At 72.5% G+C, this 57,671-nt stretch carries 46 protein-coding genes and 1 pseudogene (1 of these 47 running past the window's edge); 29 read left to right on the top strand and 18 right to left on the bottom strand.

Translation table 11 applies throughout. The features are described 5' to 3' along the window. The first annotated feature begins 50 nt into the window (after positions 1-50). The 4 genes from ACZ5K7_RS28360 (at position 51) to ACZ5K7_RS28375 (ending at position 4,214) form a co-directional block, all read left to right on the top strand. Entirely contained in the window at positions 51-1,217 is a 1,167-nt protein-coding gene (locus ACZ5K7_RS28360) for a Gfo/Idh/MocA family protein (RefSeq protein WP_468917529.1), read from the top strand. Next, complete coding sequence (locus ACZ5K7_RS28365) at positions 1,214-2,143, top strand: DUF6807 domain-containing protein (protein WP_468917532.1); 930 nt, start codon at positions 1,214-1,216, stop codon at positions 2,141-2,143. Before ACZ5K7_RS28360 ends, ACZ5K7_RS28365 begins: the two co-directional genes overlap by 4 nt. Beyond that, entirely contained in the window at positions 2,140-2,865 is a 726-nt protein-coding gene (locus ACZ5K7_RS28370) for a cupin domain-containing protein (protein WP_468917535.1), read from the top strand. The genes ACZ5K7_RS28365 and ACZ5K7_RS28370 overlap by 4 nt, the downstream gene beginning before the upstream one ends. Positions 2,866-3,041: 176 nt before the next feature. Beyond that, complete coding sequence (locus ACZ5K7_RS28375) at positions 3,042-4,214, top strand: thiolase family protein (RefSeq protein WP_351706175.1); 1,173 nt, start codon at positions 3,042-3,044, stop codon at positions 4,212-4,214. Positions 4,215-4,266: 52 nt separating this feature from the next. On the opposite strand, the gene ACZ5K7_RS28380 is transcribed toward ACZ5K7_RS28375, so the two are convergent. Then, positions 4,267-5,064: a TVP38/TMEM64 family protein gene (locus ACZ5K7_RS28380; protein ID WP_468917539.1), complete on the bottom strand. Its 798-nt coding sequence runs from the start codon at positions 5,062-5,064 to the stop codon at positions 4,267-4,269. 333 nt (positions 5,065-5,397) lie between these two features. On the opposite strand from ACZ5K7_RS28380, the gene tuf reads away from it, so the two are divergent. Together tuf and ACZ5K7_RS28390 are read left to right on the top strand one after the other, a co-directional pair. Next, positions 5,398-6,567, top strand: a complete 1,170-nt coding sequence (gene tuf / locus ACZ5K7_RS28385; RefSeq protein ID WP_351706169.1) for an elongation factor Tu — start codon at positions 5,398-5,400, stop codon at positions 6,565-6,567. Between the two features lie 46 nt (positions 6,568-6,613). Next, a complete protein-coding gene (locus ACZ5K7_RS28390) occupies positions 6,614-7,459 on the top strand; it encodes a spermidine synthase (protein ID WP_351706166.1) in 846 nt (281 codons plus the stop codon). On the opposite strand, the gene ACZ5K7_RS28395 is transcribed toward ACZ5K7_RS28390, so the two are convergent. Further along, on the bottom strand, positions 7,421-8,731 hold the full coding sequence (locus ACZ5K7_RS28395) for an MFS transporter (RefSeq protein WP_468917542.1): 1,311 nt from the start codon (positions 8,729-8,731) through the stop codon (positions 7,421-7,423). The genes ACZ5K7_RS28390 and ACZ5K7_RS28395 overlap by 39 nt on opposite strands. Positions 8,732-8,800: 69 nt before the next feature. Further along, positions 8,801-9,814 (bottom strand): DUF8017 domain-containing protein, encoded by a 1,014-nt coding sequence (locus ACZ5K7_RS28400; protein ID WP_468917545.1) that lies wholly within the window; start codon positions 9,812-9,814, stop codon positions 8,801-8,803. 153 nt (positions 9,815-9,967) lie between these two features. Between ACZ5K7_RS28400 and ACZ5K7_RS28405 the strand changes: the two genes are divergently transcribed. Then, positions 9,968-10,405 (top strand): DUF4442 domain-containing protein, encoded by a 438-nt coding sequence (locus tag ACZ5K7_RS28405; RefSeq protein ID WP_351706298.1) that lies wholly within the window; start codon positions 9,968-9,970, stop codon positions 10,403-10,405. Between the two features lie 269 nt (positions 10,406-10,674). Here ACZ5K7_RS28405 and ACZ5K7_RS28410 read toward each other — a convergent pair whose 3' ends face one another. The 3 genes from ACZ5K7_RS28410 to ACZ5K7_RS28420 form a co-directional block, all read right to left on the bottom strand. Next, positions 10,675-11,505 carry an alpha/beta fold hydrolase gene (locus ACZ5K7_RS28410; RefSeq protein ID WP_351706125.1) on the bottom strand — a complete coding sequence of 277 codons (831 nt, stop codon included), beginning with the start codon at positions 11,503-11,505 and terminating at the stop codon, positions 10,675-10,677. A 134-nt stretch (positions 11,506-11,639) separates the two neighbouring features. Continuing rightward, positions 11,640-12,455 carry an alpha/beta hydrolase gene (locus tag ACZ5K7_RS28415; protein WP_468917548.1) on the bottom strand — a complete coding sequence of 272 codons (816 nt, stop codon included), beginning with the start codon at positions 12,453-12,455 and terminating at the stop codon, positions 11,640-11,642. A 366-nt stretch (positions 12,456-12,821) separates the two neighbouring features. After that, positions 12,822-14,021, bottom strand: coding sequence for a nuclear transport factor 2 family protein (locus tag ACZ5K7_RS28420; protein ID WP_351706120.1), 1,200 nt, complete (start codon positions 14,019-14,021; stop codon positions 12,822-12,824). Positions 14,022-14,074: 53 nt separating this feature from the next. Between ACZ5K7_RS28420 and ACZ5K7_RS28425 the strand changes: the two genes are divergently transcribed. Further along, positions 14,075-14,989 carry a LysR family transcriptional regulator gene (locus tag ACZ5K7_RS28425; RefSeq protein WP_468917552.1) on the top strand — a complete coding sequence of 305 codons (915 nt, stop codon included), beginning with the start codon at positions 14,075-14,077 and terminating at the stop codon, positions 14,987-14,989. A gap of 400 nt (positions 14,990-15,389) precedes the next feature. On the opposite strand, the gene galU is transcribed toward ACZ5K7_RS28425, so the two are convergent. After that, positions 15,390-16,340, bottom strand: coding sequence for a UTP--glucose-1-phosphate uridylyltransferase GalU (galU, locus tag ACZ5K7_RS28430; protein WP_468917555.1), 951 nt, complete (start codon positions 16,338-16,340; stop codon positions 15,390-15,392). A 415-nt stretch (positions 16,341-16,755) separates the two neighbouring features. On the opposite strand from galU, the gene ACZ5K7_RS28435 reads away from it, so the two are divergent. From ACZ5K7_RS28435 to ACZ5K7_RS28470, 8 genes are all read left to right on the top strand, one after another. Continuing rightward, complete coding sequence (locus ACZ5K7_RS28435; protein ID WP_468917558.1) at positions 16,756-18,582, top strand: RICIN domain-containing protein; 1,827 nt, start codon at positions 16,756-16,758, stop codon at positions 18,580-18,582. A 498-nt stretch (positions 18,583-19,080) separates the two neighbouring features. Further along, positions 19,081-21,552 carry a beta-glucosidase gene (locus tag ACZ5K7_RS28440; protein WP_468917560.1) on the top strand — a complete coding sequence of 824 codons (2,472 nt, stop codon included), beginning with the start codon at positions 19,081-19,083 and terminating at the stop codon, positions 21,550-21,552. Between the two features lie 549 nt (positions 21,553-22,101). Continuing rightward, positions 22,102-29,049: an SDR family oxidoreductase gene (locus tag ACZ5K7_RS28445; protein ID WP_468917563.1), complete on the top strand. Its 6,948-nt coding sequence runs from the start codon at positions 22,102-22,104 to the stop codon at positions 29,047-29,049. Between the two features lies 1 nt (position 29,050). Next, entirely contained in the window at positions 29,051-33,601 is a 4,551-nt protein-coding gene (locus ACZ5K7_RS28450) for a beta-ketoacyl synthase N-terminal-like domain-containing protein (protein ID WP_468917565.1), read from the top strand. Next, positions 33,598-33,915 carry an acyl carrier protein gene (locus ACZ5K7_RS28455; protein ID WP_360493333.1) on the top strand — a complete coding sequence of 106 codons (318 nt, stop codon included), beginning with the start codon at positions 33,598-33,600 and terminating at the stop codon, positions 33,913-33,915. The genes ACZ5K7_RS28450 and ACZ5K7_RS28455 overlap by 4 nt, the downstream gene beginning before the upstream one ends. 3 nt (positions 33,916-33,918) lie before the next feature. After that, positions 33,919-34,734, top strand: a complete 816-nt coding sequence (locus ACZ5K7_RS28460) for an alpha/beta fold hydrolase (protein WP_468917569.1) — start codon at positions 33,919-33,921, stop codon at positions 34,732-34,734. Further along, the gene (locus ACZ5K7_RS28465; RefSeq protein WP_351706093.1) at positions 34,731-35,921 is read left to right on the top strand and encodes a glycosyltransferase; all 1,191 of its coding nucleotides are present in this window, start codon (positions 34,731-34,733) and stop codon (positions 35,919-35,921) included. The genes ACZ5K7_RS28460 and ACZ5K7_RS28465 overlap by 4 nt, the downstream gene beginning before the upstream one ends. Continuing rightward, entirely contained in the window at positions 35,905-36,960 is a 1,056-nt protein-coding gene (locus tag ACZ5K7_RS28470) for a class I SAM-dependent methyltransferase (protein WP_468917573.1), read from the top strand. The genes ACZ5K7_RS28465 and ACZ5K7_RS28470 overlap by 17 nt, the downstream gene beginning before the upstream one ends. Positions 36,961-36,964: 4 nt before the next feature. Here the strand turns inward: ACZ5K7_RS28470 and ACZ5K7_RS28475 are convergent, their stop codons facing one another. Further along, positions 36,965-37,990 (bottom strand): lysylphosphatidylglycerol synthase transmembrane domain-containing protein, encoded by a 1,026-nt coding sequence (locus tag ACZ5K7_RS28475; RefSeq protein ID WP_468917576.1) that lies wholly within the window; start codon positions 37,988-37,990, stop codon positions 36,965-36,967. Positions 37,991-38,208: 218 nt separating this feature from the next. Here ACZ5K7_RS28475 and ACZ5K7_RS28480 point away from each other — a divergent pair, with 218 nt between their 5' ends. Further along, complete coding sequence (locus tag ACZ5K7_RS28480; protein WP_351706084.1) at positions 38,209-38,847, top strand: DedA family protein; 639 nt, start codon at positions 38,209-38,211, stop codon at positions 38,845-38,847. A 90-nt stretch (positions 38,848-38,937) separates the two neighbouring features. Here ACZ5K7_RS28480 and ACZ5K7_RS28485 read toward each other — a convergent pair whose 3' ends face one another. Next, positions 38,938-39,465, bottom strand: a complete 528-nt coding sequence (locus ACZ5K7_RS28485; protein WP_351706081.1) for a gamma carbonic anhydrase family protein — start codon at positions 39,463-39,465, stop codon at positions 38,938-38,940. A 128-nt stretch (positions 39,466-39,593) separates the two neighbouring features. Between ACZ5K7_RS28485 and ACZ5K7_RS28490 the strand changes: the two genes are divergently transcribed. Next, positions 39,594-40,358: an acyltransferase gene (locus tag ACZ5K7_RS28490; RefSeq protein ID WP_468917579.1), complete on the top strand. Its 765-nt coding sequence runs from the start codon at positions 39,594-39,596 to the stop codon at positions 40,356-40,358. A gap of 1 nt (position 40,359) precedes the next feature. Here the strand turns inward: ACZ5K7_RS28490 and ACZ5K7_RS28495 are convergent, their stop codons facing one another. Beyond that, the gene (locus tag ACZ5K7_RS28495) at positions 40,360-41,217 is read right to left on the bottom strand and encodes an EamA family transporter (protein WP_468917582.1); all 858 of its coding nucleotides are present in this window, start codon (positions 41,215-41,217) and stop codon (positions 40,360-40,362) included. Positions 41,218-41,332: 115 nt separating this feature from the next. On the opposite strand from ACZ5K7_RS28495, the gene ACZ5K7_RS28500 reads away from it, so the two are divergent. Further along, on the top strand, positions 41,333-41,905 hold the full coding sequence (locus ACZ5K7_RS28500) for a helix-turn-helix domain-containing protein (protein ID WP_351706075.1): 573 nt from the start codon (positions 41,333-41,335) through the stop codon (positions 41,903-41,905). 32 nt (positions 41,906-41,937) lie between these two features. Beyond that, positions 41,938-42,492 (top strand): YbaK/EbsC family protein, encoded by a 555-nt coding sequence (locus ACZ5K7_RS28505; protein ID WP_468917585.1) that lies wholly within the window; start codon positions 41,938-41,940, stop codon positions 42,490-42,492. Between the two features lie 24 nt (positions 42,493-42,516). Here the strand turns inward: ACZ5K7_RS28505 and ACZ5K7_RS28510 are convergent, their stop codons facing one another. Further along, positions 42,517-43,800: a cation diffusion facilitator family transporter gene (locus ACZ5K7_RS28510; protein WP_468917588.1), complete on the bottom strand. Its 1,284-nt coding sequence runs from the start codon at positions 43,798-43,800 to the stop codon at positions 42,517-42,519. Positions 43,801-43,863: 63 nt separating this feature from the next. Here ACZ5K7_RS28510 and ACZ5K7_RS28515 point away from each other — a divergent pair, with 63 nt between their 5' ends. After that, complete coding sequence (locus ACZ5K7_RS28515; protein ID WP_468917590.1) at positions 43,864-44,253, top strand: ArsR/SmtB family transcription factor; 390 nt, start codon at positions 43,864-43,866, stop codon at positions 44,251-44,253. 48 nt (positions 44,254-44,301) lie between these two features. Then, positions 44,302-44,610, top strand: a complete 309-nt coding sequence (locus ACZ5K7_RS28520; RefSeq protein WP_468917592.1) for a hypothetical protein — start codon at positions 44,302-44,304, stop codon at positions 44,608-44,610. A 3-nt stretch (positions 44,611-44,613) separates the two neighbouring features. On the opposite strand, the gene ACZ5K7_RS28525 is transcribed toward ACZ5K7_RS28520, so the two are convergent. The 3 genes from ACZ5K7_RS28525 to ACZ5K7_RS28535 all read right to left on the bottom strand — a co-directional run bounded on the left by ACZ5K7_RS28525 (position 44,614) and on the right by ACZ5K7_RS28535 (position 48,297). Then, positions 44,614-45,837, bottom strand: a complete 1,224-nt coding sequence (locus tag ACZ5K7_RS28525; protein ID WP_468917595.1) for a 4-hydroxybenzoate 3-monooxygenase — start codon at positions 45,835-45,837, stop codon at positions 44,614-44,616. Positions 45,838-45,912: 75 nt separating this feature from the next. Beyond that, positions 45,913-47,550 (bottom strand): APC family permease, encoded by a 1,638-nt coding sequence (locus tag ACZ5K7_RS28530; protein WP_351706057.1) that lies wholly within the window; start codon positions 47,548-47,550, stop codon positions 45,913-45,915. Positions 47,551-47,889: 339 nt separating this feature from the next. Then, positions 47,890-48,297, bottom strand: a complete 408-nt coding sequence (locus ACZ5K7_RS28535) for a CoA-binding protein (RefSeq protein WP_468917598.1) — start codon at positions 48,295-48,297, stop codon at positions 47,890-47,892. A 349-nt stretch (positions 48,298-48,646) separates the two neighbouring features. On the opposite strand from ACZ5K7_RS28535, the gene ACZ5K7_RS28540 reads away from it, so the two are divergent. Both ACZ5K7_RS28540 and ACZ5K7_RS28545 read left to right on the top strand, forming a co-directional pair. Continuing rightward, positions 48,647-50,065: an MFS transporter gene (locus ACZ5K7_RS28540; RefSeq protein WP_468917601.1), complete on the top strand. Its 1,419-nt coding sequence runs from the start codon at positions 48,647-48,649 to the stop codon at positions 50,063-50,065. A 76-nt stretch (positions 50,066-50,141) separates the two neighbouring features. Continuing rightward, a pseudogene (locus ACZ5K7_RS28545) lies at positions 50,142-50,851 on the top strand (helix-turn-helix domain-containing protein); the annotation flags it as partial. A 7-nt stretch (positions 50,852-50,858) separates the two neighbouring features. Here the strand turns inward: ACZ5K7_RS28545 and ACZ5K7_RS28550 are convergent. Further along, positions 50,859-51,977, bottom strand: a complete 1,119-nt coding sequence (locus ACZ5K7_RS28550; RefSeq protein ID WP_468917603.1) for a pentapeptide repeat-containing protein — start codon at positions 51,975-51,977, stop codon at positions 50,859-50,861. Between the two features lie 202 nt (positions 51,978-52,179). Here ACZ5K7_RS28550 and ACZ5K7_RS28555 point away from each other — a divergent pair, with 202 nt between their 5' ends. Further along, positions 52,180-52,884 carry a TetR/AcrR family transcriptional regulator gene (locus ACZ5K7_RS28555; protein ID WP_468917606.1) on the top strand — a complete coding sequence of 235 codons (705 nt, stop codon included), beginning with the start codon at positions 52,180-52,182 and terminating at the stop codon, positions 52,882-52,884. Between the two features lie 109 nt (positions 52,885-52,993). Here ACZ5K7_RS28555 and ACZ5K7_RS28560 read toward each other — a convergent pair whose 3' ends face one another. Both ACZ5K7_RS28560 and ACZ5K7_RS28565 read right to left on the bottom strand, forming a co-directional pair. Then, positions 52,994-53,416 carry an SsgA family sporulation/cell division regulator gene (locus ACZ5K7_RS28560; RefSeq protein ID WP_351706043.1) on the bottom strand — a complete coding sequence of 141 codons (423 nt, stop codon included), beginning with the start codon at positions 53,414-53,416 and terminating at the stop codon, positions 52,994-52,996. 280 nt (positions 53,417-53,696) lie between these two features. Further along, positions 53,697-54,110, bottom strand: coding sequence for a hypothetical protein (locus tag ACZ5K7_RS28565; protein WP_468917609.1), 414 nt, complete (start codon positions 54,108-54,110; stop codon positions 53,697-53,699). A gap of 386 nt (positions 54,111-54,496) precedes the next feature. Between ACZ5K7_RS28565 and ACZ5K7_RS28570 the strand changes: the two genes are divergently transcribed. From ACZ5K7_RS28570 to ACZ5K7_RS28585, 4 genes are all read left to right on the top strand, one after another. After that, positions 54,497-55,228, top strand: a complete 732-nt coding sequence (locus tag ACZ5K7_RS28570; RefSeq protein WP_351706037.1) for a hypothetical protein — start codon at positions 54,497-54,499, stop codon at positions 55,226-55,228. Then, complete coding sequence (locus ACZ5K7_RS28575; RefSeq protein ID WP_351706034.1) at positions 55,225-55,767, top strand: SixA phosphatase family protein; 543 nt, start codon at positions 55,225-55,227, stop codon at positions 55,765-55,767. Before ACZ5K7_RS28570 ends, ACZ5K7_RS28575 begins: the two co-directional genes overlap by 4 nt. Positions 55,768-55,791: 24 nt before the next feature. Further along, entirely contained in the window at positions 55,792-56,418 is a 627-nt protein-coding gene (locus tag ACZ5K7_RS28580; RefSeq protein ID WP_450972762.1) for a YigZ family protein, read from the top strand. A 151-nt stretch (positions 56,419-56,569) separates the two neighbouring features. Beyond that, entirely contained in the window at positions 56,570-57,658 is a 1,089-nt protein-coding gene (locus ACZ5K7_RS28585; RefSeq protein ID WP_468917614.1) for an LLM class flavin-dependent oxidoreductase, read from the top strand. Between the two features lie 5 nt (positions 57,659-57,663). Here the strand turns inward: ACZ5K7_RS28585 and ACZ5K7_RS28590 are convergent, their stop codons facing one another. Further along, positions 57,664-57,671, bottom strand: partial view of a metal-dependent hydrolase family protein gene (locus ACZ5K7_RS28590; RefSeq protein ID WP_351706025.1) — the end only. Its footprint extends 1,273 nt past the window's final position; only the last 8 of its 1,281 coding nucleotides appear in the window; the start codon falls outside the window, past its right edge; the stop codon is at positions 57,664-57,666.

Raw genomic sequence — 57,671 nt, forward strand, 5'->3', positions numbered from 1 at the left:
CGGTTCGCGCCCATCGTCGGTCCCCACCCCGAGGAGTGCTGATCACGCCCATGCCCCGCTCGCCCCTTGCCTCCCTTCCTGGAGCCCCCTTCGCCGGTCGCCGCATCCGGGCCGCCGTCGTCGGTGCCGGCGCCATCGGGCGCGGCTCCCATCTGCCCGCGCTCGCCCGGCTGGCCGCGGAGGGCGAGACCGAGGTCGTCGCCGCCGTTGACATCGATGCCACGGCCGTCGAGGCGTTCAGCGCCGAGGCCGGCATCCCGCACGCCTACACCGACCTGGACCGGATGCTCGCCGAGCAGCGGCCCGACCTGGTCACCATCGGCACCCCGCCGACCCTGCACCGGGACCAGACGGTGGCGGCGCTGCGGGCCGGCGCCTGGGTGTGGTGCGAGAAGCCGCCGGTGCCGTCGCTCGCCGACTTCGACGCGGTCGAGGTCGAGGAGGGCACCGACGGTGGGCCGTACGCGTCCATCGTCTTCCAGCACCGGTTCGGCTCCGCCGCCACCCATGTGCGCCGGCTGCTGGCCGAGGGGGCGCTGGGGCGTCCGCTGGTCGCCCACTGCCAGACCACCTGGTACCGGGACACCGCTTACTACGCCGTGCCCTGGCGGGGCCGCTGGGCGACCGAGGGCGGCGGCCCGGCGATGGGCCACGGCATCCACCAGATGGACCTCCTGCTCGACCTGCTCGGGCCGTGGAGCGAGGTGCGGGGCATGGCCGCCCGGCTGGTGCACGACGTGGAGACCGAGGACGTCTCCACCGCCCTGGTCCGGTTCGCGAACGGCGCCCTGGCGACCGTCGTCAACAGCGTGCTCAGCCCCGACGAGGTCAGCCGTATCCGCATCGACTGCGAGCGCGCCACCGTCGAACTGACCCACCTCTACGGCCACTCCAACGAGAACTGGCGCATCACCCCGGCCCCGGGCGTCCCCGCCGACGAGGCGTCGGGCTGGCAGGACTTCGGCCCGGACGTGCCCAGCTCGCACCTGGCCCAGCTGCGCGAGCTGATCGCCAGCATGCGCGCGGGGGAGCGGCCGCGCAGCAGCGGCGCCGACGGGCGCACCAGCCTTGAGCTGATCACCGCGCTGTACAAGTCGGCGTTCACCGACACCACCGTACGTGCGGGCGAGATCGGTCCCGGTGATCCTTATTACACGGCCCTGCACGGAGGCGCCCCGGGCTGGGCGCCGGTCGAGCGCAAGGAGGTGTCCGCGTGAGCGGCGAGCTGCGGATCACGCACACCCACGGCGACCGGATCAGCGTGACCGAGCCGGTCACCGGGGTACAGCTCTTCGCGTACGTCTACCGGCCCGAGGCGGCCTGGGAGGCACCCAAGCCCTATCTGCACCCGATCCGCACCCTCGCCGGGGACGTCGTCACCGACTACCGGCCCAACGACCACCGCTGGCACAAGGGCCTCTCCCTGACCGCCTCGCACCTGTCCGGCGCGAACCTGTGGGGCGGCAACTCCTACGTCCACGGCGAGGGTTACCTCGTCCTCCCGGAGCGCGTCGGCTTGATGCGCCACGTCGGCTTCGACGAACTGTCCTCGGCGGACGGCCGGCTGGTCCTCGCGGAGCGGCTGACCTGGCATCCGTACGACGGGACGCTGTGGGCGCGGGAGAAGCGGCGCATCGAGGTCCGTGACGTCGACCCCGAATCCGGTTCCTGGGCGCTGACCTGGTCCAGTGCCGTCACCAACGCCCGTGACGAGCCGCTCCGGTTCGGCAGCCCGACCACCGCGGGACGCGAACAGGCGGGCTACACCGGCCTGTTCTGGCGTGGTCCGCGCGCCTTCCGGGACGGCCGGATCCTCGGCCCCGAGGGCGAAGGCCCGGAGCTGATGGGCTCCCAGTCGTCCTGGCTGGCCCTGTCCGGCGAGCACGACGGCGCCGACGGCCACGCCACCGTCGTCTTCGAACACGCCCCGGAGAACGACCACTCGGGCGCGGGCGGCACCCACCCCGCGCACTGGTTCGTGCGCAACGACCCGTTCGCCGGCATCGCCCCTTCCTGGGCCTTCCACGAGGAACTCGAACTGGCCCCGGGGGACACCCTCCGGCGCCGCTACCGGGTCGTCATCGCGAACGGCGCCTGGGAACGCGCCGACATCGCCAAGTACCTGGAGGCGCATCCGTGGTGAGCGGTGGGGAGTCCGGGTTCGCGGGACTGCCGGGCGGGGTCGCGGTCTCGCGCCTGTGCGTGTACGACTGGCCGGCCGCCGACGGTGTGCGCGGCGGAACTCCCCACCTGCACCTGGTCTGTTCGGAGGGGTACGTCGTCACCGGCGGCCGGGGTGCGGTACAGACACTCACCGCCTCCGGGTACCAGGTCACCCCTCTCACGCCCGGCACGGTCGCCTGGTTCACGCCGGGCACCGTGCACCGCCTCGTCAACGAGGACGACCTGCGCATCACCGTCCTGATGCAGAACAGCGGCCTCCCGGAGGCCGGGGACGCGGTGCTGACGCTGCCGCCGCGGTACCTGGCCGACCCGGAGACCTACGCCTCGGTGACCACCGTCCCGGCGGACGCGCCGGCGGCCGAGCGGGAGCGGATCGCCCGCGCCCGCCGCGACCTCGCCCTGGAGGGCTACCGCGCCCTGCGCGAGGCCACCGGCCCGGAGCCGCTGGCCGCCTTCCACCGGGCCGCCGCCGCCCTCGTACGGCCCCGGCTCGCCGACTGGCGGGCCCGCTGGGAGCGCGGCGCCAGGGCGGCCGCCGAGGCCACGGGGGAGCAGCTCGACCGCCTCGAACGGGGCGATGCCGGCCACCTCGCCGACGCCGTCGTACAGGCCGAACAGCCCTATGAGCGGGGCCGGTTCGGGATGTGCGGGCGGCTGGACGTGTACCGGCAGGGGCAGTAGCGCCGCAGAGCCGAAGGAGGGGCGGACGGTCCGGCGACCGTCCGCCCCTCAGCTGTGGGCGGACGCGGTCGGGGACGCCGCTCCAGGAGATGGTTGGAATTTCCTACTCACGGAGTTATGGTGAGTTCGGTTTTCCTACTCACCGGTAATCGAGACTGGCAATCGAGGTCCCCGAGATGCGTGACGCAGTCATCGTCGAAGCCGTACGCACCCCCGTCGGGAAGGGCAAGCCGAACGGGTCCCTGGCGCACGTCCACCCCGTCGAGCTCCTCGCTCACACCCTGCGCACCCTCGTCGAACGCTCCGGCGTCGACCCGGCCCTCATCGACGACGTGATCGGCGGCACCGTCGACCAGGTCGGCGAGCAGGCCATGAACACCACCCGGTACGCCGTGCTCTCGGCGGGCTTCCCGGAGACCGTCCCCGCGACCACCGTCGACCGCCAGTGCGGCTCCTCCCAGCAGGCCGTGCACTTCGCGGCGCAGGGGGTCATGTCCGGGGCCTACGACATCGTCGTGGCCTGCGGCGTCGAGTCGATGAGCCGGGTGCCGATGTGGTCCAACGTGCCGCCCGGCAAGGACCCCTTCGGTCCCGGAGTCGCCGCCCGCTACCCGGAGGGCCTGGTCCCGCAGGGCATCAGCGCCGAGCTGATCGCGGCGAAGTGGTCGATCAGCCGGGCGGAGATGGACGCGTTCGCCGTCTCCTCGCACCAGAAGGCCGCGGCCGCCTGGGAGGCGGGGCTGTTCGACGCCGAGGTGGCGGGCCTGGAAGGGGTCGACCGGGACGAGTCCGTGCGCCCCGGCACCACCGCCGAGATCCTCGCCGGGCTCAAGCCCGCCTACTATGACCCCGGGTTCGCCGAGCGCTTCCCGGGGATCGACTGGAGCGTCACGGCGGGCAACGCCAGCCCGATCAACGACGGCGCGTCCGCCGTGCTGATCATGGCCGGCGAGACCGCCGAGCGGCTCGGGCTGCGGCCGCTGGCCCGCCTGCACGCGTTCGCCGTGACCGGCTCCGACCCGTTGCTGATGCTGACCGGCGTGATCCCGGCGACGGAGAAGGTGCTGCGCAGGGCCGGGCTGAGCCTCGGCGACATCGACCTCTTCGAGGTGAACGAGGCGTTCTCCAGCGTGGTGCTGGCCTGGCGCCAGGAGACCGGGGCGGACCTGTCCAAGGTCAACGTGCACGGCGGGGCCATCGCGCTGGGGCATCCGCTGGGGGCGAGCGGGACGCGGCTGACGACGACGCTGGTGCACGCGATGCGGGAGCGCGGCGCTCGCTTCGGGCTGCAGACCATGTGCGAGGCGGGTGGGCTGGCGAACGCGATGATTCTGGAAGCGGTGCGGTAAGGGAGCGGGCGCCTTCCGGGGTGCCGCGCCATGCCGTCATGCGGCTGCTGCGTCACTGTGGCTGGTCGCGCAGTTCCTCGCGCCCCTGCGGGGCGCTGCGCAGGTGGTGGCGTTTGCGCCAGGCCAGGACCGCGCCCGCCACCGCCGGCACCACGATCGCCGCCACCGAGATCAGGAAGACCGGGGACGTCGGTGTCGAGGCCCGGGCGCCGGCCACCACGTACGCGGCGACGTTCGGGATCGAGCCCAGGCCCGTCGCCAGCAGGAACGGCGCGTAGCGCATCCGGGAGACGGACGCCGCGTAGTTCGCGGCCCAGAACGGGACGCCGGGGAACAGCCGTACCGCCAGCATCGAGCGGAAGCCGTGTTTGCTGAACTGGTTGTCCGCCGCCTTCAGCAGCCGGCCGCGCAGCAGCGGGCGCAGCGCGTCCTGGCCGAGCATCCGGCCGAGCGCGAAGGAGATCCAGGCCCCGAGCAGGGTGCCCGCCATGGCCGCGCCCATGCCCAGTGCCGAGCCGAACAGCGCGCCCGCCGCCAGGTTCAGGAACGGCCGCGGCACGAACGCCACCGTGATCAGGCCGTACGCCACGGCGAAGATCACCACCGCGGTGGTGCCCTCGACCTGGGGCGGCCAGCCCTGCTGCATCAGCTTCTGCGGCTCGAAGAGCAGCACCGACGACGCGGCCGCCGCCAGCAGGGCGACGAGCAGGGACAGCCGGGACCACGGCGACAGCAGCACCCTTGTGCAGCGCGCGGTGAAGCTCACCGGACTGGATACGGCAATGGTCAGCTCCTCGGCGGCGGCCGGGGGTACGGCCGTGGCGGTGCCAGAGCGGTTGGCATCGAGCATTCGGTGACAGTAGCCGAAGCGGATGTGTGATCGCCGTATGGTTCCTGTCCATTGGGCGAAACCCGCGCCACGGAAAACCGTTCGACGTGCGGTGACGGATCGGCAATGATCTGCGTCATGTTCCGGTACGCCTTCCTCCTCGCAGCATCCGCAGCCGCGGATGCTCCGAAGGCTGCCGTGCCCGTTCTCCTGGCCGCTGTCGACGGCGCCCGAAGCTGACCCTCCCCGGATCGTCCGGCGGACCCCCCAGGGGGAGGGTCGGAGGTTCTCCGGGGTCCCCGCGTCCCGTCCTGACGAGACGCTTCACCGCAGTTCAGGCTTCGAGGTAGAGCCATGCCCAAGACGGCATACGTCCGCACCAAACCACATCTCAACATCGGCACGATGGGCCACGTCGACCACGGCAAGACCACCCTGACCGCCGCTATCACCAAGGTCCTCGCCGAGCGCGGCACCGGCACTTTCGTACCGTTCGACCGCATCGACCGGGCCCCCGAGGAGGCCGCCCGCGGCATCACCATCAACATCGCGCACGTCGAGTACGAGACCGACACCCGGCATTACGCCCACGTGGACATGCCGGGCCATGCCGACTACGTCAAGAACATGGTCACCGGGGCCGCGCAGCTGGACGGCGCGATCCTCGTGGTCTCCGCGCTCGACGGGATCATGCCGCAGACCGCCGAACACGTGCTGCTCGCCCGGCAGGTGGGGGTCGACCACATCGTGGTCGCGCTCAACAAGGCCGACGCGGGCGACGAGGAGCTCGCCGACCTCGTGGAGCTGGAGGTCCGTGAACTGCTCACCGCGCAGGGCTACGGCGGCGACGCCGTGCCCGTCGTACGGGTCTCCGGGCTCAAGGCCCTGGAGGGGGACCCGCGGTGGACGGCGTCCATCGAGGCGCTGCTCGACGCGGTGGACACGTACGTGCCGATGCCGGAGCGGTATCTGGACGCGCCGTTCCTGCTGCCGGTGGAGAACGTGCTCACCATCACCGGGCGCGGGACCGTGGTGACCGGTGCCGTGGAGCGGGGGACCGTGCGGGTCGGCGACCGGATCCAGGTGCTCGGCGCGGATGTCGAGACCGTCGTCACCGGCCTGGAGACCTTCGGGAAGCCGATGGCCGAGGCGCAGGCCGGGGACAACGTGGCGCTGCTGTTGCGCGGGGTGCCGCGGGACGCGGTGCGGCGCGGGCACGTGGTGGCGGCGCCGGGGAGTGTGGTGCCGGCGCGGCGGTTCTCGGCGCGGGTGTATGTGCTGTCGGGGCGCGAAGGGGGTCGTACGACCCCTGTCTCCACGGGATACCGCCCGCAGTTCTACATCCGTACGGCGGATGTGGTCGGGGACGTCGACCTCGGCGAGGTGGCGGTCGCCCGGCCCGGGGACACGGTGGAGATGACCGTGGAGCTGGGGCGGGAGGTGCCACTGGAGGCGGGCCTCGGGTTCGCCATCCGGGAGGGCGGCAGGACGGTGGGGGCGGGGACCGTGACCTCGGTGGAGTGAGGGTGCGAGCGTCTCCGGGCAGGCGTGGGCACCGCACAATGGAGAGGTGAACGAAGCCATACCCGTCGTCCGGGTCACCGATCACGGCACCGCCAAGCTCATGCCCGACGTCGACCGGGACCGGGCCTGGCTGCTGACCGTCGACGGGGCGCCCCAGTCGTACGTCGATCTCGACGAGCCGACGCATCTGGAGTTCGAGTACGCCCGGCGGCTCGGGTACGTGCTGGACGCGGTGGCGGAGACCGGGGCGCCCCTGGACGTGCTGCATCTCGGCGGGGGCGCCCTCACGCTGCCCCGGTACGTGGCGGCGACCCGGCCGGGGTCCCGGCAGGACGTCGTGGACGCCGACCGGGGGCTGCTGGACCTGGTCACCGAGCATCTGCCGCTGCCGGCCCCCACCGGGATCGCCCTGCACGCCGCCGATGCCCGGGGGTGGCTGGAGGGCGCTCCCGGCGACTCGGCCGACGTGCTGATCGCCGATGTCTTCGGGGGGTCCCGGATCCCCGCGCATCTGACCTCGCTGGGCTATGCCCGGGAGACCGCGCGGGTGCTGCGGGACGACGGGGTCTACCTGGCCAATCTCGCGGACTCCGCGCCCTTCGACTTCCTGCGCTCGCAACTCGCCACGTTCGCTGCCGTGTTCGAGGAGCTGGCGGTCATCGCCGAGCCGGGGGTGCTGCGCGGGCGGCGGTTCGGGAACGCGGTGCTCATCGCCTCGCACCGGCCCGTCGACACCGCCGTGCTGGCCCGGCGCACGGCCGCCGACGTCTTTCCGGCGCGGGTCGAACACGGGCCCGCGCTGCGGCGGTTCGTCGGCGGGGCCGGCCCGGTCGGGGACGCGGACGCGGTGCCGTCACCCGAGCCCCCCGGCGGAACGTTCGGCATCGGGTGACGCCGGCGTCGGCTCTGCGGTGACCGGGACCGTGCGGCGGGTGAGGTCGCGGACGTCCGGCACCAGCAGGACCGCGGCCGTGACGGCGACGACCAGGCCCGCGCAGCCCCACAGCGCCGGACTCCGGCCGAAAGCGTCCTCCGCGGGGCCCGCCAGCGCGGTCGCCAGCGGCAGCAGGGAGACGGAGCCGAACCAGTCGTAGGCCGAGACCCGGGAGAGCTTGTCCTCGGGTATCTCCTGGTGCAGCACGGTCATCCAGGAGACACCGAAGACCTCGACCGTCGTCCCGGACACGAACATGACCACGTAGAGGATCCCCACCGGGACGGGCACCGCCAGCGCCGCCGAGGGCAGGGCCAGCGGGAAGATGCAGAGGGTGCCGACGAACAGCAGCCGGCGGGGTTTCCAGCGGGTCATCAGCAGGGCGCCGGCCACCGTGCCCGCGCCGAAGGCGCCCAGCGCCAGGCCCCACGGGCCCGGTCCGCCCAGGCTGTCGCGGGCGACGAGCGGGCCGTAGACCGCGTCGGCGGCGCCCACCACCGCGTTCGCGATCGAGAACTGGACGACGATGCCCCACAGCCAGGGGCGCCCCTTGACCTCCTGCCAGCCCTCCCGCAGGTCGGCCAGCATGCCCTCGCCAGGGGCGCGCGGCGGGATATGGCTGACGTCGAGGAACGAGCGCAGCAGGCCGGCGACGGCGAACGCGGCCGCGTCCACCGCCAGCACCCAGCCGGGGCCCACCGCCGCCACCAGCGCACCGCCGAGCGCCGCGCCGCCCAGGGCCGCGCCCTGCATCGCGATCCGGAACACGGCGAAGGCGCGGCCCGCCTGCTCCCCGCTGACCGAGGACATCAGCATGCCCTCGGCCGCCGGGCTGAAGAACGCCTGGCCGGTGCCGCCCAGCGCGGTAAGCAGCATCATCTGCCACAGCCGGGGGTCGCCCGCGAGTACCAGGACGGCGAAGGTGCCCTGGGAGAGGAAGTTGAGGCAGTTGGCCGCGACCATCACCCGGTGGCGGGGGAAGCGGTCCGCCACCGCGCCGCCGATGAGCAGGAACAGCACCAGCGGCAGGGTCCGGGCGGCGGCCACCAGGCCGACGTCCCCGCCGTCGCCACCCGCGTCCAGGACCGCGAACGCGGCGGCGATCAGCGAGCCGTTGGCGCCCAGGCTCGTCACGACCGCCGCCGCGGTCAGCAGGCTGTAGTTGCGGCCCGCCCAGCCGGGTCTGCGCAGGCGGGCGGGGGTGCCGGGGGCGTCGGAGGTGGAGGTCACCGCCTGACTATCCCTGCCGGGGGTCCGGCCTGCCAAACCGTTTGGTGGGCTTCCGGACCCCTGATCAGGTCAGCTCGCGGTCGGGGTGCCGTGCAGCCGGACCGTGCTGAGGATCTTCATGATCGTCGCCGTGGGGACCTCGCCGTCGACGCCCTTGGCGCCGTAGAAGTCCCAGGACACCAGGTCGCCGGCCGAGTTCTCGAAGCCGAACGTGATCGACTTGCCGTCGCTCGCGCACTTGCCCTTCTGCGGGGTGTGCGCCGAACGCGCCCAGGCGTAGGCGCCCTTGAGGCCGGACGCGGTGGTGTAGGCGGTGGCCTTCTTGTCGTAGGTGATGCTCTTCTTGTCCGGCTGCGTGTAGCCGCCGTACACCCACCAGGGGACCTCCCGGACGGCCGCGTCACCGCCGCCCTTCGCGCCGCTCTCGCCCTTGGTGCCGACCGCCGCGAGGGACGTGTCCTCGGTCCTGCCGTCCTTGTCGTCGTCGCTCGTGCACCACTTCGACTTGTACTGGGCGGCCCCCGACATGGTGACGATCGGCTTGCCGTCCTTGTCCTCGAAGCCGATGGACGTACCGGGGGTCAGCACCTCCCAGTCGGCCGGCACGTCGAAGGCCGTGCCCCACTTGGGGTTCACGACGGTCTTCCAGCCCGCGACCGTCGGCTTCTCGGTCTCGTCACCGCGCGGGTTGTCGTCCGTCGAGGCGGACGCGGAGACGGTCGGCGACGGCGTCGCCGACTGGGTCGCCCGCTGGTCCTTCCCGCTGTCCGCCTCGTCGTCCTTGTTGCCGCCGAGCACCAGGAACCCGGTCACCCCGGCCGCCACGACGACGGCCGCGGCCGCGAGAATCGCGACCAGCTTCGTCCGGTTGCCGCCTCCGCCTCCGCCCCCGCCCTGCGGTGCCTGCGGCCCGCCGGCCGGTCCCGGCGGACCCCACTGCGGCTGCTGCCCGTACCCGCCCGGCTGCGGATACTGCTGGTATCCGGGCTGCTGGTACGGATTCGGCTGCTGGTAACCCGGTTGCTGATACGGGTTGCTCTGCGGGTACTGCTCGCCCCCTGGCGGCTGCTGTTCTGGCCACATGGCTCGTAACCCTAGTGGCGCCCGGGGCGTCTTACATCCTTGGCGCCGGCGCCCACGACACCAGGTCGCCGCCGCGATGACGACGATCTGTGCGCCGGCACTGTTCAGACTCTGCTACCCGCGAGTAACATGACCGTCATGAGCACTGACCAGATGTCGATCGGCGAGATGCTCGCCGCCACGGTCCCGATGGTGCGGACCCTCAACCTGGAGTACCTGGAGACCACTCCGGAGCGGGCCGTGCTGTCCCTGCCGGACCAGGGCGACTTCCACAACCACATCGGCGGGCCGCACGCGGGTGCGATGTTCACCCTCGCCGAGTCGGCGAGCGGCGCGATCGTCCTCGCCGCCTTCGGCGACCAGCTCTCCCGGGCCGTGCCGCTCGCCGTCAGCGCCGAGATCGCCTACAAGAAGGTGGCTCTCGGACCGGTCAGGGCGACCGCGACCCTGGGCCGCCCGATCGCCGACGTCGTCGCCGAACTCGACGAGGGCAAGCGCCCCGAGTTCCCGGTCGCCGTCGCCATCCAGCGCGAGGACGGCGCGGTCACCGGCGAGATGACCGTGACCTGGACACTGCGCCCCAACAGCTGAGCGGTCGGAGACGCTCAAGTCCGCGGCGACCGGGGCGGGGCGGAGTGGCGGGCCGGCCGATCGGCGGCGCCGATGCGTGAGCGGCTTCAGATGCGGGGCGGGCGGCCGGCGGGCCACCGCCACCGCGTGATGCCGTCCGCCACATGGTCGGCGACGGCGCCGAGCGGGCCGGCCTGCCCGCGGACTCCCCGCCGCACCGTCCGGCGTGCGGCTTCACCCGCCGCCGGCAGGTCAGGGGCCCGCTGGGGGAGTCCGCTCAGCAGTCCCGGCTACTCCTCGATGAAGGCGAGGATGTCGGGGTTGAGGACGTCCGGGTGCGTCGACAACATGCCGTGCGGGTAGCCGTCGTAGCTCTTGAGCCGGCCGTTCTTGAGCAGTTCGGCGGACTTCGGGCCGGCGTCGGCGTACGGCACGACCTGGTCACCGGTGCCGTGCATGACGAGCACCGGGACCTCGATCTTCTTGAGGTCCTCGGTGAAGTCGGTCTCGGAGAAGGCCTTGATGCACTCGTAGTGTGCGTTGGCCGCGCCGGTCATGCCCTGGAGCCACCAACGGTCGATCAGGGCCTGCGACTTCTCGACCCCGGGCTGGTCGAAGTTGTAGAACGGCCCCGACGGCACGTCGATGTAGAACTGGGCGCGGTTGGCGGCCAGCGCGGCGCGGAACCCGTCGAACACCTCGATGGGCAGGCCTTCCGGGTTGCTCTCTTTCTTGATCATGACTGGCGGTACGGCCGCGACGAGGACGGCCTTGGAGACCCGCCCCGGCTTGGCCAGCGCGACATAGCGGGCTACCTCGCCGCCGCCGGTGGAGTGGCCGATGTGCACCGCGTCCTTCAGGTCGAGGGCGTCGGTCAGCGCGACGACGTCGGCCGCGTAGGTGTCCATGTCGTGACCGGTGGCGGTCTGGCTCGACCGGCCGTGGCCGCGTCGGTCATGGGCGATGACGCGGTACCCCTTGGACAGGAAGTACAGCAACTGGTTGTCCCAGTCGTCGGCGCTCAGCGGCCAACCGTGATGGAAGACGATGGGCTTGCCGTCGCGGGGGCCCCAGTCCTTGTAGAAGATGGTCGTGCCGTCGGATGTGGTGACCGTGCTCATTGCTCATCCTTACGTGAGGCCGGCCGGTCCGGCCGGATCGAAGGGATCGGCCGGATCGGACGGTCCTGGGCAGGCACGGACTCCGCGGCCGAGAGGGATGCGCCGGTCGGGAGACGCGTCGGCCACCCGCCGCCTCATCGTACGGACGAGGCCGCCGACTGGATCACTTTCGTCACGGCTCCCGGGTCCGACACGAGCGTGAGGTGCGAACCGCCCTGGTAGACGGTCACGTTGGACTTCGCGCGGCGCGCCATCATCCTCTCCGAGCTGGGCGTGATGATCTGGTCGCCGGTGCTGATGAAATACCAGGAGGGGATCGTTTTCCACGCCTGGTACTTGGACGGGGTGTTGAAGGCCACCGTGGTCGCGGCGCGCTGGGTGGCCCACAGGTTGACCGCCTGGTCATGGGGCACACTGCTCGCGAACTTCGTGACGAACACGTTCTCCTTGAGGTACAGCGCGGACGCCTTGGACGGTGCGTTCGCGTACGGCACGGCGTCGTACAGATCGGCCGGCTTCCCCTTGGTCAGGACCGACGTCGCGCCGCTGAGCTGCGCCGTGGTCTCCCCGACCGCCGGTACGGCGGCGTCGACGTAGACGAGTGCCTTGACGTTGGCGACTCCCTGGGCGGCGTTGGTGATCACCGAGCCACCGTAGGAGTGCCCCACCAGGACGATCGGGCCCTTGATGCTCTTGAGGAAGTACTGGACGGTCTGCGCGTCGGTCGTCAGGTTCTCCAGCGGGTTGCCGATGGCCCGCACCGTGTAGCCCGCGCGGCGCAGGAGAGTGACCTCGCCGTTCCAGCTCGACGTGTCCGCCCACGCGCCGTGCACGAGGACGATCGTGGGTTTCGTCTGTTTGCCGGCTGCGTGGCCGGTGGCTGCCGCACCGCCCGGCGGGGCCGCGGCAGCCATGCTGGTGACGGCGATCGCGACTGCCGTCAGAGTCATCGGGAGATTCCGCCGCCGTGCGGTGGACGCCATCGGAAGCCTCCTTGTTCCAGCTTCTGCGGAGGGAACGCGTCGCGTGACAGGAAGGAAAGGCCGGGCTCGCGGTCGTGAAGAAGCCCGCGCTGGACCGGTGAACACGTCCCTGGCTCTCCACACGACGGTAGCGCCATGCCGCCGCATCAGCACCTGGGCCCGGAACGACCTGGCCGGAGCGTCGGAGAGGTCTCCTCGGATCAGCTGGCGGGCGGCTGACCGCTCGGCAGCGAAGTTGGGCGCCCGCACCGCGCTGACCTGGGCGGACTGGAATGGATGTGCAGGGGATATGCACGTGGGAGCCGACCCGCGCGGGCATCGCTTCCCGTGCTCTCAGGTGTGCCGGTGATAGGCCTTGTTGGCGATGCGCCAGGTGTCGTCGGGGCGGACCAGCAGGAAGATGTCGGTGAACGTGTCCGGACCGTGCGAGAGCGTCATGGTTGCGGTCGCGACGGTGCCGTGGACGTCGACGGCGTCGATGCGGCGGAAGCGGGTCGGTTCGTCCGGAGCCGGCCGGCCATGGAAGAGAGCGCAGTAGTCGTCCAGGCGCCACGAGACGAATGTGCCGTCCCGGATTCCCTCGATGTGGGCGGTGGCCAGGAACGCGTCGCGGAAGTGGGTGGGGTCGCCGGTGGCGTGTCCGCGGATGTAGGCGCGAAGGGGTTCCAGCACGGCATCTTCCACGGCGGGCACCGTGGCGGCAACGGCGATGTCGGCTGAAAGGCCGGCAGAACTGCCGGCCAGGTGGGTTGCGCTGCGCAGGGGGGTGTTGGATGCGCCGGCCAGCAGAACCATGTCCTTGATCAGCGCGCCGATCGTGAATTCGGCCGGGCCGGTGGCCGGTTGATCGGTGAGGAAGGTTCGTTTTCGGGCTACGAGCCCGCCGAGCTGGCCGAGTTCGAGGATGTCCAGCACCTGGGCGCGGGGCAGGGAGAGAGCGTCGGCTTGTTGCAGTGAGTCGCGCAGTGCGAGGACGGCGCCGGCGAGGCTGTTGTTGGCGATCAGCTTGAGCGCGGCGGCGGTGGGGGCGTCATCGACGCGCCGCACGGTGCCCAGTGCTGCCAGGACCGGTCGGGCTCGATCGAGTGTGTCCAGGTCGGCGGCGGCGAGAATCTGCAGCGTGCCGGCGGCGGCAGCCGGCACGGAGCCGAGCACGGGCGCGTGGACGTAGCGCCGGCCGAGTCGCCGGGCCAGCGTCGATGCCTCGGTGGGGGCGATGGTACTGGTGTTCAGCACGATCGTGTCTGCTCGTAGCGAGTCGCGGACGTCGTCGAGGACCTGCCGGCAGGCCGGTCCGTCGAACAACGCCAGGAGCACGAGATCGGCCTTCGCCACGGCGTCGTTCGGAGCGACGGTCGTCCTGACCGTGCCCGAAGTGCGCCCGGAGCGGGTCCAGCCGACGACGTCCCGGCCCTGGGCGGCCAGTCGTGTCGCCATCGCGTCGCCCATGCGTCCCAGGCCGAGGACGGCAATGGTGTGCGGTGTGGTCATGCGTGCCAGAGTCGTGCACCGCCATGGCTGCGACAAGCGCATGTTCTGCAGGACCGCTCTGCGGGATTCGCATAGCTCGTGGGCATACTGGGGCCATGGACCTGACGGTGTGGCGGACCTTCGTGACCGTGTGCCGACTCGGGTCGCTGTCGTCGGCGGCCGCCGAGCTCCATCACACGCAGTCGGCGGTTTCCCGGCAGATCGCCGGGCTGGAGCAGCAGCTCGGTGTGGCTCTGGTGGACCGCCATGCGCGTGGAGTGCGCCCCACACCGGCCGGCGAGGTGTTCCATCGCCACGCCCTGCTCGTGCTCAACGAGGCCGACCGTGCCGTTCGCGCCGTACGAGACGTGCGTGACGGGGCGTTCGACCGGCCGCTGGCCGTCGGAGCCACACCCTCGCTTGCCGCGGGAATCGTCCCTGAGGCCATCCGGGGTCTGCTGGAGCGGGCCGGGTCCGTCCGGTGGAGCCTGCTGCCCGGCCTGAGCGCCCAGCTGCACAGCCGCGTGATCGCCGGCGATCTCGACGTTGCCGTCGTCACTGATGCGCCACCAGGGCTGCCCCAGGACCCGCTGGTCGAACGCCGGTTCCTCGGGCTGGACGAGATGGTCGTCGTGCTGCCCGCCGGCCATCCGCAGGCCGGGCGCGGCCCGCTGCACATGGACGCGTTGGCCGACCAGATCTGGGTCGAGGACAACGACGGCTCGGCGGCGCTGCTGCGCCAGCACGCCGCCCGCGCCGGAGTCAGCGCCCACATCGACCTGACCGCGGCCGATCTGCTCGGCAAGCTGGCTCTGGTCGCAACCGGTCATGCCATCGCGCTGATTCCCGGGGTGCTGACGGGCGCGCTGCGGGCCGACGTCACCACGGTGGCCCTGGTCGATCCGCCGACCCGCGGCATCTACACGCTCACACCACGCCGTGACCCCCACCCCTGCGCGGTGCCCCTGCTCGACCGGCTCGCGACAGCCTTCGCCTCGGTTGCCTGCGGGGGTCTGCGGCGACCCCTGTGATCGCATCGTCCCTCGCAGCTCGACGTACGGCACGGCCTCGTCCGCCACGCCCCGGTGCGGTCAACAGGTCACCCGATGGGTCGGGGGTGTCGTGCTCAAGACGTGCGCGGGTGGGTGGCGGAGCGGGAGAGGGGGCTCGTCCCGGGCCGGCCGAAACTGTCGGCAGGCCCGGGCCGCAGGAACCGAACGCGTCTGCTCGGCGATGGTCACCGGCTCACCCCGACGGTTCACCGCCTTCCTCTCGTTCCTCTCGGGAGGCCTCATCCGCTGTATCTCCTGCACGGGCTGACCGGCGACCCCATGGTGCCGGCCGTTGTGAACGTGTCTGCCCGGGCCCGACGGCTGAGCGGAGCCGCTGCGACCGGGCGGCTGTACGGCCTTCCCCTCTCGCGTGGCTCGCTCAGGCGGCCCGGTCGGAGTGCCGTGCCGTCTCGCCGGCTGTCAGGCCCGCCACGAACTCCTTCAGCCACGCCGTGAACTCGGGCCCCAGATCCGGGCGTTCGCAGGCGAGCCGGACCACCGTGCGCAGATAGTCGGCCTTGTCGCCGGTGTCGTAGCGCATCCCGTCGAAGACGACCCCGTGCACCGTGCCGCCCGCGGCCAGTTCCTGGAGTGCGTCGGTCAGCTGGATCTCGCCGCCCCGGCCGGGCGCGGTCCGCTCCAGGACGCCGAACACCTCGGGGTCGAGCACATAGCGCCCGATGACCGCGTAGTTGCTGGGCGCGTTCTCCAGTGACGGCTTCTCCACCAGACCGGTCACCCGCACCACGCCGTCCTCGGCGGTGTGCTCGACGGCGGCACAGCCGTAGAGGTGGACCTGCGACGGATCGACCTTCATCAGCGCCACCACACTGCCCTCGAAGCGGTCGCGGACGTCCAGCATCCGGCTGAGCAGGGTCTCGCGCGCGTCGATCAGGTCGTCACCGAGGAGCACCGCGAACGGCTGGTCGCCCACATGGTGCTTGGCGCACAGCACCGCGTGGCCGAGGCCGAGCGGGTCGCCCTGGCGGATGTGGTGGATGTCGGCGAGCCGCGCGGGATCGCGTACGGCGTCCAGGCGCACGGTGTCGCCCTTGGCGGCCAGTGCCTGCTCCAGCTCGAAGGCGTTGTCGAAGTGGTCCTCGATGGCCCGCTTGTGCCGGCCGGTGACCATGAGGATGTCGTCGAGCCCGGCCTGGGCGGCCTCCTCGACGACGTACTGGATCGCCGGCTTGTCGACGACCGGCAGCATCTCCTTCGGGGTCGCCTTGGTGGCGGGCAGGAACCGGGTGCCCAGTCCGGCGGCCGGGACGACGGCCTTGCGCACCGACCGGGGGGACGTGGGGGCGGGGGAGGTGTGGGGGGCGGTCATGCGGCACATGCTGGCCCACCGGGATGAGAGCGGGCCGAGAGAAACGTGGGAGACGGCTGTGGACGGCAGGGTTCCGCCGCCGGTGACCGCGGCCGCCCGGGAGTTGAAGGTTTCGTGTGCCATCGGGCCCGTGGCGCGCACAAGTTGAACCTGTGAACCCGCTGAATCCAATCCGATCGGGGATACCGGCGGTAACTTATCTGAATTTCCTGAACTTTGAACTCAGGTCACCCCAACTTCTTGTTTCCTGTGAGGCCCGTGTGCGAAGGTGAGCCTCCCCGCGGGAGGGTCCAGAGACCGGCATGGCCGTTAGTCCGGTCCTTATGGGCTCCAAAAGGTATGCACCAATCAGGCACTGCATTCCGTCAGGACGCCATTTTGCGTGCCGTCCTGCGGCTCGGAAGGAAATGGTTCAGTGCAATCCCCTTACCCCCCACGCCCGCCTTTCCCGCCTCGTCCCGGTTCGAGCCCGGGGGAGTCCGACCGCGATCTCGTCGCCCAGCTCACCGGAACCCCCGCGGCCAGGCATCATGCCGTCGCCCTGCTGCTCACCCGGCACTGGCGTGCCACCTGCGACTACGCGGCCGTCTGCCTGGCCTCCGCCGCCCCCGTCGCGCAGCTGGTCGCCAGCGCCGCCTTCGAGCGGGTGCTCGGCCGGCTGGCCGGCGGCGCGATCGGCGGCGCCCTGCGTCCACAGCTCCTCGTGGCCGTACGGGAGACGGTCCGCGCCTGGGCCGCCGACGAAGCCATTTCCGTGGTCGTACCGGAACTGCGCAAAACCACCGGCGGCCGCGGACTCAGTGCCGCGAGACCGGGCACCCCGGAAAGACGGCAACTCGCCGAACGCGCTTTCCAGGCTCTTCCCGGGGCCTCGCAATGCCTCCTCTGGCACACCGAGGTCGAAGCCGAACCCATAAACATACCCGCCAGTCTGTCGGGTGTCGACGCCCCTACCGCGACGGCCGCCCTCGACCAGGCCCGTGAACAATTCCGGGTCGGAGTGGTACGCGCCCACCGGGAACTCGCGCCTTCGAAGGAATGCCGTTTCTACAACCGTCTCCTCGACGTCCCCATGCGCCGGGGCGGCTCTCTGCTCCCCGATGTGCAGAAGCACCTGACGGTGTGCCGGTTCTGCCGGCACGCCGCCGAACAGCTCAGCCACTTCGACGGCGGCCTGGAGGTGCTGCTCGCCGAGACCGTGCTCGGCTGGGGCGCCCGGCGCTATCTCGACTCACGGCCCGGCCGCGGTGCCGTCGAGGCCTGGCCGGTCGGCGCCGAACCCGAGCCCGTGGCGGTGCCCGGCGGACGGCACCGCACGGTGTCCGAGTCCGGTCGGCGCAAGGCCCTGCTGGCCGGCGCCGGCCTTGTCTCCCTCGCGCTGCTCGCCACTGTGCTGGTGGCCAAGGGCTGGTCCGATGACAACGGTGTCCCCGACCCCGGCACCACCACCTGGGGCGCCCCCAGCGCCAGTACCACCCGGCCCGGCCCCGACCGGAAGGCGTCCGCCGGCACCTCCCCGTCCCCGGCCTCCGTGGGCGAGCCCGTCGAGATCGCCCACGGCAGGCTGCGCAGCCTCGATGCCGGGCTCTGCCTGGACGTGCGCGGCGGCCGGCCCCGGCTGGGCGCGGACCTGCGGCTCGGCAAGTGTTCGGACGCCGGGTCCCAGCAGTGGTCGTACCAGGACGACGGCCTGCTGCGCGGCGCGCTCGACCCCAGCCTCTGTCTCGCCGCCGACCCGGGCACGCACCGGGTCGTGGTCTCCGGCTGCCTCGTGCACGCGGGCGAGGTGTCCTACGACCTGACCGTCCGCGGTGAGCTCCTGCTGCGCTGGGACCAGGACCTCGCGCTGGCCGTGGACGGTACGAAGGTGGTCGTGGCCCGGCGTGACGGATCGTTCCGGCAGCGCTGGGAGCTGGCGTCGGGCGGCGGGGGCGAGCCGGTGACGCCGGGCGCCACGCACTCCGCGCCACCCGGACCGAAGAAGGGCGAGGGGTCGGAACTCCCCGCGCCCCCGCCGGATCCGGAGGCTCCGCCGCAGGTGCCCGGGAGTCCGCGGGAGCCGTACAGCACACGGGTCGCGCAGGTCGGCTCCCACGACGGTCCCGCCCCGGTGGTGCCGGCCGGTCCGCCGGAGCGGCCCGAGCCCGTCGCGACGCTCGCCGGAACGGTCGGCGACGTCCTGGAGGCCGTGCCGGGCACGGTGACGGGGGTCGTGAGCGGGGTGGGAAGCCTGCTCGGCTGAGCGCTCCGCTGGAAGTGCCGCTGGAAGTGCCGCTGGAAGTGCCGTGCTTGGCCGTCGACCGAGCGCGGCACCGTCGTAGCTGGTCGCGCGGTTCCTCCCCCAGCCTTCGGCTGGGGGTACCCCCAGCACCCCTTCGGGGCGTCGCCCTACCTGAGCGGGCTTCGCCGTACCCGCTCAGCCGGGCGGTGGAGGTCCACGCGCCGGAGCGGTGGAGGTCCAGCGGATGGATCGGTGGAGGGCCACGGTGTGAAGTGGCCCTCCGTTTTCGGTTCTTGTCGGCACCGGATTCGGCTCTTGTCGGCACTGGTCCGTTTTTTGTTCAGATCGTTGACACGAGTCACCACCGGATCTACGTTTCCGACGCGCCGGTGGTGCGGTTGACGGTTCGTCAAGGTCGTGTGGCGGATGGTGCGTTCACATGCCGAACGCGGTCCGGGCACCCGGGCGCGCCTTCGCGGTCCACATCGTCGTGCCCGCACACCGAAGGAGTGACGGCTCATGTCCGAAACCGTCTCCCGACGATCCGCCCTGCGACTGACGGCCGGTGCCATCGCGGTCGCCGCCGCGGCCACCGGCGGACTTGTCCCGCTCACCGCCGCCGCGGCGACCGGGGGACCCGAGGCCGGAGCCGGCCCCCGGGTCGAGCGGCTGATCGCCAGACTCACACTGGACGAGAAGATCTCCCTGCTGCACGGGGCCACCGACCCCGACTCGCTTGGCCAGGCCGGCTACGTGCCCGGCGTCCCCCGGCTGGACATCCCGCCCCTCAGACTCGCCGACGGCCCGGCCGGCGTCCGTATCACCGAACACGCCACCGCCCTGCCCGCCCCCGTCCTGCTCGCCGCCGCCTTCGACCCCGGGCTGGCCCGCCGCTACGGCCAGGTGATCGGCCGCGAGGGCCGCGCCCTCGGCCAGGACGTCCTGCTCTCCCCGATGGTCAACCTCATCCGCACCCCCTACGCGGGCCGCAACTTCGAGACCTTCAGCGAGGACCCGCTGCTCGCCTCCGACCTGGTCGCCGCCGAGATCGGCGGTATCCAGGGCGAGGGCCTGATCGCGACCGTCAAGCACTTCGCCCTCAACAACCAGGAGAAGGACCGCAACTCGATCGACGTGCGCGCCGGCGAACAGACCATGCACGAGATCGAACTGCGCGGCTTCGAGGCGGCGGTGGCGGCCGGCACCGGCGCGGTCATGGGCGCCTACAACAAGGTGAACGGCACTTTCGCCTGCGAGAACAAGACCCTCCTCACCGACGTCCTGCGCGACCAGTGGGGCTTTCGGGGCTGGGTGATGACCGACTGGTTCGCCGCGCACAGCACCGTCGCCGCGATCACGGCCGGCCTCGACATGGAGATGCCGGACGGCACGTACTTCGGTACGGCCCTCAAGTCCGCGGTGCGGAACGGCAGTGTGGCCGAGAAGTACCTCGACCGGGCGGTTCGGCGGATCCTCTCGGTGATGGACCGCTTCGGCCTCCTCGACGGCAGCGCCCCGCCGCGCCCCGGCCGCGACGCCGAGGCGGGCGCGGCCGTGGCCCTGGAGGTCGCCAAGGCGGGCGCGACCCTGCTGCGCAACGAGCGCCGCACCCTGCCCCTGGACGGCGGCGGTATCGCGGTGATCGGACCGACCGGCAGCCTGCCCTTCGTCAGCGGCGGCGGCAGCGCCCATGTCGTCCCCGACCGCGCCGACAGCCCCCTCGACGCCATCAGGGCCCGGGCGCACGGCACGGTCACCTACGCACTCGGCGAGGACCTCTTCGGCAAGGCGGTGCCGTCGACCGCCCTCGGCCCCGCCTTCGACAGCGAGGGGCAGCAGGTCGCCGCGGGGAAGACCTGGGAGTACGACGGCACGCTCACCGTGGGCGAGACCGACGAGTGGACTCTCATCCTCCATTTCTCGTCCGCGGCCACCGCCCGGCCCACGGTCCTGCTGGACGGCGAGGACCTGTTCCCCCTCGCCCCCGGATACGGCGAGTACTTCTCCGGTGGGCTCGTCGCCGTCGCCCCCGACGGCCTCGGCGTCCGCCGTGCCACCCTCCGACTCGCCAAGGGCGTTCACAAGTTGAAGATCACGGCGGCGGGCGGCGACTCCGGTCTGCTGTTCCGGCTGCGCCGGATCACCGGAGCCACCCGGGCCCAGGACGTCGCCGAGGCCGTGAGCGCGGCCCGCGCCGCCCGCCATGCCGTGCTGTTCGCCTACGAGGACGCCACCGAGGGCCTCGACCGCACGACCCTCGCCCTCCCCGGCCACCAGGAACAGCTGATCCGGGCGGTGACCGCGGCCAACCCGCGCACCACCGTCGTCCTCAACACCTCGTCGGCCACCTCGACGCCGTGGCTCGCGGACACCGGAGCCGTGCTGCAGATGTACTACCCAGGCCAGGAGGGCGCGGCCGCCACCGCCGCCGTCCTCTTCGGCGACAGCGACCCCGGCGGGCGCCTCACCCAGTCCTTCCCGGTCGACGACGACCACCACCCGGTCGCTGGCGACCCGCGCCGCTACCCCGGCGTCGACGGTACCGAGGAGTACTCGGAGGGCATCCACGTCGGCTACCGGTGGTACGACGCGCAGGGCGTGCGGCCCCTCTTCCCCTTCGGGCACGGACTGTCGTACACCTCCTTCGCCTACTCCGACGCTCAGGCGCGCTGGACGCGCGGCGGTCTGGAGGTGACGTTCAGCGTGCGCAACACCGGTCGCAGGACGGGGGTCGAGGTGCCGCAGGTGTACGTCGGACCCTCGCCCGACCTCCGACTCGACCAGGCGGTACGGGTGTTGGGCGGGTTCCGGCGACTGGAGCTGCGGGCGGGGGAGCGGCGGCGGGTCACCGTGCGGGTCACCGCGCGCACCCTGTCGTCGTGGGACGCCCGGCGTCATCGCTGGACGCTCGGTACCGGACGGCGCACCGTCTGGGTGGACGCCTCCTCGGGCGACCTGAGGCTGCGCACCGGCGCACGGGTGAGCGACTGAGACCACTGAATCCGTGTCAATGGGCGGTCGGCGGGCGAAGGCTCTCCGACCGCTTTACTTCAAGGGTTTACAAGGATTTTCCCCATCGCGTGTTTCACGTGAAGTAATACACTTGGCGACAGGTTTTTGTCAGGCTTGGGTCGGCGTTCGTGCAGGCTTCGTGCAGGAGTGGGCGCCACGCGTTTCCGGTGTGCCAGGATCGAGCCAGCGGACCGAAGTCATCCGGAATTTACAGAGCTCGGCGCGGCCGCACGGGGTGTTGCGCCGGGGTGAGTGACGGGTGAATGGCCGGGGTGCTTTGACGGTCTTGTGACGGTGTGACGTCTGTGCTCCACCGGTTCGACCGCCGTTCCGGTGCAGTGGATTACCCGGATTTTCGGCTCTTGCGGTGAATTCCCCCGACTGGCCGAATCAATACCCCCGGGCGTGATAGGGCCGTCCCGTTATTGACCCGCGAGTAATGAACTCGCTAGTTTCCGGGGGCCTCACCCCGAGCTCTCCGCCGCACACATCCCCCACCGTGCTGTCCTCCCGATTATTCGGAGCATCATGACGTCCCCTGTGCGTGCCGTCGACCTGATCATGTGCATCACCCCTTTCGGAGAACCCGACGCCCGGCTCGCCGCAGCGGTCTGTGCCGCCGGTGGACTCGGTGTCCTGGACCTGGGGCGCGGTGACCGAAGAACCCGGGAGGCGCTGGCCCGGCTGAAACGGGCGGCGCCGGCACCGTACGGCGTGCGGGTCGCCCCCGGCTGCGCGCTCACCCCGGAAGACCTCGACCGGCTGCCCGACACCGTGGTCCTGGCCGCCGGCGCACCCTGGACCGTCGACCGACTCGCCCCGCACAGCCGCGTGCTGGCCGAGGTGACCGATCTGGCCGGGGCCCGCGCGGCGGTCGCGGCCGGAGCGCACGGGCTCATCGCCCGGGGCGCCGAGAGCGGCGGCCGGGTCGGCGGGCTGAGCACCTTCGTCCTGCTCCAACAGCTGCTCGACGCAACCGAGTTGGACGTACCGGTGTGGGCCTGCGGAGGCATCGGGCCGCGTACCGCGGCGGCCGCGGTGGCCGGCGGTGCGGCCGGAGTCGTCCTGGACAGTCAGCTGGCCCTGCTCGCCGAGTCCCGGCTGCCCGAGGCGACCGCGGCCGTACTGCGGTCCCTGGACGGCTCCGAGACGGCCGTCGTGGCCGGTCACCGGGTACTGCACCGGCGCGGCCCGGACGCCGTGCGCCCGCCCGCCGACGACCCGGCCGCGGTCGCCGCGCTGCTGGGTGCCGAGGACCTGCGTACGCAGCTGCTGCCGGTGGGTCAGGACGGTTTCCTCGCGGCCCGGTTCGCCGAACGGTGGGGCGATGTGCGGCGCACCGTAAGGGAGTTGACGGCGGCGATCCGGGAGGACGGCGGTGCCGTCGCCCCGGCCGTGGTACGGCCCGAGACGTCCGCCCCGGACGCGCCGAGGTCCGGCCTCTCCGCCCCGGACGCGTTACGGCCCGCCACCTCCGCCATGAGCCGCGCCCTCAGCACCCGGCTGCCCGTCGCCCAGGGCCCGATGACCCGGGTCAGCGACCGGGCCGCGTTCGCCGCGGCCGTCGCCGACGACGGGGCGCTGCCCTTCCTGGCGCTGGCCCTCGCCGACGGCGCCCGCACCCGGGAGATGCTCACCGAGGCCAAGACCGCACTGGACGGCCGGCCCTGGGGCGTCGGCGTGCTCGGTTTCGCCCCCGAGGAGCTCAGGAACGCCCAGCTCGACGCCGTACGGGAACTGCGGCCCAGCCACGCGATCATCGCGGGCGGTCGCCCCGCCCAGGCGGAGGCGCTGGAGCGGGCCGGGATCAGCACCTTCCTGCATGTGCCCTCACCGGGACTGCTGCGGCAGTTCCTGGAGGCCGGGGCCCGCAGGTTCGTGTTCGAGGGCTCCGAGTGCGGCGGCCACGTCGGACCGCGCGCGAGCTTCCCGCTCTGGGAGGCCCAACTCGCCGTCCTGGAGGACTTCCCGGAGGCCGAGGGCCTGGAGGTGTTCTTCGCGGGCGGCATCCACGACGAACGCTCCGCGGCGATGGTCGCCGCGCTCGCCGCGCCCCTGACCGCCCGGGGCGCGGCCGTCGGCCTGCTCATGGGCACCGCCTACCTCTTCACCGAGGAGGCCGTGGACCGCGGCGCGATCCAGCCCCTCTTCCAGCGCCAGGTCAGGGCCGCCGCCTCGACCGCCCTCCTGGAGACCGCACCCGGCCACGCCACCCGTTGCGTGCCCAGCCCCTTCACCCTCGACTACCACCGGCGCGAGGCGGAACTGCGGGCGAACGGAGTGCCGGACCGGCGGCTGTGGGAGGAACTGGAGCGGCTCAACGTCGGCCGGCTGCGCATCGCCAGCAAGGGCGTCGACCGCGCGGAGGGCGGCGAGCTGACGCCCGTGGACGAGCAACGCCAGCTCAACGAGGGGATGTTCATGGCCGGCGAGGTCGTCGTGCTGCGCTCGGCGACGACCACCGTGGCCGCCCTGCACCACGCCGTGACCGACGGCGCCGCCGACTTCCTGGCCCAGCGGCGGCCGGCACCCGAACCGCACGAGGAACCGCCCGCCCCCGCCCCGCTCGATGTCGCGATCGTCGGCATGGCCGGCATGTTCCCGCACGCCCCCGACCTCGCCACCTTCTGGGCGAACGTGGTCGCCGGACACGACGCGGTCACCGAGGTCCCGCCCGAGCGCTGGGACCCGGCCGTCCACCACGCCGGCGGCACCACCACCTCCAAGTGGGGCGGCTTCCTGCCCCCCATCCCCTTCGACCCGCTGAGCTACGGCATCCCGCCCGCCTCCCTCGGCCACATCGAACCGGTCCAGCTGCTCGCCCTGGAGGCCGCCCGACGCGCCCTGGACGACGCCGGATACGGCACCCGGGGACGCGAGTTCGACCGCTCCCGCACCTCCGTGGTCTTCGGCGCCGAGGCCGGCAGCGACCTCTCCAACGCGGCCACCCTGCGCGCCGTACTGCCCTCCTACTACGGCAAGGTCCCCGACGGCCTCGAAGAGCAGCTGCCCCGGCTCACCGAGGACTCCTTCCCGGGCATGCTCGCCAACGTCATCTCCGGGCGGATCGCCAACCGCCTCGACCTGGGCGGCGCCAACTACACCGTGGACGCCGCCTGCGCCTCCTCGCTGGCCGCCGTCGACGTCGCCTGCAAGGAACTCACCGCCGGCACCAGCGACGTCGTACTGTGCGGCGGCGCCGACCTGCACAACGGCATCAACGACTACGTCCTCTTCTCCTCGGTGCACGCCCTCTCGCCGACCGGCCGCTCCCGCGCCTTCGACGGCTCCGCCGACGGCATCGCGCTCGGCGAGGGCGTGGCCTGCGTCGTCCTCAAGCGGCTGGCCGACGCCGAACGCGACGGGGACCGCATCTACGGCGTGATCAAGGGGCTCGGCTCGTCGAGCGACGGCCGCTCCCTGGGCCTGACCGCCCCGCGCCCCGAGGGACAACGGGCCGCGCTGCTCCGCGCGTACCGCAACGCCGGTGTCTCCCCGGCGCAGGTCGGCCTGGTCGAGGCACACGGTACCGGTACCGTCGTCGGCGACCGCACCGAACTCACCATCCTCAGCGAGGTGTTCGCGGAAGCGGGTGCCGAGAACGGCGGTTGCGCGCTCGGCTCGGTCAAGTCGCAGATCGGGCACACCAAGTGTGCCGCCGGACTCGCCGGGCTGATCAAGACGACCCTCGCCCTGCACACCGGCGTGAAGCCGCCCACCCTGCACCTCGACCGGCCCAACGCGGCCTGGAAGGAAGAGGACAGCCCGTTCGCCTTCCACACCGAGGCCAGGCCCTGGGCCGCTCCGGCCGCCGAACGGGTCGCCGGGGTCAGCGCGTTCGGCTTCGGTGGCACCAACTTCCACGTGGTACTGGGCGCCTACGACAGCGTCGTACCGCCGGAGCAGGGGCTGGACCTCTGGCCCGCCGAGCTGTTCCTGTTCCGCGGACGGGACGAGAAGGCCGCCCACCGGGGTGTCGAGGAGATCCTGCGGGCCGCCGAGACGGGGTCGTGGCGGCTGCGTGACCTGGCGCTCGCCGCCGCCCGCCGCGCGGACTCCTCGCACGAGCCGGTGCGGGCCGCGGTGGTGGCGCGTGACCCGGACGAACTGACCGGGCAGCTGCGGCGGATCCTCGCGGGGGAGCACGACCCGGCCGCCGGCCTCCACCAGGCCGACCCGACGGCCGACACCGACGCCAAGGTCGCCTTCCTCTTCCCCGGCCAGGGCAGCCAGCGCCCCGGCATGCTCGCCGACCTCCTCGTCGCCTTCCCCGAGCTCCAGCACTACCTCCAGCTCGGCCGGGCCCACGCCGGCCCCCTCTACCCGCCGACCGCCTTCGACGACACCACCCGTGAGCGCCACCGGGCCGCCCTCACCGACACCCGGGCCGCCCAGCCCGCCCTCGGCATCACCGGCCTCGCCGCACACGCCCTGCTGACGGCGGCCGGAGTCCGCCCCGACATGGCCGCCGGACACAGCTACGGCGAACTCGTCGCCCTCAGCGCGGCCGGCGCCCTCACCCCCGAGACCCTCCTGGAGCTCAGCGCCGAACGGGCCGCCGCGATCCTGGCCGCCGCGGGCGACGAACCGGGCACCATGGCCGCCGTGTCCGGCCCGGCCGAGGACGTCGAGCGCGCGCTGCGCACCGCCGGGGTCCCGGACTCGGTCGTGGTCGCCAACCACAACTCGCCCAAGCAGAGCGTGATCTCGGGCCCCACGGAAGAAGTGACCGAAGCGGTCCGGCTGTTGCGCGAGGGCGGGCTCGGCGCCAAGCGGATCCCGGTGGCCTGCGCCTTCCACAGCCCGGTGGTCGCCGGTGCCGGGGACCGGTTCGCGGAGGTCCTCGCGGAGACGGCCGTACGACCGCCCGAGTTCCCGGTGTGGTCCAACCGCACGGCGGCCCCCTACCCGCCGGAGCCCGCTGCCGTACGCGCCGAACTCGCCGCCCAGATCGGCTCCCCCGTCGCCTTCGCCGCCCAGATCGAGGCGATGTACGAGGCCGGGGCGCGAGTCTTCGTCGAGGCCGGCCCCGGCACCGTCCTCACCCGGCTCGTCGGGCAGATCCTCGGCGACCGCCCGCACACCACGGTGGCCTGCGAACCCCGTGCCGACAGCGGGCTGCGCGGCTGGCTCGACGCACTCGCACGGCTGGCCGTGGCCGGGGCACCGGTACGCACCGCCTGGCTGCTGCGCGGCCGTGACGCCGTGGACGCGGTCCGCACCCCGGTGCCCAAGCGGCCCGGCTGGACGGTCGACGGACAGCTCGTGCGCACCGCCACCGGAGACCTCCTGCCCGGTGCCCTCGCACCGGCCCGACGAGTCGTGGAGACGACTGTGACGACGAACCAGCCGCACGGCGCCCCCGCCGACCGGGACGCGCTGATCTCCGAATTCCTGCGCACCAGCCGGGAGATGATCGCCGCGCAGCGCGACGTCCTGCTCACCTACTTCGGGGCCGCACCGGGGGCGGTGCCCGCCGCGCCGGTGTCGCCGCAGCAGCTCGCGCCCGCACTCGCACCCGCTCTCGCACTCGCGCCACCCGAAATCGTCGTACCCCAACCGGAACCGGCGGCCGGGCCGGCCGCGCCCGCCGTGGCGGCGGCCGCGGAGACCGACGTCGAGCGGGTCGTCCTGGAGATCATCAGCGAGCGCACCGGCTACCCCATAGACATGATCGAGCCCGACCTCGATCTGGAGGCGGACCTGAGCATCGACTCGATCAAACGGGCCGAGATCGCCGGTGAGCTGGCGAAGCGGCTCGGTATCGCGGGCGGGGCGGAGACCCTGGACGACGCCGAGCTGGAGGAACTGGCCAAGGCGCGGACGGCCGCGGCCGTCACCGGATGGCTGCAGGCGCGGGTCGACGGCGGCGAACGGCAGGAGGAGACGGCCACGGCCGCCACCGGCGGCATCACCGACCGGACGGACGCCGCGACCGAACCGGCGGCAGCGGCCGGCGCGGCCGAGGAGGTCCCCCCGGGCGAGGCGCCGAAGCGGTTCGAGATGCGTCCCGTCGTACTGGCGGAGCCGGACGCGGTGGCCGACCCGGCCGCCCTGCTGTCCGGCAGGCGGTTCGTGATCCTCGGAGACGGCGCCCAGCCGGCGGACCAGCACTCCGCGTACGGCGCCCAGCTGGCGGAACGGCTCTCCGCGTACGGCGCCGAGTGCGTGACCGCCGGCCCGGACCACCGGCTCGGCGAGGCGGACGGAACCGTGGACGGCGTGCTCTACCTGGGCGCGCTGCCCGGCGGTGACACGCCCGTGCTGCCGGACGCGTTCCCCGTGCTGCGGGCGGCCCTGGCGCGCGGCCCGCGCTGGCTGCTGGCCGCCCGGCCCGCCGAGGGAGAGGACGCGGCCCGCTCGGCCGGACTGCACGGGCTGTTCCGTACCGTCGCCCGCGAGTACCCGGACACGGTCGCCCGGGTCGTGACCCTCGCGGACACCGCACCGGCCGCCGTCACCGAAGCACTGCTCGCCGAACTGTTCGCACCGGAGCCGGCCCCCGTCGTCCTGCGCACCGCCGCCGGCCGGCAGGGCCTTGAGCCGGCCGAGGTGCCGCTGGGCCCGCTCGGCAGCACCGGCGCCGGACCAGCCGGGGAGGGGGCCGCCGAGGCCGCCGCCCTCGGCCTCGACCGGGACTCGGTGGTGCTGCTGGTCGGCGGGGCCCGGGGCATCACCGCGAAGTTCGCGGCCGGCCTCGCCGCCGCCTGCCGCTGCCGGATCGAGCTGCTCGGCCGGACCGCCGCGCCGAACGGTCCCGAGGCCTCGGACACCGCCGCCGCCCGCACCCCCGCCGAACTCCGCGCCGCCCTCGCCGCCCGGGGCGGTCTGAAGCCCGCCGAGATCAACCGCGAGGCCGAACTGATCCTGGCCCAGCGGGAGATCACCGCCACCCTCGACGAACTCGCCGCGCTCGGCAGCGAGGCGCGCTACCGTGCCGTGGACTTCCGCGACCGGGACGCCGCACTCCAGGCCGTCAAGGAGATCCACGCCGACCACGGCCGCCTGGACGGGGTCGTCTTCGCCGCCGGCGTGATCGAGGACCGGCTGATCGCCGAGAAGACCCCGGAGTCCTTCCAGCGGGTCTACGGCACGAAGACGAACGGCGCCACCACCCTGCTCGCCGCCCTCGAGGAGCTGCCCAACGGGCCCGGTTTCGCGGTGCTGTTCGGCAGCATCTCCGCCGTCCTCGGCAACCGGGGCCAGGCCGACTACGCCGCCGCCAACGACGCCCTGGAGAGCCTCGGCGCCGACTGGGCGGAGCGCACCGGCAACCGGGCGCTGACCGTGCACTGGGGGCCGTGGGCGCCGACCGGCGGTCACACCGGCATGGTCAGCCCGGAGCTGGGGCGCGAGTACGCCCGGCGCGGGATCAAGCTGATCGACCCCGACGAGGGCGCCGCCGCGCTGCTGCGCGAGCTGGCCTGGGGCGCGGAGTCCGTCCGGGCCGTCGTCTACACCGCGTCGGGCTGGTGACATGACCGACGACCGCCGGACACCGGTCGCGATCGTGGGCATGGCGGTGCTGCTGCCCGGTGCCGCGGGGCTCGACGCGTACTGGAGAAACCTGCGCGACGGCGTGGACGCGATCGGCGAGGTGCCCGAAGGGCGCTGGGACGCGGACTACTACCGGCCCGGTTCGGCGGCCGGTCCCGCCGTCCCCGACCAGGTGTACTGCCGGCGCGGCGGCTTCGTGGACGGCCTCGCCGAGGTCGAGGTCACCCGGTACGGCATCATGCCGAACTCCGTCGACGGCACCGAGCCCGACCAGCTGATCGCCCTCGACGTGGCCGCCGCCGCGATCGCCGACGCCGGCGGCGAGGGCCGGCTGCCCGACCGGCACCGGATCGGCGTGGTCCTGGGCCGGGGCGGCTATCTCACACCCGGTCTGGTCCGGCTCGACCAGCGGGTCCGGACGGCGGGGCAACTCATACGCACCCTGGGCGAGTTGGTGCCCGACCTCACCTCCGGCCAACTGGCCCGGGTGCGGGAGGCGTTCACCGAGCGGCTCGGGCCCGCCAGCCCCGAGTCGGCGATCGGCCTGGTCCCCAACCTCGCCGCCTCCCGGATCGCCAACCGTCTCGACCTGCGCGGCCCCGCCTACACCGTGGACGCGGCCTGCGCCTCCTCGCTGGTAGCCGTCGACCAGGCGGTCACCGAACTCGCCGCCGGGCGCTGCGACCTGATGCTCGCCGGGGGAGTGCACCACTGCCACGACATCACCCTGTGGAGCGTCTTCTCCCAGCTGCGCGCGCTCTCCCCGAGCCAGCGCATCCGCCCCTTCCACCGCGAGGCCGACGGCATCCTCATCGGCGAGGGCACCGGCGTCGTCGTCCTAAAGCGCCTCGCCGACGCCGAACGCGACGGCGACCGCGTCTACGCCGTGATCCGCGGCACCGGCGTGGCCAGCGACGGCCGTACCGCCGGGCTCGTCAACCCCGACCCCGGCGGCCAGGCCCACGCCGTACGCCAGGCCTGGCGGGCCGCCGGTCTCGACCCCGCCGCCCCGCACTCCGTCGGGCTCCTGGAGGCGCACGGCACCGCGACCCCGGCCGGCGACGGGGCCGAACTCACCACCCTCGCGGAGGTGTTCGGGCCGAGCGGCAGCGACGAGCGGGCCGTGCTGGGTTCCGTGAAGTCGATGATCGGCCACACCATGCCGGCTGCCGGAGTCGCGGGGCTGGTCAAGGCCGCCCTCGCCCTGCACCACGCCACCCTGCTGCCCACCCTGCACTGCGACGACCCGCACCCGGCCCTCGCGGACACCCGCTTCCGCACCCTGGACCGGGCCGAGCCCTGGGAGACCACCCCCGAACAGCCGGTGCGCCGGGCCGGGGTGAACGCCTTCGGGTTCGGCGGGATCAACGCACACGTGGTGCTGGAGGAGGCACCCGGAAAACGTGCCGCAGCCGTCGAGCACGCCCCGCACGCCGCGCACGTCACCTCGGTCACCGAGCCCGAGCGCATCCTCCTCCTCGCCGCCCGCACCCCCGAACAGCTCGCCGCCGCCCTCGCCGCCGACGACTCCGCCGTCCTCGTCGCCGGTCTCGCCCCCGACCGCACCCACCCGGAGGCCGGTCCGGCCCGCCTGGGCATCGTCGACCCCACCGCCAAACGGCTCGCCCTGGCCCGCCGCGCGGTCGGCAAGGGCCGGGCCTGGCAGGGCCGCAACGACGTGTGGTTCCGGCCCGCCCCGCTCCTCGACACCGGCAAGCTGGCCTTCGTCTTCCCCGGTCTGGAAGGCGAGTTCACTCCCCGCGTCGACGACATCGCCGCGCATTTCGGCCTCCCCACCGTCAGCGGCCCCGCCCCTCAGGACGTAAGGGTCGGTGACGTGGGCCGTCATGGGTTCGGTGTCGTCGGCGTGGGGCGGCTCCTGGACACCGCGCTGCGCCGGATGGGCGTGGTCCCGGACGCGGTCGCCGGGCACAGCGTCGGCGAGTGGACGGCGATGGTCGCCGCCGGTCTCTACTCCGGCGACCAGGTGGACGCGTTCATGGCCGAGTTCGACCCCGACGCGGTCACCGTCCCGGGCCTCGCCTTCGCCGCCGTCGGCGCCCCCGCGGAGCGGGTCCTGGCCGCCCTGGACGACGACTGGGCGGACGCCGGGATCGTCCTCTCCCACGACAACGCGCCCGGCCAGTCGATGGTCTGCGGTCCGGACCGGGCCGTGGCCGACTTCGTCCGCGCCTTCCGTGCCGACGGCGTGCTGTGCCAGGTGCTGCCGTTCCGGTCCGGTTTCCACACGCCGATGCTGGAGCCGTACCTGACCCCCATCAAGGAGGCCGCCGAGCGCTTCCGGCTGCACCGGCCGGCCGTCCCGGTCTGGTCCGGCACCACCGCGGCCCCCTTCCCGCAGGCCGAGGCGGAGGTACGCGAGCTGTTCGTCCGGCACCTGCTGGAGCCGGTCCGGTTCCGGCAGCTGGTCGAGGCCCTGTACGCCGCCGGGCACCGCACCTTCGTCCAGACCGGCCCGGGCCAGCTCGCCTCCCTCATCGCCGACATCCTCGGCGACCGCGACCACCTGGCCGTCGCCGCCAACTCCCCGCACCGCTCCGGCCTCGCCCAACTCCGGCGCGTGGCGACGGCGTTGTGGACGGCGGGCGCGTCCGTGGCCCCGGCCGTCGTGCCCCGAGCGAACGGCGCGAGTACGCCGGTACGACACCGCCCGCCCGTCCGGCTCGACCTGGACGGCGCCCTGGTGTCCCTGGACGGCCCGGTCCTGCACCGGCTCCGCGCGGAGCTGGGGCGGACGCAGGCTTCCACCGGCGTGTCCCCGCTCGACGACCTGGCCGTCCGCGTCCCGGCCGCCGCCGAACTCAGCGCGCTGCTGCGCGACACCGCGGACACGGCGGTCGCCGTCCTCACCGCAATCCGGACACCGGCCCCGCCGGTTCCCGCGGTCTCGCCCCTTCCGTCGGCCCCGCCGGTTCCGCCGGTCCCGTCGGCCCTGCCTGCCCCACCGGCCCCCGAGACCCGCACCGCCACCGTCCGGGTCTCCCCGGACACCATGCCCCACCTGCTCGACCACTGCTTCTACCCGCAACGCCCTGGCTGGCCGGACATCGAGGACCGTTGGCCGGTGGTCCCGGCCACCACCATCGTCCGGCACATGATGGACGCTGCCGAGGAAGCCACCGGACTGCGGGCGGTGGCCGTGCACGGCGCCCGTTTCGACCGCTGGCTGACCGCCACGCCTCCCGTCGACGTCCCGGTCACCGTCACCCCCGAGGGCCCCGGCCGCGTCTCGGTCGCCTTCGGGCCCACCGCCCGCGCGGTCGTCGAACTCGCCCCCGGCCACGCGCCGCCGCCCGCCGCCCCCACTCCACCGCCGGCCCCCGAACGCACACCCGACCACACCGCCGCCCAGCTCTACTCCGAGCGCTGGATGTTCCACGGCCCGGCGTTCCAGGGCGTCACCGAACTCACCGCGATCGGCGACCGGCACGTCCGCGGCGTGATCACCACGCCTGCCGCCCCGGGCGCCCTCCTCGACAACGTCGGCCAGATCCTCGGCTACTGGATCATGGCCACCCGCACCGAGCGGACCGTCGTCTTCCCGGTGGGGATGCGGGAGACCCGCTTCCACGGCCCGCATCCCGCGCCCGGCACCGAGGTCGGCTGCCTGGTGCGGATCACCTCGCTCACCGACACCGTCCTGGAGGCGGACGTGGAGCTGACTGTCGAGGGCCGGGTGTGGGCCCGGATCGAGGGCTGGCAGGACCGGCGCTTCGACAACGACCCGCAGACCCGGCCCGTCGAGCGCTTCCCCGACCGCAACACCCTCTCCGAGGAGCGGCCGGGCGGCTGGGCATTGGTCCACGAACGCTGGCCGGACCTCGCCTCCCGTGAACTGATCATGCGCAACTCCCTCGGCGGAGTGGAGCGTTCGCAGTACGCGGAGCACGCGCCGCGCGGCCGCAGACAGTGGCTGCTCGGCCGGATCGCCGCCAAGGACGCGGTTCGGCAGTGGCTCTGGCAGCACGGTGAGGGACCGGTCTTTCCCGCCGAACTCCGCGTCCACAACGACGAGTTGGGCCGCCCCTACGTGACCGGCGTGCACGGCCGCACGCTGCCGGCGCTGGATGTCTCGCTCGCTCACCGGGCCGAGGCGGCCGTGGCGATCGTGCGACCGCACCGGCCCGGACCCGGCCCGGGCATCGACATCGAAGAGGTCACCGAACGCGACCCGGCCGCCCTGGCGGCCGCCCTCGGCGCGGACGAACTGCGCCTGCTGCACGGACTTTCCGGAACCGGCTCCACAGCGCTGTGGTTCACCCGGTTCTGGGCCGCCAAGGAAGCCGTCGCCAAGGCGGAGGGCACCGGATTCGACGGCCGCCCGAGGGACTTCGCCGTCCTGGAGGCGGCCCCGGACGGCAGCCGGCTGCTGGTCTCGGGCCGGCTGGAACGCGCCTACCCGGTGCACTGCGCGCCGGTCCGCAATCCCCCCGCACTGCCGGACCGCGACTACGTCGTGGCCTGGACGACCGGACCGGCAGCCGCAGACCCAGAGGAGGACCCGCGATGAATCCGACCCAGCCCGAAGTCCGCGCCGACGAGGAGGCGGTGCTCGCCGACCTCACCCGGATGCTCCGCACCCTCCTGGAGGAGTACGGCGACGACGACGCCGAGATCGGCATGGGCACCACCTTCAACCGTGATCTGGAGTTGGAGAGCATCGACCTGGTCACCCTCGCCGGGCTCCTGGAGGAGCGGTACGGGAAGCGGGTCAACTTCGCCGAGTTCCTGGCCGGGATGGAGTTCGACGAGATCATCGGGCTGACCGTCGGCCGGCTGGTGGAGTACGTCGTGTGGAGCCTGAAGGCCACGGAGGCGGGCTGAGTCATGGCGATCGTCGACACCGGAGACATCCGGCTGCATGTACAGAGAATGGGCCCGGGTCAGGGCCGTACCCCGGTCGCCACCGTGGTCCTGGTCCACGGGCTGCTCACCGACAGCCTCGCCAGCTACTACTTCACCGTGGCGCCCGCCTTCGCCGTCTCCGGCCTGGACGTGGTCATGTACGACCTGCGCGGCCACGGCCGCAGCGGCCGGCCGTCCGGCGGCTACACCCTCGACCACAACATCGACGACCTGGAGGCCCTGCTCGACCAGTTGTCGATCACGGGCCCGGTCCACCTCGTCGGCAACTCCTACGGCGGCACCATCGCCTTCGGCTACGCGGCCCGCCACCCCGAACGCGCCGCCAGCCTCACTCTCATCGAGTCCGAGCCCGCCACCGCCGCCTGGGCGGACAAGCTCGGCGGCATCCTGCACCGGGTAGTCACCGAGCTCGCCCACAACGAGTCGGACGCGATCGCCTGGATCACCTCGAACCGCGGCCACAACACCGCCCGCCTGGCCAAGGGCGCGGCCCGGCTCGCCCGCGAGACCTCCCTCGGCCGGGACATCCCGGCCAGCCGGGTCCTGACCGAGGACCAGATCAGCGCCGTACGCTGTCCGGTCCTCGGGGTGTACGGCGGTGACTCGGACCTGGTGGAGGTGGTCCCGCTGAAGGAGGCCCTGCTGGCGGACTTCCGGTCGGTGGTGCTGCCCGGACACGAGCACTCCGTGCTGGTCGAGGCGGCCGGCACGGTCGGCGGCCACATCATGGAGCTGATCCACTCGGTCAGCGGGGCGCGGGCGGCCGGCGTCCGGTGAGCGGCTTCCTCTTCGTCGTGCCGCCCCTGGTCGGGCACATCAACCCGGCCGTCGGCGTGGCCGCCCAACTCACCGCGCGCGGACACCGGGTGGCCTGGGTCTGCCCGGACCCCGGGCTGCTGCGCCGGCTGGCGGGACCCCGGGCACGGGTGTTCCCGTGCGCCGGCACGGCCGAGGGCGAACGGCCCGCGGACCTGCGCGGCGCGGAGGCGCTGAAGTTCCTGTGGGAGTGGTTCCTGGTGCCGCTCGCGGAGGCGATGGCGCCCGGCGTCCGGGCGGCCGTCGACGACTTCCGCCCCGATGTCGTGGTCGCCGACCAACAGGCCTTCGCTGGCGCCCTGGTGGCCGAGCGGCTCGGCCTGCCCTGGGCGACCTCCGCGACCACCTCCGCCGAGTTCGGCGGCGCCTACGACGGCATCCCCAAGGTCGCCGAGTGGCTCCGGGCCCGGCTCGCGGAGCTCCGGGACCGCATCGGCGACCCGGCGGGCACGGCCGACCCGCGCTTCTCGCCGTATCTGACGCTCGCCTTCACCACCCCCGAACTGGCAGGAACCACTGAGCAGATGACGGTCCGTCATGTCGGACCGTCGATCGCGGAGCGGCCGGTGGCCGACGGCTTCCCCTGGGAGTGGCTGGACCCGAGCCGGGAACGGGTCCTCGTCTCGCTCGGCACCGCCAACGCGGACGTCGGCGGGCGGTTCCTGGCCGAGTGCGTGGCCGCCGTACGTGAACGCGCCCACCGGGTGCAGGCGTTGGTTGCCGACCCGGGCGGCACCCTGCCTCCCGCGACCGACGACAAGGACGTCCTGATCCTGCCCTCGCTGCCCCAGCTCCCGCTCCTGGAACGGGTCGACGCGGTCGTCTGCCACGCCGGGCACAACACCGTGTGCGAGGCCCTGTGGCACGGCGTCCCGCTGGTCGTCGCCCCCATCCGGGACGACCAGCCGGTGATCGCCGGGCAGGTCGTCGACGCCGGCGCGGGCATCCGGGTCAGATTCGGCCGGGTCACCGCCCAGCGGCTGGGCGAGGCCCTCGACACCGTCCTGTACGAGCCCGGCCCGCGCACCGCGGCGGCCCGGATCCGCACCGCGTTCCGCGCCGCGGGCGGTGCACCGGTCGCCGCGACCCACCTGGAAGACCTGGCAGTCGACTCGCGATTCAGGAGACCCGATGAGCAAGCAGAGTGACATCGAGGCGCTGCGCTCCGCCTACCAGCGGGACCTGGCCGACGGCGTCGACCGCTTCTTCGAACCCCGCCGCACCACCTGCCCCTGGTGCGGCTCGGACCGGCTGACCACCCGGCTGCGCACCACCGACCTGCTCCAGCACAAGCCCGGCCGCTTCCTCCTGGACCGCTGCCAGGCGTGCGGGCACACCTTCCAGAACCCGCGCCTGAACGAGACGGGCCTGGAGTTCTACTACCGCGACTTCTACGACGGCCTCGGCGAACAGAAGATGAGCGGCACCTTCGGCGGCCGCACCAAGATGTACCGGGGCCGCGCCGAGTCCATGCTCCCGCACGACGCCACCCCCAAGAACTGGCTCGACGTCGGCACCGGACACGGCCACTTCTGCGAGGCCGCCCGCGAGGTGCTGCCCGGCACCGCCTTCGACGGCCTCGACTTCACCGACGGCGTCGAACTGGCCGCCCGCGAGGGCCGCGTGGAGCGCGCCTACCGGGGCGCCTTCCCCGAGCTGGCCCCCGAGCTGGCCGCCGGCTACGACGTGGTCAGCATGTTCCACTACCTGGAGCACAGCACCGACCCCGACAGCGAACTCCGCGCCGCCCACCAGGCGGTACGCCCCGGCGGCCACCTCCTCATCGAGGTCCCCGACCCGGAGAGCCGCTACGCCCGTCTCCTCGGCCGCTGGTGGCTGCCCTGGCTCCAGCCGCAGCACCTGCACTTCGTCCCCGTCGCCAACCTCCGCGCCCGCCTCACCGAGCTGGGCTTCACGGTGGTCGCGGAGCAGCACGCCGAGGCGCACGACCCCGTCGACCTGCTGGCCGCGGTCTGGCTCGCCCTGGACCACACCGCCCCGCGCGAGGACGCCCCCTGGCTGTCCCGCCCGCCGGGCGCACTCCAGAAGACGGCACGCGCCGCCCTGCTCCTCGCCGGCATCCCGGCCCTGATCGCGGGCACCCTCGCGGACCGCTTCGCCGTACGGCCGTTCTCGCACCGGCTGCGGGTCTCCAACGCCTACCGGATCGTGGCCCGCCGCGACTGAGCCCTCAGAGCACCTTGGCGCGGATCATCGCCGACAGCACCAGGGCGCCCGGCAGCAGCGGCACCCAGTCGGTCAGCACCCGGTAGCCGATCACGGTTGCGGTGGCCACCGCGACCGGGGAGCCGAACGCGGCCAGGGTGATCACCAGCGCCGCGTCCACCGCGACCCCGCCGGGTACCGGTACGGCACCCCCCGCGGTGCCCGCCGCCAGGTACGCGAAGATCACGGTGCCCCACGACAGCCCGAGCCCGAGCGCCTCCCCGGTGCAGGCCAGCACGCTCGCCTGCACCAGCGGCATCGCCGTCGCGCCGCCCCACAGGGCCAGCACCCGGGAGGGCCGGGCGTGCACCGTCCGGGCGTCGGTGAGCGCACACCGCACCAGTCCGGTGATCGGCCGCCGCAGCGGTCGTACGACGGCCATCGCGATGGTCACCAGGGTGAGGACGGCGGCGACCGGGACCAGCACCACGCCGTCCGGGATCAGCTCACCCAGCCGCCGCCAGGCGGACGAGGACAGCAGGAACACGATCAGCACGACCGTCTTCGCACCCGACTTGGCCACCGAGTACAGCGCGATCGAGGAGGTGGCCCGCTCCAGGGGGACGCCCCGGGTGCGGAGGAAGCGGACGGTGACGGCGTGTGCGCCCAGTCCTGCGGGCAGCGCGTGGTTGGCGGCGCCGGCGGCGAACTGCGAGGCCAGCAGCAGCCCCGGCGGCAGCCGGTCGGGCACCGCGCCCTGCCGCATGCAGGCGGCCACCACCCAGGTCAGGCAGGTGAGACCGCCCGCGGCCAGCAGCCACGCGGGTTCGGCGCGGGCGAGCCGGCCGACCCCCTCGTACAGCAGGGACTGGTTGGTCAGCCCCCAGATGGCCGCGATGAGCAGCGGGGACAGACACAGGGCGAGCCGGAGCGGCCGGCCGGCCATCGAGTGCGTCGACAGGGCACGCACGGGCGCGTCGGAGCGGAGCGAGGACGGTGACGACAGTGACGACGGTGAGGACAGTGACGACGGCGAGGACAGTGAGGACACGGGGACGTTGTCCTTCCACGGCGGGCCGCGGTGGGGAGCCGCAGGCGAGCGGGACCGCGGGCGTGCGGGACCGCAGGGGAGCCTTCCCGCCCCGTGTGACACCCGGATGTCCGAAAACCGAAGGCCGGGGGGCGGGCCGGTGCCGCGGGCACGGCCGTACCCGGCCGACCGGGTAGCCTTCCAGGGGTACGCAGCACGCGACAGGGGAGGATCCGGCGGTGCACGTCCAGGAATGGCTCGACTCGGTACCGGCGGTCGCCGTCTACGCAGTGGTGGCGCTGGTCATCGGGCTGGAGAGCCTGGGCATCCCGCTGCCGGGCGAGATCGTGCTGGTCTCCGCCGCGCTGCTCTCCTCGCAGCACTCGGGCATCAACCCGTTCGTCCTCGGCGCCTGTGCCACCGCGGGCGCGGTGATCGGAGACTCCATCGGCTACGCGATCGGCCGTAAGGGCGGCCGTCCGCTGCTGGCCTGGCTGGGCCGGAAGTTCCCGAGACACTTCAGCGAGGGCCATGTCGCCACCGCCGAGCGCTCCTTCGAGAAGTGGGGCATGTGGGCGGTCTTCTTCGGCCGCTTCATCGCCCTCCTCCGCATCTTCGCGGGCCCGCTGGCGGGCGTCCTCCACATGCCGTACTGGAAGTTCCTGACGGCGAACCTGCTCGGCGGCATCTGCTGGGCGGGCGGCACGACGGCGGTCGTCTACTACGTCGGCATCGTCGCGGAGGACTGGCTGAAGAGGTTCTCTTACGTGGGCCTGGCGCTGGCGGTGCTGGTGGGCGTGGGATCGATGCTGATCGTCAAGCGCAGGGCGAGCAGGATGCAGGAGAAGGAACCCGAGCTTGTGGATGCCGGGGAGTAGGCGTACGTGAAGGGGCGCGGGGCTGTGTCCATGTGCGGCTCCGCCGCGTGGGCGCGACCAGCCCCCACGCACCCGCGCCCGCCTCACCGGCTACTCGTGCACCCCGCGATGCGCCTTCGCCAACTCCGCGTACAGGGTCCCGTTGAGGGTCACCCCCTGAAGTTCTTCCTCCGAGAGACTCCGCTTGACCTTCGCCGGCACCCCGGCGACCAACGACCCCGCCGGCACCACCATCCCCTGCGGCACCAACGCCTGCGCGGCCACCAGCGACCCCGCCCCGATCACGGCCCCGTTCAGCACCGTCGCCCCCATCCCGATGAGGCAGTCGTCCCCGACCGTCGCCCCGTGCACCACCGCGTTGTGCCCGATGGACACCCGCTCGCCGACGCTCACCGGAAACCCCGGGTCGGCGTGGAGCGTCACGTTGTCCTGCACGTTCGCCTGCGCCCCCACCGTGATCTTCTCGACGTCCCCCCGCACCACCGCGCCGTACCAGACACTCGCCCCGGCCTTCAGCGTCACGTCCCCGATCACCGAGGCGGTCGGCGCCACGAACACGTCGTCCTCGATCTTCGGCTCGCGCCCGCCGATCCCCACGATCAGCGCCCTCTGCGTCATCACGGTCTCCCCTCGCCATCGCCATCGCCATCGCCATCGACGTCCACGGCAACCTAGCTCACCGCCTGGGGCGAAGATCACAGCAGCCCACCCTCTTGCCGACGGCCCCCTCCGCGTAGCGTGACCCCGTGCCGAAGCCCAAGAACACGTTCTCGTCCTGGTGTCGCCGCCTCGCCCAGCGCGCGGTGCACGCGGGCTGGGCCTGGGTGCAGCGCACGGGCTCCGTCACCGCCGACCGCCCCGGCCGCTTCCGCTTCGGCGCGATCGGCGAGGCCACCCGCCTCGCCTTCCCGCTGGGCACGGTCTTCGGCGAACCGTGGATCCACCTCGGCTCCCACTGCATCGTCGGCGAACAGGTCACCCTCACCGCGGGCCTCATGCCCGACCTCGACCTCGGCCCGGACCCGATCCTGTGCATCGGCGACGGCGTGGTCCTGGGCCGCGGCAGCCATGTCATCGCCGACACCACCGTCACCATCGGCAGCGACTGCTACTTCGGCCCGTACGTCTACGTCACCTCCACCAACCACTCCTACGACGACCCGCACCAGCCCATCGGCCGTCAGTGGCCGCGCATGGAGCCCGTGGAGATCGGTTCGGGCTGCTGGATCGGCACCGGCGCGGTGATCCTGCCGGGCGCGCGGATCGGCCGGAACGTCGTGGTGGCCGCCGGCGCGGTGGTCCGGGGCACGGTGCCCGACCACGCCGTGGTGGCCGGCGCGCCCGCCCGGGTGGTGCGCCGCTGGACCTCCGAGACCGGCTGGCAGCCGCCGCTGCGCACGCCCGCGCCGGTGCCGATACCGGAGGGCATGACCCCGGAACAGCTGCGCGCGCTGGCGGAGCTGGACGAGGAGGGCGTCGCGCGGCTCGCCGCGCTGGAGAGCGAGAACTGACTCAGCCGGTGGCCAGCAGCAGCGTCCCGACCAGCGCCAGTCCCGCTCCCGCCGCCTGGACGGCCCGAAGGCGCTCGCTGAGGAAGCCGCGGGCGGCGAGCGCGGTGACCACCGGGTAGAGCGAGGCGAGCACGGCGGCGACGGTGACCGGGCCGTGCTGGGCGGCGACCGAGTACGTGCCGTTGGCGGCGACGTCGGCGAGACCGACGAAGCTCAGCGCCGGGACCGTGGACCAGTCGAAGCCGCCCTCCGGCAGCGCGGACCCGCCCTGCCGCACCGACAGCCACAGGGCCGCGCTGCCTGTCACGACACTGGTCAGCCGCTGGACGAAGAGGGCCAGGAAGAGGCCGGTGACAGTGGTGGACGCCTCCGTGATCAGGGCGAACACGGTGCCGAAGCCGACCGCCGAGACGAGGGTGAGCAGGATCGTCCGGCGCTGGACGGGCGCGCCGCGCAGCTGCGGACCGCCCGCCAGGACCACCCCGGTGACGGCGATCGCGATCCCCACGAACTGGAGCAGCCCCGGGCGCTCGCCGAGTATCAGGCCGACACCGACCGGCACGGCGACGCTCAGCGTCGCCAGCGGGGAGACCACACCCATCGGGCCCAGGGCGAGGGCCTTGTAGAAGGAGAACAGCGCGACCGGTCCGACCAGGCCCGCGGCAAACGCGAACCAGAGCCGGGGCCCGGCCTCGCTCCAGCCACCGGTGGCGGCCACGATCACGCCGAGGACCGCCGCCGCGATGCCCTGCGAGACGACGACCACGGTGAGCGCCGGGGCGCGCCGCGTGAGCAGTCCGCCGCCGAAGTCGGCCAGTCCCCACAGGAGACTGGTGGTCAGGGCGAAGAATGCTGTCACGGCCCGCCTCGCAGTACAGTTCGGTGAACGATCAGGTACAGCCCACCGTAGTTCACGCAGTTGAACTCTGTCATTCAGAATATTGGACCGTGATGCTCTCGACGATGGACGGAACGTGTCGGACCTCGACCTGCTGACCCAGTCCCTGGCCCGCAACGTCAAGCACTGGCGCGCGGTGCGCGGCTTCACCCTCGACGTGCTCGCGGCCCGGGCCGCGGTCAGCCGCGGCATGCTCATCCAGATCGAGCAGGCCCGCACCAACCCGAGCATCGGCACGGTCGTCAAGATCGGCGACGCGCTCGGCATCAGCATCACCACACTGCTCGACTACGAGCAGGGCCCCAAGGTCCAGATCGTCCCCGTCGACAAGGCCGTACGGCTGTGGCACACCGAGGCCGGCAGCTACAACCGCCTCCTCGCCGGCACCGAGGCGCCCGGCCCGCTGGAGATGTGGGACTGGCGTCTGATGCCGGGCGAGAGCAGCCCGTCGGAACCCCATCCGACCGGTACCGTGGAGATCGTCCATGTCACCGCCGGTGAACTGACCCTCACCGTCGACGGGGCCGAGTACCGCGTGCCGACGGGCGCCAGTGCCTCCTTCGAGGCGAACACGGCGCATGTGTACGGCAACACCGGGGACGTGCCGATGGAGATGGTCATGACGGTCTCCGTCCCGCCCGTGCCCTGAACCGCCCGCGGCCGGGCTGTTAGCGTGCGGACATGCGCGCACCCATCGGAGACTTCGACACCGCCGTCCCCGCCCCCGACTGCCTCGACGAGCTGACCGCCCCGGTCGCCGACGCCGTACGGCACTGGAGCGGCGCGGTCCCCGCCGAGCAGATCATTTACGTCGAGACCGACCCGCAGTGGGCGGACACCGCCGTCTTCGTCGAGCACTACGGCCGCGACCTGACGGAGCAGTCGGCCAACTGCGTGGTGGTGGCGGGCAAGCGAGGCGGCGAGACGACGCTGGCCGCCTGTCTGGTCCTGTCCACCACCAAGGTGGACGTCAACGGTGTCGTACGACGTCAACTCGGGGCCCGCAAAGCTTCGTTCGCCTCGATGGATACCGCGACCGGGGAGACCGGCATGGAGTACGGCGGCATCACCCCGATCGGACTCCCGCACGACTGGGCCCTGTTGGTGGACTCGGCCGTCGTCGACCTGCCCTACGTCCTGGTCGGCAGCGGCCGCCGGCGCGGCAAACTCCTGGTCCCCGGCAAGGCGTTCGCCCAGCTGCCGGGAGCGGTCGTGCTGGAGGGCCTGGGGGTCTAGGTGTGCTGTCCCGGGACAGCACACCTAGGGTGTCGCGTGGTGGGCCAGCGCCAGGTGCGGGTCCTGCTCGCCGGGTGCGGGCGCCGGATCGGCGTGCACCAGGGCCGCCGTCAGACGGGGTACGGCGTGCAGCAGGGCGTGTTCCGCCGCCACCGCGACCGCGTGCGCCTGCCGTACGGTCGCCTCGCCGTCGACCACGACCGCGACCTCGGCCCGCAGCCGGTGCCCGATCCACCGCAGCCGCAGCTCACCCACCGCCCGCACCCCCGGCACCTCGCACAGCGCCCGCTCGGCCCGGTCCACCAGCTCCGGGTCCACGGCGTCCATCACCCGCCGGAACACCTCCCTGGCCGCGTCCCGCAGCACCAGCGCGATCGCCGCGGTGATCGCCAACCCCACCAGCGGGTCGGCGAGCCGCCAGCCCAGCGCCGCGCCACCGGCCCCCAACAGCACGGCCAGCGAGGCGAATCCGTCGGTACGGGCGTGCAGGCCGTCGGCCACCAGCGCCGCCGAGCCGATCTTCCGGCCCACCCGGATCCGGTACCGCGCCACCCACTCGTTCCCGGCGAACCCGACCAGCGCGGCCACCGCGACCGCCGGGAGGTGCGTGACCGGCCGCGGGTCCAGCAGCCGTTCGACGGCGGTCCAGGCGGCGAAGGCGGCCGACGCGGTGATCGTCAGCACGATCGCGATCCCCGCGAGATCCTCGGCCCGCCCGTAGCCGTAGGTGAAGCGGCGGTTCGCCGCGCGGCGCCCGAGTACGAAGGCGATGCCGAGCGGTACGGCGGTGAGCGCGTCGGCGGCGTTGTGCACGGTGTCGCCGAGCAGGGCGACGGAGCCGGACAGGACCACGACGACCGCCTGCACCAGCGCCGTCACCCCTAGCACGGCCAGCGAGACCCAGAGCGCCCGCATCCCGCGCGCCGAGGCCTCCAGGGCGGAGTCGAGCTTGTCGGCCGTCTCGTGGGAGTGGGGGGTGAGGAGGTGCCCGAGGCGGTGGCGGAGGCCCCCCGGCGACGGGTGGGAGTGGGAGTGGCCGTGACCGCGCTCGCCATGCGGGCCGTGGGCGTGCGCGTGGACGTGCTCGTGAGGGTGCCGGTCGTGGACGTCCTGATCGTGGGCGTGTCCCTGTTCGGGGTGGTGTCGGTCGTGGGTGTCCTGGTCGTGGGCGTGCTCATGAGGGTGCTGGTCGTGGGCGTGCCGGTCGTGGGTGTCCTGGTCGTGGGCGTGCCGGTCGTGGATGTGCGCCTGCTCGGGGTGGTGCCGGTCGTCCGCGGGTGCGTGCTCGTGGTGGTGCCGGTCGCTCATGCGGCTCCCCTCTCCGGTGCGCGGGACGTGGACATGCGACGCCCCCGAGGCCATTATGTGCGTATGAGCGCACGCATGCACCTATCACCTGCGCAGCATGCGCATCCGCGCAGCCCGGGCGAGGAGCAGTTCGCGCTCGCCGCCGAACTCCTCGCCCTGCTCGGCGACCGCACCCGGCTGACCCTGCTGCACGCCCTGACGGCGGGGGAGGCCGACGTCACCACGCTCACCGAGGTCTGCGGTGCCGCGCGGCCCGCCGTCAGCCAGCATCTGGCCCGGCTCCGGCTCGCGGGCCTGGTGGGTACCCGCAAGGAGGGGCGCCGGGTGGTGTACTCGCTGCGCCACGGTCATCTGCGCCGGCTGGTCGACGAGGCGCTGAAGGTGGCCGACCACCGGCTCGCCGAGACCGCCGCCGAAGCCTCTGCCGGAGCTCCTGCCGAAGCGGGGGACTGAGCTTCTCCAGCAGGGCGAGCACCTCGTCCGGGTCGCTGGTCGCCGCCGGTGTCGGTCTTCACCGTGCCGCTGATGTTCATGGGGCTCGGCACCGGCTGCATGATCGCACCGCTCTCCACCGAGGCGATGCGGCACGTCCCCGCACCCCTGGCCGGAGCGGCCTCCGGGGTCAACAACACCGTCCGGCAGCTGGGTTCGGTGCTCGGCCCGGCCGCCGCCACCGCGCTGATGGCCGCGGGCGCCACGCCGCCGGCCGGAATCCAGCTGGCCATGGCCCTTGCGGTCGTCCTGCTCGGCCTGGCCGGTACGGCACTCTTCGCGACCCGCGCGGGACAGCCGGCGGCCGTCCCCGCGTAGCCTTCAGAAGGCGGCGGCCGAGCCGAGGTACTGCTCGGCGAAGGCCGTTGCCGCCGCGCGTGAGGTGAACAGTCTGCGCAGCCGGGCCAGCGTGGTGCCCGCGAGGAACGGGTCGCCGGACGCGGTGCCGTGGTAGATGCCGGACAGGAAAGCAGAGAACTCCTGGTAGTCCCAGACCCGGCGCAGACAGGCGTGGGAGTAGCCGTCCAGGCCGGCGTCGTCGCCCTTGGTGACGTGCGCGGCGATCGCGTCGCCCAGCAGGAAGGCGTCGTGCAGGGCGAGGTTCATGCCCTTCGCGGCGATCGGCGCGGTCAGGTGCCCCGCGTCGCCGGCCAGGAAGAGGCGGCCGAACACCATGGGTTCGACCACGTAGTTGTGCATGTCCAGCACGCGCTTCTCGACCAGTCGCCCCTCGTTGAGCGGCGGCGCCCCGGCCGCGTCGAGCCGTTCGCGCAGTTCGGCCCAGACCCGCTCGTGCGACCAGTTCTCCGGATCGTCGCCCGGCGGGCACTGCAGGTAGTAGCGGGTGACCTCGGGGCTGCGCGCCATGTGCCCGGCGAAACCGTTCGGGTGGACGCCGAACAGCACACAGTCCGAGGACGGCGGCGCCTCGGCGAGCAGCGCCAGCCAGCCGATGCCGTAGTCCTGCCGGGAGATCCGCAGCCGCCCGTCCGGTACCGCGTCCCGGGTCACCCCGCGCGCCCCGTCGCAGCCCGCGACGAACTCGCAGCGCAGGACGTGCCGTTCGCCGGTCCCGGGGTCGACGTACGACACGGCGGGCCGGTCCGTCTCCAGGTCGTGCAGCGCGACGTCCCGCACCCCGAACCTGATGTCCCCGTCGCGAACGTCTGCGTACTCCCGCACCAGGTCCGTCACCAACAACGGCTGCGGATAGACATAGTGGTGACGGCCGGTCAACTCGCTGTAGTCGAACCGGAAGCGTTCGCCGCCGAACCGGAACTCGCACTCGCTGTGCACCTGCGCCCGTGCCAGCAGGGTGTCGGCGAGACCGCGTTGCCGCAGGCCGCGGACCGCCCATTCCTCGATGACCCCGGCCCGTGGCCGGGTTTCGATGAACTGTCTGCTCTCGGTCTCCAGGACCACGCAGTCGACGTCGGCGGCCCGCAGGATGTTTCCGACGGTCAGCCCGGCGGGCCCGGCGCCCACGACGACGACCGTACGGCGTTCTTCCGAGGGGGAGTTGCTGTGGGGGGAGGGGTGAGTCACCCCCGCATTATGACGGTGTCCCGTCAGCCACGGCAGTGCCGCCGTGGCTGACGGGACGCGGGTGAGGAGGACGGGTCAGTGCGCCGGGGCGTCGGTGACCACGACCTCGTCGATGCTGCGCTCGATGTCCGCCGTCGTGGACGAAGTCGCCTTGGCCCAGTAGTAGATGACCACCGAGAAGACGGCGATGACCGCGATGTCCCACCACAGCGGGATGTTCCCCTGGCCGCCGAAGCCGCCCTGCCAGGAGATCAGGCCCATGCCCACGAGGTAGACGGGCAGCCACTGGGCGGCCTTGAAGTCCAGCCGGGGCGCGTCCGGCAGGTTCTTGCCGTGGGCGTACCAGGCGTAGCCGCCGAGCAGCAGATAGCCGAGCACGATCGCCAGGCCGAGCCGCCACAGGGTGCCCCAGCCGGCCCAGTAGATGATCAGGTTGGCCACCACGAACGCCACGGGCGAGACCAGCTTGCCGGCGGGCAGCCGGTACGGGCGCTCATGACCCGGCAGCTTGTCCGCGAAGACGCCGTACGCCAGCGGAGCGCCCGCGTACATCAGCACGCTCGCGGAGGTGATGAAGCTGACCAACTGGTGCCAGCTGGGGAACGGCAGGAAGCAGATCACGCCGGTCACGAAGGACATGACGAGGCCGAACCACGGCACACCGCGCGCGTCGGTCTTCGTGAAGATCTTCGGCGCGTAACCGTTCTTCGCCAGACCGTAGGAGACCCGTGAGGTGGCGGTGGTGTAGATCAGGCCGGTGCCGCCGGGGGAGACGATCGCGTCCAGATAGAGGACCACGGCCAGCCAGCCGAGGCCCACCACGGTGGCGAGGCCGGCCCACGGGCCGCTGTCGCCCTTGTAGTGCAAGCCACCCCAGCCGTGGGCGAAGGACGCGTGCGGAAGCGCGGCGATGAACACCACCTGGAGCAGGACGTAGATGACGGCACCGATCGCGACCGAGCCGAGCGTGGCGCGTGGCAGGTCCCGCTTCGGGTTGCGGCTCTCACCCGCCAGCTGGATGGCCTGCTCGAAGCCGAGCAGCGCGAAGATGATGCCGCTGGTGCTGATCGCGGCGAGCACACCCTTGGCGCCGAAGGGGGCGAAGCCCTCCGAGTGGAAGTTGGCCGGGTGGAAGTTGCTGAGGGCGACGATGAAGATCGCGGCCAGGGGCACGGCGATCTTCCACCAGGTCGCGGCGCTGTTGGTGTGCGCCAGCACCCGGACGCCGAAGAAGTTGACGCCGACGAAGAGCGCCATGAGGACGATCGCCACCAGCAGACCGCTGGCCGTCAGGGTCTTGTCGGCGTGCTGGAAGTGCTGGGCCCACTTCCAGTGGCCGGCGTAGCCGATCATGGCCTCGACCTCGATGGGCGCCACGGTCGCGGCCTGGAGCCAGGAGAACCAGCCGAACGACATGCCGGCCAGGCCGCCGAACGCGTAGTGGGGGTAGCGGGCCGTACCGCCCGCCACCGGGAACATCCCGCCGAGCTCGGCGTGGACCAGAGCCAGCAGCACGATCGCGACCGCGCCGATCACCCACGAGATGATCGCCGAGGGACCGGCCTGCATGACCGCGTCGTGCGCGCCGTACAGCCAGCCGGAGCCGATGATCGACCCCACAGAGGCCCACATCAGGCCGATCAGCCCGACGTCCCGCCTCAGACCGCCCGAAGGTGCCATGTCCTCCGTCGCGGCTTTCTCGACACTCACCATGTCAAGTGGCCTCTCAGTTTCTGAACGCAGATTTAACGAGCAAGAGGCCACAAGTTAAGGGCGCGTGCCGCACCGACTGAAGAGTGTTGCCCAAAATTTGACCCTCGATCTTTCCTGTCTTGGCCAAAGCTTTTGCACAGGTCAGGGAGGGTCACAGAATGTCCGTATTCAGTTGGGGAATGTGAGAAGAAGGTAAGACAGTCCTGGTTCGAGTGGGGGAATTTTGATGGCCTTGGGCGGCGGTCCATGGCCATGCCGAGCGGTCATGGCCATGGACCGGACCGGCGGTCCGCCCCCGCTCGTGCGCCGCCTCGTCCGCGACCCGGGGCGCGGGGTCGGTCAGCCGAGCCGGGGGATCTCGATGGCGGGGCAGTGGTCCATGACCATGTCGAGGCCGGCGGCGCGGGTGCGGTCGTACGCGGCTTCGTCGATCACGCCGAGCTGGAACCAGACGGCCTTGGCACCGATGGAGACCGCCTCGTCGGCCACGGCGCCGGCGAGGTCGCTGTTGACGAACACGTCGACCACGTCGACTGCGAAGGGGATCGCGTCGAGCGAGGGGTACCCCACCTCGCCGTGGACCGTCTCCGCCTTCGGGTGTACCGGCACGACGCGCTTGCCGAAGCGCTGGAGGACGGCGGCCACGCCGTAAGCCGGGCGCTGCTGGTTCGTGGACAGGCCGACGACCGCCCACGTGTCGCCCAGCTCGGTGAGGATCTTGCGGACCGTGTCTGCGTCGCCGTACATGCCCGGGCTCCTTGAGGTTGATACGAAGACTGTTGTCGGCGACAACCGTGAGCCGCCTCCGGCGATTCCTCTCGGGCGCGGCCGGGGGAGGAGTGGTGCGGGGTCGGGCGCGGACTCGCTCGATGGCCGGCGGATCCGGCACCCACGTGATCATCGGGACCGTGCCCGCACTGCTTCCAGAGTCCGCCAAGGGGCGGTGACGTCACGTCATACGCGAAGGGGACCCGTTCCGATCGGGCAGGGGTCGTGGGTGCAGGAGCTGCCGCCGGGTGATCACGCAGACCCGCACATATGTCACTTATTGTGGCTTTTGGTGTCGTGTCTCGGCGGATGGGACGGAGTTGGGGCCGTGGCGTTCACGGAGTCGGCCGGCGGTGGTGAGCCGATGTCGTCCGCCGAGTCGGCCCCGGAGGCCGGGCGACGTTCCTGGGCGCCGCTGCTGGCGGTGTGCGCCGGGTATTTCATGGTGATCCTGGATGTGACGGCCATCAACGTCGCCGTGCCGGTGATCGGCCGGCAACTGTCGGCCTCGCTCACCGGCATCCAGTGGATCACCGATGGCTACACCCTCGTCTTCGCCGGGTTCCTGCTGACCGGTGGCGCGCTGGGCGACCGGCTGGGCAACCGTCGGGTCTTCTGCTCGGGCGTGGCGGTGTTCACTCTGTCCTCGGCCGCGTGCGCGCTCGCGCCGACCGCCCCCTTCCTGGTCGCGGCCCGGCTGGTGGAGGGGCTCGGTGCGGCCCTGATCGTGCCCGGTTCCCTGGCCCTGCTCCAGCAGGCCTACCAGGCGCCGGCCGCACGCTCGCGGGCCTTCGGACTGTGGGGTTCGATGGCGGGCATCGCGGCCGCCGCCGGCCCGCTGCTGGGCGGGCTGCTCGTCTCCACCATGGGCTGGCGCTGGGTGTTCCTCATCAACCTGCCCGTCGGCGTGGCCTGCCTGCTGCTGACGCTGCGGCATGTGGCACGCTCGCCCCGGCGCGCCGCCCGGGCCCTGGACTGGCCGGCGCAGTGCGCGGTGGTGGCGACGGTGGCGCTGCTGACCGCCGCGCTCAACGAGGCCGGCCGGCGGGGCTGGTCCGATCCGGCTGTTCTCGCCGGGGTGGGCCTGGCCGTGCTGGCCGCCGCGGCGTTCGCGGTGCGCGAGCGGCTGGCCCGCTCTCCCGTCCTTCCGCCGAGCCTGCTGCGCTCTCGTGCGATGAGCGGTGGAGCCGCCATCGGCCTGCTGTTCAACTTCGGCTTCTACGGCATGGTGTTCACCGCCAGCCTGGAGTTCCAGCACCAGCGCGGCTTCAGTGCCCTCGGCACCGGGCTGGCGCTGTTCCCGGCGGTGGCGATGACCATGTTCGCCTCCGTCCTGTCCGGGCGGCTGAGCCGCCGCACCGGCGATCGTCCACTGGTGGTCTCCGGCATGCTCCTGGCGGCCCTGGGGCTGGCCGGCTGGGCCGCGGCGGGGGCCGACCCCGCCTACCCGCTGCTGGTGGCCCCGATGATGGCCGCGGGATTCGGTACCTCCTTCGCCCTCACCGGTTCGACCGCCACCGTGATGGGGGCCGCGCCTTCGGCGTACTCGGGCGCCGCCTCCGCCCTGTTCAACACCACCCGCCAGATCGGCAGCGCCACCAGCGTCGCGCTCGGCGGCAGCCTGCTCGCCACGGCCACCGACTACAACACCGGGCTGCGCACCAGCATGGCCATCGGAGCGCTCGCCTACCTGGCCGCCGCGGTCCTCGCGTGGCTGCGCGTGCCGGCGACACCGAAAGGGAGCTAGGACCTGTCTGACCGGGAAGGTTCGCCGGGGTGGCGGTTGGATGTGCGGTGACGTGCGTCCGACCGTTGGGGGTGTGGTGGCCGAGCCTGTCCTCCTGCGCAGGTTGACCGACCAGGAAGGGCAGAAGCTGCAGCAGATCGTGCGCCGGGGCAGTACCAGCTCGGTGCGCTATCGCCGGGCGATGGTGCTGCTGGCGTCCGCCGGCGGAAACCGCGTCCCGGTGGTCGCCCAGCTGGTCCAGGCCGACGAAAGGACACGGTGCGCGAGGTGATCCACCGGTTCAACGAGATCGGTCCGGCCTGTCTGGACCCTCGATGGACGGGAGGCCGTCCTCGCCTGCTCAAGCCTCACGACGAGGACTTCGTTGTCCAGAGGGCCACCACCCGCCCCACCAAGCTCGGCCAGCCTTTTACCCGCTGGTCGATCCGTGCCGCCCGACCCGACGGCGCTCCGATCCATATCGTTCTGGACAACCTCTCCGCCCACACCGGCGCGGACATCCGCCGCTGGGCGAAGAAGAACAAGGTCGAACTGTGCTTCACCCCGACCTACGCCTCCTGGGCCAACCCGATAGAGGCGCACTTCGGCCCGCTGCGGCAGTTCACCCTGGCCCACTCGAACCACCGCAGCCATCCCGCGCAGACCCAGGCCCTGCACCGCTACCTGCACTGGCGCAACGCCAATGCCCGTCACCCCGACGTGCTCGCCGCCCAGCGCAGGGAACGCGCCCGCATCCGCAGCGAGAAGGGCATCCGCTGGGGCGGACGGCCCATCGACTGCGCTGCCTTGTCGCTCAATTCGCCGACGCTGACGGACCATGCATCGGCTCCGATTGCAGCAGCGGGACTCGCCTCGTGAGCGCGGCAGCCGGAAGCAGATTGTCCGGTTCGATGCCAGGGTCCGCGGTGACAACGACGCCGGCTGTTTGAGCGTCGAAGCCGGTCGGCCAGATCGTAAGGTCGCTCGCCAGCGCGCCTTCCATCCTCGCCTCTCGCAGGTCTGCGTCGGTGAGGTCGCAGCCCCGGAGGTCGGCCAACCGCAGGTCCGCGCCGGCGAACACGGCGCCCTGGGCTCGGGCCTTGCGCAGTTTCGCCTCCCGCAGGTCCGCACGGGAGAAGTCCGCCGACCTCAAGTCGGCTTTGACCAGGCGTGCGCCGCGCAGATCGGCTTGCAGACAGCGGACCCGGTGGAGAATGGAGGTGCCGAGTTCGGCATGCCGCAGGTTGGCGGCGATCAGTGACGCCTTGCTCAGGTCGACCTGGTAGACGCTCGCCGCTTCCATGCATGCGCCGTCGAAGTTGACTCCGTGCAGCCACAATCCGTCACAGTCGGCTCGGCGCAGATCGGTCAGGCTGACGTTGAGCCACTCCGGACGGCGTTCCTGGTACAGGACCCCGAGACAGGTCAGCGCCGTCTGAGCGTCCGCGGCGCGGGTCTCCAACGGGGGCACCGAGTTAATGGACACGTCCGCCGCCGGGACTGCGGGTTCCTGCGGCGGCCAGGGAAGGTGTGTCCGCAGATACGCCGCCATGATGGAGACGACCGCCTCGCGGTCGCGGTCGGAATGATCCGCAATCCGCCACAGTGCGTAGATGCCTCCGATCCGCACGTCCAGCTTGTCACTGCCGAGCTGATCCACGGCCCGGCTGAAGCGATCGGTGATGTTCCCCTCTCGGGTTGCGTTCAGCCCGTCCTGGCTGACGCGCAGCTGCCGCCACGTGGCATAGGCGCCGAACAGCACGACCGCACCGCCAACCGTCTGCAGAAGCGTGGTGCGCACGGTGTTCACCGCGTTCAACCGGTCCGCTGCAGCGAGGTGGCCACCTGCGAGGTCGTGGTCGACTATCAGCCCGGGAAGAACCAGGAGCACGACGCCCAGTAACACGATCACGGCCAGTGCGGCCAGCGCCACAGCAACGGCACGAGTCAGGCGCCACCGGTCACGAAAAGATCCCCCCATAGCCAGAGGATCCTAGGACACGGCCGAACCCGGTGAACCTTTCCGGTCGCAGCACTACTAGACCGCCCTGAGGCCGTCGGGCGGGCCTCGGCGTTCGTGTCGTGAGCAGGGTCACATCCCGAATTCGAGGGGTCCCTCATGTTAGCCTGGATGCATGAGCCACCAGCATGTCCTGTCCGCGCCCCCGGTGTCGGCCAAGCCGCTGCGCCGCGACGCGCAGCGCAACAGGGACGCGATCGTGGCCGCCGCCCGCAAGGCCTTCGCCGAGCAGGGGCTGGACGCGTCCCTGGAGGGTGTCGCCCGCGAGGCGGGCGTCGCGATCGGGACGCTCTACCGGCACTTCCCCCGCAGGCTCGACCTGGTCGAAGAGCTTTTCACCGCGAAGTTCACGGAACTGCTGACCGCGGCCGAAGAGGCCGCGGCCATGGACGACGCCTGGGAAGGGTTCTGCCACTACCTGGAAAAGCTCTGCGAACTGCAGGCCTGCGACCACGCCTTCAACGACCTGGTCTCGGCCCGGCTGCCGCTCCACGCGCTCGCCAGGGGAATGTTCGAGCGCGCGGGAGAGCGGGCCGCTCAGATCTTCCGCAACGCCCAGGAGCAGGGCGTCCTCCGTGACGACGTCACCCCGGAAGACCTCGCTTTCGTGATCTGGTCCCAGGCCGGGATCATCCAGGCCACACGTGCCGTCGCCCCCAACGCCTGGCGCCGCCACCTGTACCTGCTCCTCGACGCCTTCCGCGCCCAGTGTGCCCACGAGCTGCCGGAGCCCCCGCTGACACCCCAGCAGGTCGACCAGACCCTCACCACTCTCGAGTGCCCCGAAGCGGAGTGCCACGAGTGCGACGAGGAGGCATGAGCCCCGGCAGGTGAGGTCCCCGGGCGACGGGACACACGGCGAGCCCGGTGCCGCAGTCGGCACCGGGCTCACTCGCGATCGCTGGGGCGTCGCCGTCCGGGGGAGGCGTTCAGTTTCCCGCCAGCAACTGTGCCAGCTCCGCGTCCAGGTCGAGCCGGCTGGATTCGGTCCCCGGCGGCACCACGGACCACGTCTCGTGCAGGAAGGAATCCACGCCCTGCGCGGGGAACTCGAGCAGGGCCGATCCCGCGGGTGAGCGCAGGGCGACGAACACCACGTCGAGTCCCGGGTCGGCGGCCGGCCACATGAGCACGTCTCCGTGCCCGGTGTGCTCGCTCAGGGCCTGAGTCAGCATGTCGCGACTGAAGAACCACTCGACCGTCCGGCCCTCGCCCGGGGGGTGGAAGACGGCGCGGACGGCGTAGGGGTCGTCCGCTTCGTACCGCAGTTCCGCATACATCGGCACCGACAGATCGTGTGACACGACGAACTGCACGGGCAGCTCGTACGCCACGGTTCTGACCGATCTCACTGTCCCTCACTCCCGCATCCCGCTCGCCCGGCGCCACGATCGCCGCCCGGGTGCTCCGAGGCGCGGGACGTGGTGGCATCGCCGGTGCGACCGGAAGCGCCTGAAAACGAGAGCGGTCCACGCGGTTCCTGCGTCTCGGCCCCGTTCGGCCAGGAAGCGATTTCATCGGACCGGACCCGATGCCGGCCCGGCGCGCGGTCGGTTCGACGAGCCGCGACGACGTGACCCCCGGCCACGTCGTCGCGGCTCGTCACACCGACCGTGACGGTCTGCGGTCGCATCAGCTCTGGTGCAGATACCAGGCGACCTGGTCCAGGTACCAGCGGTCGACACTGACGCTGACCCCGTGCCGCGTCGTCGTCTCCTGCCAACGGTGCCCGTCCCAGACGTACAGGTGGCGGCCGTCCCAGCGCTCTTCCTGCGAGCGGTGGTCGTGCCGGTCGTCGTTCCTGGACCAGCCGCGGGGGGCGTCCCAGCCGTCGTCCTGTTCCCCGTGGTGGCCGCTCTCGTATCCGTCCTCGCGCTGGCCGTCACGGTCGCCGCCGGTGGCGAGGACGGCGACGGAGAAGCGCGTGTGCTCCGCGGGTCCCGAGGCCGTCGCCGCCGACGCCGAGCCGCCGGCTCCGAGGAGGACTCCGCCCGCCACTGCGGTAGAAGCAATGGCGATCGAGACGCGCCTGATCCACGTGTTCATAGTCAATTCCTTGTGAGGTGCTGCGATTCCGCCGACGTGGCGGGCGCTGTCATGTCTTGTGCGATCCGGAGATTCCGGATCAGCCGGTGCCGAGCTGTGGGGGACATCCTGAGGGGGTCCTCATGTTCGGCGCTGCCCAGCGTACTCGAGGGGGGCCTCATGTTTACGGTGAAGCCCATCACAGCACGTCCGGAGGGGGTGAGTGGTGCGAGCGGTGCCCCGAGGCAGGTGCGAGCGGTGCGCTTGGGCAGGAGGGGTGGCCCGCGCGATCCCGTCGGGACGGTCGTCGCGGCGGAAGGTGTCCCATGTCCCGCATGTCCCGCCACGGTGACCGGAATCGGCGCAAGGTGCCTGCGTACGGCCTCTCACCCGCCTACGCTCAGCCCGTGCTGCGCATCCTCGACGCCAAGACCGGTGAGACCGTCCCCGCCGCCCCCGCCCGCCGTGCCCTGACCCGCATCGAGGCCCATGCCTCCGGGTACGACCTGACGGCGCTGCGGGTCCTGCTCACCACCGACCTGCTCCTGCGCGCCCTGGAGATCGGCGGCACCCCGGTCCTGCCCCTGCTCACCGCCGACCACCACCAGGCCGAGCTGCACGCCGCCGCCACCACCCTCGGCATCCGTCCCTTCGAGGACGGCCGCGACCTCTCCTCGGGACTGGGCGAGGCCCAGGTCGTCCACGTGGTGGCGGAGGGCATGACCGTGCCCGGCTCCGGGCTGACCGTCGCCGTAGCCCCGGCCGGCGGCCCCGACGCCGGCGTCCTCAACGGGCTCGCCGACCCCGCCGCACTCCGGCTCGCCCTTCTCGACGCCCCGCGCGGTACGGCCGTCCACCTCGGTGCCGGCGCCCTCGACGCGGCAGGGCGGCGGCTCGGGCGACTGCGGCAGGCCGTGGCCCGCTGGGCGCGCAGCCCCTCGCGGCCGGTGCCCGAGAAGGTGCGGGGACGGCTGCGGGACGCCTGGGAAGGCGACCTCGACGTGCCCGGGGTGCTGGGCGTCCTGCGCTGGATGGAGAACCAGCCCGAAATCCCCGACGGCGCCCGCTTCGAGACCTGCGCCTACGCCGACCGGCTGCTCGCCCTCGACCTCACCCGCGACCTCGGGAGCGCCGCGTGACCGCCCGCGCGGGCGTGGGACCACTGCGCCGCCTGGTCGTCCTGCGGCACGCCAAGTCGGCCTGGCCCGAGGGCGTCCCCGACCGGCTGCGCCCGCTCGCGGCCCGCGGCCGCCGGGACGCGCCCGCCGCCGGCCGCGCCCTGGCCGCGTCCGACTGCCTGCCCGACCTCGCGGTCTGCTCCACCGCGGTACGCGCCCGGCAGACCTGGGACCTGGCCTCCGCCCAGTGGGGCACACCACCGCCGGTGCGCCACGATCACCGGGTGTACGCGGCCGGCGTGCCCGACCTCCTGGAGGTGGTGCGCGAGGCCCCGGCCGAGGTGGAGACGCTGCTGCTGGTCGGGCACAACCCGGGACTGGAGGAACTGGTCCTGGAACTGGCGGGGGACGGCCTGGACGACACCCTGGAGCAGGTGCGGAGGAAGTTCCCGACGTCGGCGATCGCCGTCCTGGCCTGGCACGGGACGCGATGGGCGGCGCTTGGCCCGGGGACGGCACTGCTGACGGGGGTGACGGTGCCGCGCGGGGAGAAGGACTGACAGGCGTCCGCATAGGGTGGGCGGATGCAGGACGAGTACCGCACAGTCGCCCGCGCCGGCACCCACGAGACCGAGGTCAACCGCTCCCGCTTCCTGTGCGCCCTCGCCCCGGCGGCCACCGAGCAGGAGGCCCAGGACTTCGTCGCGCGCGTCCGCAAGGAGCACGCCGACGCCACCCACAACTGCTGGGCCTACGTCATCGGCGCCGACGCCTCCACGCAGAAGGCGAGCGACGACGGCGAACCGGGCGGCACCGCAGGCGTCCCCATGCTCCAGATGCTGCTGCGCCGCGACATGCGGTACGTCGTCGCCGTCGTCACCCGCTACTACGGCGGGGTCAAGCTCGGCGCCGGCGGACTCATCCGCGCGTACGGCGGCGCGGTCGGCGAGGCCCTCGACACCCTCGGCGCGATCACCCGCCGCCGCTTCCGGCTGGCCACGGTGACCGTCGACCACCAGCGGGCCGGCAAGGTCCAGAACGACCTGCGCGCCACCGGCCGTGAGGTCCGCGACGTCCGTTACGGCGAGGCGGTCACCATCGAGATCGGGCTGCCGGACGCCGAGGTGGACGCCTTCCGTGCGTGGCTGGCCGACGCGACGGCGGGAACGGCCGGCTTCGAACTGGGCGGGGAGGCCTACGGGGACGCATGACGACGGGTGTCGATCGGGCCTGAGGGCATGACGGGCGGAACTCCGGATCATCCTCGCGTGAACGGGGCCCCGTTCACGTACCGATGGAAGCGGATCGCTCAACGGACCGCGGACGTTCGGCGGCAGCCGGGTCCTTCCTAGGGTGCTGTCCATGAGCGTTCTTCCAGACGTACCGGTGAGCACGGACAAGGGCCCGCTGCGGATCGGGGTGCGCGTCCCTCCGTGCGACCGGGCGGACCGGGTGGCCCGAACCGTACGGCGGGCCGAGGAACTCGCGTTCGACCAGGTGTGGTTCCCCGACTCGCAGCTGCTGTGGCGGGACGTGTTCACGACGCTGACCGCCGCCGCCCTGGGCACCGAGCGGATCGGCCTCGGCACCGCCGTCACCAACGTGGCGACCCGGCACCCGTCCGTCGTCGCCTCGGCCGCCCGCAGCGTGGCCGAACTCGCGCCCGGCAGGTTCACCCTCGGCCTCGGCGTGGGCAACAGCTCCGTGGCGCCCGTCGGCCTGCGGCAGACCAACGCGGCACAACTGCGCGAGGGACTGGGCATGCTGCGCGCGCTGCTGGACGGGCACGAGTGGGACTTCGACGGCAGGGCCCGCTCCCGGCTGCGCGATCCCCAGCCCTCGGTGCCGATCCGTCTGGCCGCGAGCGGGCCGCGGAACCTGCGCCTGGCCGGTGAGATCGCCGACGGTGTCATCCTGCTCAGCGGTGTCTCACCGCGGACCCTGACCGCCGCCACCGCCCGGGTGCGGGAAGGCGCCGAGGCGGTCGGCCGGAACGCCGAGGCACTGCCGGTGACCGTTTCCGCGTTCTGCGCGGTGACCGACGACATCGCGGCCGAGGCCCGGCAGATCAAGCCGATCTGCGCCTCGATCGCGCAGAACGGCGGCGCGCCCTTCCTCGCCCTCGCGGGGATCGACGTGGACGTCCCGGCGACGGTGGAAGGCGTCTACCCGGACCTCGTGCACGCCGAGGACTGGGACGCGGCCGTCAGGATCTGTTCGGCCTGGATCAGCGACGACGCGGCCGTCCGGTTCGCCCAGGAGTTCTGCCTGTTCGGAACGGCCGCACAGATCACGCAACGGCTCCGCACACTGCGCGCGTCGGGAGTGACCGATGTCTTCCTGCAGCACGTCGGCTCCTACGACGCGCCCACCGAACTGATCGAGACCGTCGGTGCCGCGGTCCTGCCGGCCCTCCGTTGCGCCGCCCGGAGCGGGAAGGCCGGCACATGAGGACGTCAGCGGC

This window comes from Streptomyces sp. NPDC031497, assembly GCF_055580905.1.

Excerpts from the sequence above, each read along its gene's own strand:
- ACZ5K7_RS28360 (WP_468917529.1), top strand. The coding sequence starts at position 51 with ATGCCCCGCTCGCCCCTTGCCTCCCTTCCTGGAGCCCCCTTCGCCGGT.
- ACZ5K7_RS28375 (WP_351706175.1), top strand. The coding sequence starts at position 3,042 with ATGCGTGACGCAGTCATCGTCGAAGCCGTACGCACCCCCGTCGGGAAG.
- ACZ5K7_RS28380 (WP_468917539.1), bottom strand. The coding sequence starts at position 5,064 with ATGCTCGATGCCAACCGCTCTGGCACCGCCACGGCCGTACCCCCGGCC.
- tuf (WP_351706169.1), top strand. The coding sequence starts at position 5,398 with ATGCCCAAGACGGCATACGTCCGCACCAAACCACATCTCAACATCGGC.
- ACZ5K7_RS28400 (WP_468917545.1), bottom strand. The coding sequence starts at position 9,814 with ATGTGGCCAGAACAGCAGCCGCCAGGGGGCGAGCAGTACCCGCAGAGC.
- ACZ5K7_RS28405 (WP_351706298.1), top strand. The coding sequence starts at position 9,968 with ATGTCGATCGGCGAGATGCTCGCCGCCACGGTCCCGATGGTGCGGACC.
- ACZ5K7_RS28410 (WP_351706125.1), bottom strand. The coding sequence starts at position 11,505 with ATGAGCACGGTCACCACATCCGACGGCACGACCATCTTCTACAAGGAC.
- ACZ5K7_RS28415 (WP_468917548.1), bottom strand. The coding sequence starts at position 12,455 with ATGACTCTGACGGCAGTCGCGATCGCCGTCACCAGCATGGCTGCCGCG.
- ACZ5K7_RS28420 (WP_351706120.1), bottom strand. The coding sequence starts at position 14,021 with ATGCGCTTGTCGCAGCCATGGCGGTGCACGACTCTGGCACGCATGACC.
- ACZ5K7_RS28425 (WP_468917552.1), top strand. The coding sequence starts at position 14,075 with ATGGACCTGACGGTGTGGCGGACCTTCGTGACCGTGTGCCGACTCGGG.
- galU (WP_468917555.1), bottom strand. The coding sequence starts at position 16,340 with ATGACCGCCCCCCACACCTCCCCCGCCCCCACGTCCCCCCGGTCGGTG.
- ACZ5K7_RS28440 (WP_468917560.1), top strand. The coding sequence starts at position 19,081 with ATGTCCGAAACCGTCTCCCGACGATCCGCCCTGCGACTGACGGCCGGT.
- ACZ5K7_RS28445 (WP_468917563.1), top strand. The coding sequence starts at position 22,102 with ATGACGTCCCCTGTGCGTGCCGTCGACCTGATCATGTGCATCACCCCT.
- ACZ5K7_RS28450 (WP_468917565.1), top strand. The coding sequence starts at position 29,051 with ATGACCGACGACCGCCGGACACCGGTCGCGATCGTGGGCATGGCGGTG.
- ACZ5K7_RS28455 (WP_360493333.1), top strand. The coding sequence starts at position 33,598 with ATGAATCCGACCCAGCCCGAAGTCCGCGCCGACGAGGAGGCGGTGCTC.
- ACZ5K7_RS28460 (WP_468917569.1), top strand. The coding sequence starts at position 33,919 with ATGGCGATCGTCGACACCGGAGACATCCGGCTGCATGTACAGAGAATG.
- ACZ5K7_RS28470 (WP_468917573.1), top strand. The coding sequence starts at position 35,905 with ATGAGCAAGCAGAGTGACATCGAGGCGCTGCGCTCCGCCTACCAGCGG.
- ACZ5K7_RS28485 (WP_351706081.1), bottom strand. The coding sequence starts at position 39,465 with ATGACGCAGAGGGCGCTGATCGTGGGGATCGGCGGGCGCGAGCCGAAG.
- ACZ5K7_RS28505 (WP_468917585.1), top strand. The coding sequence starts at position 41,938 with ATGCGCGCACCCATCGGAGACTTCGACACCGCCGTCCCCGCCCCCGAC.
- ACZ5K7_RS28510 (WP_468917588.1), bottom strand. The coding sequence starts at position 43,800 with ATGAGCGACCGGCACCACCACGAGCACGCACCCGCGGACGACCGGCAC.
- ACZ5K7_RS28515 (WP_468917590.1), top strand. The coding sequence starts at position 43,864 with ATGAGCGCACGCATGCACCTATCACCTGCGCAGCATGCGCATCCGCGC.
- ACZ5K7_RS28530 (WP_351706057.1), bottom strand. The coding sequence starts at position 47,550 with ATGGTGAGTGTCGAGAAAGCCGCGACGGAGGACATGGCACCTTCGGGC.
- ACZ5K7_RS28535 (WP_468917598.1), bottom strand. The coding sequence starts at position 48,297 with ATGTACGGCGACGCAGACACGGTCCGCAAGATCCTCACCGAGCTGGGC.
- ACZ5K7_RS28555 (WP_468917606.1), top strand. The coding sequence starts at position 52,180 with ATGAGCCACCAGCATGTCCTGTCCGCGCCCCCGGTGTCGGCCAAGCCG.
- ACZ5K7_RS28565 (WP_468917609.1), bottom strand. The coding sequence starts at position 54,110 with ATGAACACGTGGATCAGGCGCGTCTCGATCGCCATTGCTTCTACCGCA.
- ACZ5K7_RS28580 (WP_450972762.1), top strand. The coding sequence starts at position 55,792 with ATGCAGGACGAGTACCGCACAGTCGCCCGCGCCGGCACCCACGAGACC.
- ACZ5K7_RS28585 (WP_468917614.1), top strand. The coding sequence starts at position 56,570 with ATGAGCGTTCTTCCAGACGTACCGGTGAGCACGGACAAGGGCCCGCTG.